The following is a 57,671-nucleotide window of genomic DNA, read 5'->3' as shown; positions in this document are numbered from 1 at the left end:
TCGACCAAAGTCGTTCCGCGGAGCCTGTCGATAACGAGGCTAACAATTGTAGCGGTTATGCCGGCTGGATGCACTTTTCGGCAGTCTCAGCTAGCCTGGTGGGCCGATGATCGCCCCGCGTCGCATTCCGGAGGAAGTCGATGAAATCGCGTTGCAAGCGTCCCGTGCTGTGGGGTCTCGTGGGCTGCATCGCTGCCCTCGGGGCGCTGACCGGTTGCCAGGTGGACACGAACAATCAAGTGTTGCCCAGCCCTTACTACTTGCAGGGCAACCTCCAGTATTTCTCGCCGGGACCGTGGTTCAAATTGCAAGGTGAAGCCGACAACATGAAGCTCTACAACGAGCAAGTCGCAGCCCAGCAAGGCCCTCCCGGTCCGCAGCCGCCGCCGTCTCAGCCGCAGTAACGCCTGCAATCCATTCGAGTCGGCCTTTGCCGCAATAATTCAACCCCGCAAATCATCGCGCGGCACTTGCGGCGCCGGCAAAAAGCGATTTTCCTTCTCACCGGCCCCCTTTTCGGCGAGTCGCTGCAATCGCTATTTCCAAGTTTTGTCGAACGCCGGGCCTGCCGTCCGCACGCTCGTCGCCGCGTAACGTGGCCGAAAGCACGGAACGAGGTTTGGCCGGCGTTGGGGGGGACGACACCTCACGCTGTCGTTCGATTCGTCGCTCCGATCCGATGTAAGCAACCATCGCGACCGAAGAAGCGTTAGATCGAGCGACAGCGGAGGAATTTTTTTCTGGGTGCGGGGTTAGGTTGAGCGATTAGAAATGCTTGGGCTGCATGCCCACGGCTTTGCTGGGCATGTGTCTCCAGAAATGCCGGCCACCGGTCAAACCTTGGCTCCCAGCAACCAACGCTTGGCCCGCAGCGCTTGCGCCTTCAATCCCGCGGCGGCGTAGTGGGGATAATGGTAGGCGGTCTGGACGCGGGTCGACCAGCGACGTTTGTATTTCAGCGGGTCGGGGCCGAGATCGATCAGTTCGTCCCCGCGGCAAAAACTATCTTCCACCAGCATTCGCATCAACACGCTGCCGGCTCCCGATCGGCCGATGGCCGGATCGAACCCGGCTCGCAAGCCATAAACGCTGCCGGCGTAATGATAGTTGTAGGCGAATGCGGCAGGCCGGCCCCCGATTCGCAGCAAATTCAAATCGACGCCCCCCGCCGACACCGCCGACGCATGCGCATCGCGCAAATAACCGCGCACCGACTCGTGGCTCAACGTCGTGCCGTCGCTCGATGAGCCTTGCCAACTCCGCCGGGCAATCGCTTCGCACGCGTCGTACAACTCCCATCGCGGATCGCCTTCGCCGGCGCTTGCCCCCGCCGGACGATAGCGGACAAACTGCAGCTCGCCAAGGTCGGCCAACTTTCGCCGCGAGCGCTCCACCTCGCGCCGCCAATCCGGATCACGCTCCGACCAATAATTCTTCCATCCGCCCGACGTTTCGATCTGCGCGGCTTGCAGCAGCGGTTGCTCGGACGCAGCCAAAGCGGCGGCGCGCAGGGCTTGCCGCGTGCGGCCTTTGTCGACGCCGTCGGCATCGACCCACCGCAAGTCGACCAGATCCCAGTCGCGCCGGGTAGCGGCAACATGCCGCAGTCCGGCCAAAAGCGTCGCCGTCGGCTGCGGTCCGATGGGACCATAAAACGTTCCCCAGCCGTCCATCGGATATGTCAGCACACGAACCGTGCCCAGCCGTGTCGCCTCAGGCAACACGACCAGCGGAAGAATCCCGAGTGGCCCATCGCTGCCCGAAACGAGCAACACCCGCAGCCGCAGCCGACCGCCGAAGTGCCGCAGATAGATTTCGAGCCAATCGAATGTTTGAAAGAATGTCGCCCCGCGAGTGTCGGCCAGCAGCCAGTTCCAATTGCCGCGATAGCCGCGCAGCCGCTCGAGGCAATTAATTTCGACGACGCGGGCCATAGGCGGTTGCGGAACGCTGAATCGGGCTGAAAAGGTGCTGGATTGGTATGATGCCGTGAAACCATACCGCGAAACCGAACTGCAAGCCGAATGCCGCCGTCGTCACGGTCGGTGCTGCCGGCCCGCTCTCGAAGCCCGCAGCGCAGGCAAGGAACAACCGCTGCTTCCGTTTGCGCATCGCGAACAACCCCCGTCGCCGCGCGACGGCTTGACCGGAAACGTGTGGCAAAACCGCACCGTGTGGCCAATTCGCCACGCTGCCTCCCGAATTGGCCGACCAATTCGAACGGCGATTGCCGCCCCCTCGAAAGTGTTCCCAGCGGCAAGCGAATTGTGATAGAATTTCAGCGAACGGGACCCCGAAGCATGTCGCCGCAAATCCAAGCAAAATCGGCCATTTGCGAAACCGATCGGCCGTTCCGCGGTTAGATGAAATAGGCGCCAGTTGCGATTTCGGGCGAAAACGGCTCAATCTTCGCGGAGAGGCACACGATGCGAGCAGTTCAATGGAATTCCTGGGCAACGTCGCTGCTGGCAATCGCGGCGGTTTTGCTCGCGTCAGGCCCCGGTTTCGCAAAGGCCGCCTCCTCTCCCGCCGACACGGCCGCACGCGTCGATAAACTGCTTCAGGACGACATCGCCAACTCGGCGAAATCCGTCGCCAGCAAACCGGCGACCACCGCAAAGGCATCGTCCAGCACAGCCACAACGAAACCAGTTGCCGCCGGATCGAAATCTTGGAAATCCGATTCCGTCGCCGGCTATTCCTATAAGTCTGCCAAGCCGGCAGCGGTCGCCAAGCCGGCCGACGACGAAACCTATCTCCGCCGCGTGTCGATGGACTTGATCGGCAAGCCGCCGACACCCGCCGAAATCACGGCCTTTGCCTTGGATCCCGCGCCCGACAAACGGGCCAAAGCCGTCGATCGATTGCTGGCCCGACCCGAGTTCGGTGAAAACTGGGGCCGCTACTGGCGCGACGTAATTCTGTATCGCCGGGCCGACGATCGGGCCGTGCTCGCTTCCGTCGCGATCAGCGACTACATGGCCGAGCAATTCAATCGCACCACGCCGTGGGACGAAGTCGCTCGTTCATTCATCACTGCCACCGGCGACGTACGCGAGAACGGCGCCACCGGGATCGTCATGGCCCAATTCGGTTCCACGCCGGACATCACGGCCGAGGTGTCGCGGATCTTCATGGCCATCCAGATCCAATGTGCCCAGTGCCACGATCATCCGTTCGATCGCTGGAAGCGAACGCAATTCCACGAGTTGGCTGCGTTCTTTCCGCGCATCGCTCTGCGGCCGGTGAAGCCGACCGACGCCCAGAAGCGTTCGTTCGACGTGATCGGCTTGGATCGCGAACGACCGAAGAAAGCGAAAAACGCCAACGTTCCCCGCGGCGAGCTCGAGCACTACATGCCCGACCTGAAAAACCCCGCCGCCAAGGGAACGCTGATGAAGCCGGTGTTTTTCGTGACCGGGCAGCAGCTTCCGCTGGGCACTCCCGATGCCCAGCGCCGGGCGACAATTGCCCGCTGGATCACTTCGCCCCAAGATGAATGGTTTGCCAAGGCGTTCGTGAATCGGATTTGGGCCGAAATGGTCGGCGAAGGATTTTATGAACCGGTTGACGACATCGGTCCCGATCGCGATTGCAGCGCCCCGGAAACGCTCGATTTTCTGGCCAAGCAATTCGTCGCCCATCGCTACGACGTGAAATGGCTCTATCGCACGATCGCCGCCAGTTCGGCCTATCAACTCGATAGCCGTTCGCGGCATCTGCCCGGCCAAACGCCGTTCCAAGCGAATTGCCCGCAATTGCTCCGCGCCGATGAAGTGTTCGATGCGTTGGTGTCGGCCTTGGGGATCGACAATGAACGGCTTCAGGGCAAAGCCGCCGGGGGAAAGAAAAATGCCTACGGGCAGCCGCGCACCGCGCGAACGCTGTTCGACTACGTGTTTGGCTACGATCCAAGCGTGCGGCGCGACGAAGTGTCGGGCTCGATTCCGCAGGCGCTGGTGCTGATGAATTCGCCGCAGCTGGCCCGGGCCGAAAACGCGAATTCTGCGACCGCGCTCGGCAAACTCCTGTCGTCGACAAAAGACGACGCGGCGGTGGTCGAGGAACTCTACCTCCGCTCTTTGGCTCGCGAGCCGAAATCCGATGAAGCGAAAACCTGCCTCGACTACGTCAAGAAAACCGGCGATCGCAAAGAAGCCTTCGAAGACATCCAGTGGGCGCTGGTGAACTCGACCGAATTCCTGCACCGCAAGTAGAACCGCGCAAAATGGAAATCGCGTCTGGCAACAGCCTCCCTCCCCAACGCTTCGGGTTTGTGTGTGGCGACACTAGCCCGAAGCGTTAGCGAGGACGAACCGCGAGATATTCCCTTACCGATTCGCACCTGTCTTCACTCCACATCCGCCGCGTAAGCCGTCCCGACCGAAACCTCACCCTTGCCGCGTGCCGCCATGCCTATCGACCTTCACCATTGCGTTCGCGTTGCCATGAATCGCTCGGGCGTTGTCGGGCGGCGCGATTTTCTCAAGGGCATCTCCGCCGCCGGGCTCGCCGCGGGCACGCTCAGTTGGACCGATCTGATCACCGCCAATGCCAGCGAGCTGCGCCGCCAAGGCAAAGCTTGCATCTTGCTCTGGATGTCGGGCGGACCAAGTCAGTTTGAAACGTTTAGCCCCAAGCCGGGCCATCCCAACGGCGGCGAAACCAAGGCCATCTCCACCGCCGTTTCGGGAATCGAAATCGCCGAGCACTATCCCAAGCTCGCCGCGAGCATGAAAGATATCGCCGTCATCCGCTCGCTGAATAGCAAGGAAGGAAGCCACCCCCGGGCAACCTTCCTCATGCACACCGGCTATATCCCCAGCGCCAGCGTGAAGTATCCGAGCATTGGCGCTCTGGTGGCCAGCGAAATCGGCGATCCGAAAAACGATCTTCCGTCCTTCGTGCGCATCGGCGGCCGGACCAAGGCTGGCGGCGACGGCGGCTTCTTGGGCGTGCAGTTCGACCCGTTCGATCTCAACAATCCGACCCAAAAGCCGACCAACACTTCGCTCACCACCGACGCCGACCGCTATCGCCGCCGGCTCGAACTGCTCGGCAGCCTCGAACACGATTTCGCCGCCACGGCCAGCCAGGAAGTTCGCGATCACCGGCAGCAATACAGCCGTGCCAGCCGTATGATCCTCAGCCCGTCGATGAAGGCTTTCGACCTGAGCCAAGAGCCCGACACGATGCGCGAGGCTTACGGCAAGACGCAATTCGGCGCCGGTTGCCTGTTGGCCCGGCGGCTGATCGAATCGGGCGTGACGTTCCTCGAAATCGATCTCGGCGGCTGGGACACGCACCAAGACAATTTCGATAGGACAACCGATCTGGCCGGCACGGTCGATCAGCCGTTCGCCCAGTTGATTGCGGATTTGAAGCAGCGCGGCATGCTGGATTCGACGCTCATCATGTGGATGGGCGAATTCGGCCGCACCCCGCAGATCAACCTCCGCGGCGGCCGCGACCACTATCCCAAGGCCTTCAACGCGGTATTGGCCGGCGGCGGCATCCGCGGCGGCCAAGTGATCGGCGAAACCGACAAAGCGGGCGTCGAAGTCGTCTCCCATCCCGTCGGCATCCACGACCTCTTCCAGACCGTCTGCAAGACGCTGAAAATCGACCCGGTAAAGGAAAACATGAGCCCCGTCGGCCGGCCCATCAAAATCGTCGACGGCGGCAAACCCATCAGCGAACTGGTGGGGTAGTGATCGATTCCGGCCATTAGCGATTTTGTCATCGGTCGCTCAACGAAAGCTATCGCCGCGGTCGCACATGGCCCCGGTGACCAACTGGACTAGACGGTACAAATCGTCTGTCCGCTGCTCGACCGTCGGGGAGGCGAGATTGGCCGAGATTTTCGACGGGGCCGTGCCGTCCCCAAAGATGATCAAAAGCCTAGCCGGAAAGCCGTCCCTGACGGTGGGCCGAAACCTCGTTACGCCGCTTTCCTTTGTCTTCTCCAGGCGGCCCCCATATCTCTTGGGCTGCGGCCTCCGGCATTTCATGTTCGTGGATTTCGACGTTGTAAGCGTGACCAAAACGAGGGCGATGGCACAGACAACAAATTTCGGAAAAAGATCGAAATCTGTCATTGCAGTGCCGGCCCACACTGCGAGCGCCAAGAGGAGGCCGACGGCACACCCTGAACGCTCAATCGCCGACTCGAGCCGATCCCACTTCGCCCTTTCAAATAGCTCACGTGTCGAAATTGCTTTCAAATCCGGTCCCATGGCGGCAAGCATAACTCGCCGACCGCGACACCCGCCAGCGAAACAAATGTCGCTCTTCCAATGGCCCGCCGCTCTCGGCAGAATGGGCGAGTGCTGTTTTGCGTTTAGCGGATTCTCGATCGAAGGGTGCCCCGCGTGCGAGCATTCAAGAGTCTTACGCCGCAGGAGCTGCTTGCGCTGGCGATTTCGCTGGAGGAAGAAGATGCGCGGATCTATGCCGATTTCGCCGATGCGGTGAAAGACAACTATCCCGCCACGGCGAAAGTGCTCACGCGCATGCGGGCTGAGGAAGATGGGCATCGGCATCGCTTGATCGAGCTCTATCGCGAAAAATACGGCGAGCATATCCCGCTCATCCGCCGCGGCGATGTGAAAGGGTTTGTCACGCGGCGGCCGATCTGGCTCGTGCGGCCGCTCGGGCTGCCGGCGATCCGGCGGCAAGTGCAGGTGATGGAGCTTGAGACCAAGCAGTTCTACGAACAAGCGATCCAGCGCTCGACCGACGCGGGAGTGCGGCAACTATTGGGCGATTTAGCCGAGGAAGAACGTGTTCACGCCCAATTGGCCGACGCACTGGAAAGCGCTCAGCGGGCGGCAGGAACCGAAAAGGAAGAGGCCGAGGCCCGGCAGAAATTGTTCCTGTTGCAAATCGTTCAGCCGGGCCTGGCCGGATTGATGGACGGCTCGGTGTCGACGCTAGCGCCGCTGTTTGCCGCGGCATTTGCAACCCAAAACAGAAACTTCGAGGCATTTCGCATCGGCTTGGCGGCGGCCGTGGGGGCCGGCATCAGCATGGGCTTTGCCGAAGCGCTTTCCGACGACGGCAGTCTCACCGGCCGCGGCAAGCCGCTGCTGCGCGGCTTGGCGTGCGGGCTGATGACGGCGATCGGCGGCCTGGGGCATACGCTGCCGTATTTGATTCCGCATTTCTGGGTGGCGACGGGCGTGGCGACGGCGGTCGTGTTCATCGAATTGGCGGCCATCTCTTGGATTCGCAACCACTACATGGACACGCCGCTCACCTCGGCATTGTTCCAAGTGATGCTCGGCGGCACGATCGTATTCATCGCCGGCATCCTCATCGGTGAGTCATGACCGGGAGGTTGCATGCATCCCCCGCGCCGCTCGACTCCGCTCCGGCGAGTGAGTATCGTGGGTTGAACGCGCGAAACCGCAAGCGCGTGCTCCGCTGTCCACTGCTTTTTCCTGTCCCCTCACCCTCACCCTTCCGCCGATGATCTTCGACGAAGTCAACGTGTTGCTTCCTTGCCAGTCGCTGGAGGAATTTCCTTCGCATCTGCAAGGGACCGACGCGGAAGGGCTGTTGGCCGGTTGGTCGGCGATCTGGCATCCGGCCCTGATCGCGGCGACGGGCCGAATGCCGGCATGGCGGCGGGCCGACGCGGTCATCGAAGTGACGGGCAAATTGATCGTCGTTCCGGCCGCGGCGGAGCGCGTAATGATGGAGGAGACCGCCGCCCGGGCACAAACCGACGGCGGCCGGCTGATCATCGGCCTCTATCGCCGGGCCGACATCGTCGCCGCATTGCTTGCGGTGCTCGATGAAGCGCGCAATGCGGGCGAAATGCCGGCGGCGCGGCCGAATATCGTGGTCCAACTCGTCGCCGATTTCCTCGCCCTGGGAACCTGCCATCTCTATGGCGAACTGTTGGCACGGCGAATGCGCTATGGCAGCACGGTCGACGAACCGCGATTGCAAACGCACACGATCGCGGCCGCGAATGCCGCGGTGGCCGGCGACGCGGAACGAGCCCGCAGTGAACTCACGCTCGCGTTCGGCGTCTTGCTCGAAGGCCGGGGAAAATATTATCCGGTCGATGCGTCGCTTGTGGATCTGACGCTTGTGGCCGGTACGACGATTGGCGCGTCACTGCGGAAGGAGTTGGCCCCGCTGAAGGGGACAGTCCTCTTTTGCTCCGCAGACTCCGCAAAAGGGGACAGTCCCCGGGATGCCGCAAAGGGGGACAGTCCACAGGACTCCGCAAAAGGGGACGGTCCCCGGGATGCCGCAACGGCGGGCAGTGCCCATTCGCCATCTGCGGCGCAGCCGATCAATCTGCTGATCTCGGCCGACGTGCTTTCACAGATGGCCGAGCGCGAACCGGCAAGCCTAACGGCGCTGCGCGAAGCTATCGAGCGCGAGACGGTGGCGTTGGTCGGCGGCGAGTTGGACGAAGCGGAATTGCCGCTGTTGGAGCCGGAATCGGTGCTGTGGAACCTCACGGCCGGATTGGCGGAATACACCCGGCTGTTGGGCCGGCGGCCGGTGGTGTACGGCCGGCGGCGCTACGGGCTGACGCCGATTCTGCCGCCGATTCTGTTTCAACTTGGATTCCGCGGCGCGGTTCATTTCACGCTCGACGACGGCCGATTCCCGCAAGCCGATGGCGGCAAATCGCGCTGGGAGGGATTGGACGTGATGGGCATCGACGCCCTTTCGCGCGTGCCGCTCGATGCCAGCCTGCCCGGCAGCATGCTCGGAATGGCCGAGAAATTGGGCCATGCGATGGACCACGATCATGTGGCCACGGTCGCGTTTGCCCATTGGCCGAGCCAAGGCAATATATTCTACGACGATCTTCGCCGCGCGGCGGCCTTCGCGCCGGTGCTCGGAAAATTCGTCACGCTCGAAAGCTATTTCGCCGACAATAGTTCATCGGGCTCGTATTCGAAATTCACACCCGATCAATATCGCACGCCCTATTTGCAGCAGGATGTCGAACGAGGCAAGCCCGACGCGCTCTCGCGCTGGGTCCGCCAGCAGCGCCGCTGCCTCGCCGCCGACGCCTGCCAAACGATCGCCACGCTCGTGAGTTTGTTGCGGCAATCCGACGTGACGAACAAGGAACTGCGAACCGAAGTCGAGCGCAGCATTTCTACCGGCGGTGGGGAGATTGACGGCCGGCTGGCCGATCAGTTATCGGCGGCGATCGGCCAGTTTGCCGCCGCGCTGCCGCGCGAGAAGAAAACGCCGCAGCGCGGCTATTTGATCGTCAATCCGGCCAGCTTCAAACGGCGTGTGCTGGTTGAATTGTCGGAGTTGAAAACGTTGCCCACCGATGAGCTGCCGGTGTTGGCCGCGGAAGAAATCGGCGGCAAGCGGCGAGCGATCGTCGAACTGCCGCCGGTGGGGTTCGCATGGGTTGCCGCGGCAGGCGATACGCCGATTCGCGAATGGTCGGGCGATCCGATCGCGTCCAGCTTGCTCTTGCGCAACGAACATTGCGAAGTGCGAATCCATGCGGAAACGGGCGGCATCCAATCGATTCACGATTACAAGGCTCGGGCCAATCGCCTTTCCCAACGGATCGCCTTTCAACGGCCGCCGTCGTCGGTCTCAACGGGCGCCACGACGGCATCCGGCGACGAATTCGCTTACTCGCGCATGGTGGCCGATTCGATCGAAACGACCGATGCCGGCCGATTGTTCGGCGAGATCACCAGCCGCGGCCGATTGCTCGATCCCGAGGGCAATCCGCTCGCGGAGTTTACCCAGCGGGTGCAAATGACGCTGGGAAGCCGAGTGATCGCGGTCGAAATCGAGTTGAATCCGCTCGTGCCCCCCGACGCCGATCCGTGGAAATCGTATTATGCGTGCCGCTTCGCTTGGGCCGAGCGCGCGGCGGAACTGGCGCGAGACGTGCATTTGGCCAATCAACCGAGCTCGGCCAAGCGGATCGAAGCGCCCCATTTTCTCGAGCTGCAAGCCGGGGCGAAGCGGATCGCGATGCTTACCGGCGGGCTGCCCTATCATTGTCGCTTCGGATCGCGAATGCTCGATAGCCTGTTGGTGGTGCATGGAGAAACGGCGCGAAAATTCCGCCTCGGGATTGGCATCGATCTGCCACATCCCTGGTCGGCGGCGCTCGAGTTTTCGGCCGCCGAAGCGATGGCCGTGGAGATGGCGGCGCCGCCGATGCCGGCGCGGCATAGCTGGTTATTCCACGTCGATGCTCGCAATGTCGCGGCAACGCACTGGGAACCGATCATTGCAGGCGAGCCCGCGGAAGCCGCCGGCGATAGCAGCGCTGGGGCCGAGATACAAGCCGCCGCAGGCTCGATCCTCGGTTTTCGCGTCCGGCTGATGGAATTGGAAGGACGTGGCGGCCGAGTGCATTTGCGGTCGTATCGGGCTCCGAAATCGGCCCGGCGGACTGATTTTCAAGGCAACGCAACAGGCGATCTAGCGGTCGAGAAAGACCGCGTTCTGCTCGATCCAGGGGCCTTCGAGTGGATGCAGGTCGAAGTGTATTGGTAGGGGCGAGGGACGAGGGACGAGGGACGAGGGAAGGACGGGGAACTGACCTGCCGTCGCGCCGACGGGAGTTTTATCGGCTGTCTGCCCCCCGCCTTCCCCTCCGCGTCCTCCGCATCTCCGCGTGGGCCATTCTTCTTTTCGCAAAAGATTGCTCCACGCGCCAATATTTGCGATAATGCGAAGCCAGGAAAGCTGCCGCACAGGGGTCGCGGCCTCGTCTTTTCCCGTCAGGAGAATTTCTATGGCCGGCAATGCGCAGGTTCAGCGTACACAACGATTGGGCAGAATGCGGCCAAACAGTTCGCCAAGCGGCCGGCCGCGGGAATCTCTGCGGCATGGATTCACGCTCGTGGAATTGCTGGTCGTGATCACGATCATCGGCGTGCTGATGGCACTATTGATTCCGGTCATCGGGCGGGTTCGCGAAATGGCCCACCGCGTTGCCTGCATGAACAATGAAAAGGAGATCGGCTTGGCGATGACGCTCTACGCCACGTCGAAAGGCAAGATGCCTCCCTACATGACGACGTTTGCCGACCCGCTCAGCAGCCCCGCCGGCACCAACTACACGCTCGGATGGGCCGAAAACCTGATGGGCCAGTTGGGAAGCCCAAGTTTTGCGCCGGGAACGCTCCCGGTTGCTACGCTCCGCGCTTCGTTGCCGGAAGTCGCGTTGCTGGTGTGCCCCAGCGATCCTACGAAGGTCGGACAGAAAGGAGTCGGCCCGCTCAGCTATGTGGTGAACGGCGGATGCCCCTATTCGAGTTCGGCAACTCCCGTCGATTGGAATCAGAACGGGGCGTGGAATTATTTCGCCGGCTCGACCACGACGAATACCAACCGCACGTTGGAATACATCGGAAAACACGACGGGGCCAGCACGACCATTTCGCTGAGCGAAAATCTCGACGCGGTCTCCTATTCGTTCGGCAGCGTAACCGCGGCCAGCGGCTCCGTGCAACAAACGGTTAGCAGCCAATGCCTGCTCTGGTATCCCGGGCAGACGAGCGGCGCTGCACCGATCAATTGGTATCCGGGAAGCGGCAGTTATCCCTCGGGAACGATCGACAGTGGCGGCGGCCAAGGCAACACGCAACTGGCACGGCCCTCGAGCAATCATCCGGGCGGCGCCGTGTTCGGCTTCTGCGACGGCAGCGTGAAATTCATCCAGCAGACGGTGACGTACAACGTGTATGCCACGTTGATGACCTCGTACGGCGCCCAAGCATCTCCGCCAGGAACCGCCTTCACGGCCGGAAATTCTTATTACGGCACGCAGGTAATTCCCCTCGACATGTCGCAGGTTCCAACGAATTGACGGCGGCGGACGGCAGCCGTAGAACGATCGAGAAATTTTAGGCGGGCTCGCTTCCGCCGGCTTGCAGTATCGGTCGTAAATACTGGCCCGTATGGTTTGCCGGCAGCGCGGCGATTTGCTCCGGCGTGCCGACGGCCACGACGCGGCCTCCGCCGTCGCCCCCTTCGGGCCCCATGTCGATCAGCCAATCGGCCGACTTGATTACATCGAGATTGTGCTCGATTACGACCACCGTGCTTCCCCGATCGACCAGCCGCTGCAGCACATCGAGCAACTGCTTGATATCGCCGAAGTGCAGCCCGGTGGTCGGCTCGTCCATCAGATAGAGCGTGCGGCCGGTGTCGACGCGGCCGAGTTCGGTGGCCAGCTTGATCCGCTGCGCTTCGCCGCCGGAGAGAGTGGTTGAAGATTGGCCGAGCGTCAGGTAGCCGAGGCCGACTTCGTGCATCCCGCTGAGTAGCCGATGGATCACGGGAAAATTGGCGAAGAAATCGCGGGCCTCGTCGATCCGCATATCGAGCACGTCGGCAATCGAGCGATCGCGATAGCGAACTTCGAGTGTTTGCCGGTTGAATCGCTTTCCCTCGCACACGGGGCAAACGACATACAGGTCGGCGAGAAAATTCATCTCGATCCGCCGCAGGCCTTGGCCTTGGCATTCTTCGCAGCGTCCACCTTTCGTGTTGAAGCTGAAGCGGCCGGAACGATAGCCGCGGCGCTTGGCCTCGCGGGTTTCGACGAACACGCGCCGCACTTCATCCCAAACGCCGGTATACGTGGCCGGATTGCTGCGCGGCGTGCGGCCGATCGGCGATTGATCGATCTCGACCAGCTTTTCGATATGGTTTACACCGCGCAGGCTGACGTGCGGGCCCGGCTTCGGCCCGCTGCCGGATAAGCGCCGGTGGATCGCGCGAGCCAGCGTTTCATTGAGCAGCGAACTTTTCCCCGACCCGCTTACGCCCGTGACACACACGAGCAATCCAACGGGAAACTGCACGCTCACGTTCTTGAGATTATTGGTCGTGGCTCCTTCCAGTGAAATCGTGCGTGTTTTGGCGAAGCGCCTGCGCTCGGCGGGCACCGCGATTTGCAGCCGGCCCGAGAGATATTGCCCGGTGGGCGACGCCGGGCAATCGCGAACCTCCTGCGGAGTGCCTTGCCCCACAATTCGTCCGCCGTGCAATCCGGCGCCCGGGCCGACATCGATTAGATGATCGGCCTGCAGCATCATGGCCTGATCGTGCTCGACGACCAACACCGAGTTGTCTTGCTCTTGCAATTGGCGCAGCGAATCGATCAGCCTTTGGTTGTCGCGCGGATGGAGGCCGATCGAGGGCTCGTCCAGAATGTAGCAAACGCCCACCAGGCCGGAGCCGATGGCGGTGGTGAGGCGAACGCGTTGCAGCTCGCCGCCGCTGAGCGTATCGGCGGGTCGATCGAGCGTGAGATAGTCGAGGCCCACACGGCCGAGAAACGCGAGCCGATTGCGAATTTCCGTGGCGAGCGGTTGGTAGATCGGCAGATCGTCGGAATGGACTTCGATCGCCGCGAAGAATTCGGCCGCTCGATGGGCGCTCATGGCCGTGATCTCGTGAATCGCCCGGCCGCCGAATTTCACGTTGCGGGCTTCGGGTCGCAATCGCGAGCCGCCGCAATCGGGGCAAATTACGCTGGCCCGAAATCCTTCCAGCCGCTCCCGCGCAGCAGGATGGGTTTCCGTGGCAAGTTCCTTTTCCAGAATCACCAACAGCCCCTGCCAACCGTTGCCGCTGCCCTTGTCGCTGCCGCTGCCCTTATCGCTGCCGCTGCCCTTATCGCTGCCGCGCAACAATTGCTCGATGGCCGCGGGCTTCCATTGCTCGAGCGGCTGGACCCAGCGCATCGAATCTTCGGGCAAGAACGGCACCAACAGCCGGCGATGCCCCCGCTCGGCCGCCGCACTGTCGTTCTTCCACGGCGCAATTGCTCGCTCGGCAAGCGACAGCCGCCGGTCGGGCAACACCAGATCGGGATCGAATTCCACGCGCCGGCCGAGCCCTTCGCACGTCGGGCACGCTCCATACGGACTGTTGAAGCTGAACGTGCGCGGTTCGAGTTCTTCATAGCTGATTTTGCAATTCGGACAGGCGTAGAGCGTGCTGTAGAGAGTTTCGTGCCATGTTCCCTCTTGGCTATCTTCGGCGGCCCGCTGGAAGTCGCTGACGACCAGCGTTCCCTCGCCGTGCATGATCGCGAGCCGAATCGATTCGGCCAGCCGATCGCCGATTCCTTCTCGAACGACGATCCGATCGATCACTGCTTCGATGCGATGGTTCTTCCGCGCATTCATCTCTGGCGGATTGTTGACATCGACAATCTCGCCATCGACGCGAGCACGAAGAAAGCCGGCTTTCTGAATCGCGGCAAACACGTCTTGATGTTGCCCTTTCCGGCCGCGCACGAGCGGTGCGAGGATCATCACCTTCGTGCCCGAAGGCAATGCAGCAACTTCTTCCAGAATCTCTTCCGGGGATTGCTGTTGGATCGGCGCGCCGCACTGGTAGCATTGCGGCGTGCCCAGCCGGGCCATCAGCAGCCGCAAATGGTCGTAGATTTCCGTGACCGTGGCGACGGTGCTCCGCGGGTTTTGGCTGCCGGCCCGCTGATCGATCGACACGGTCGGCTGTAGGCCTTCGATCAGATCGACGTCGGGCCGCTCGAGTTGATGCAGAAACTGCCGGGCATAGACCGACAGGCTCTCGATGTATTGCCGCTGGCCCTCGGCATAGAGCGTGTCGAACGCCAGCGAACTTTTTCCCGAGCCGCTCGGCCCGGTGATCACGACCAGACGATTGCGCGGGATATCGAGATCGATGTTTTGCAGATTATGAACCCGCGCCCCGCGAATGCGAATTACCGGCGGCGCTTCGGTCGCGCCACCGGCAGGATTGCGAGCATCGGTCTGAGAACTGAGGGCGCCAGTCGCCATGCGAAAGGGTGGAAGGTCTACGGTGAAGAATTTGATCTATCCGCAAACTTTTCAGGGTAGCAGACCTGCCGCAAGCACACAACAAACACGCCGACGCGCGAAACCGCAAGCGTGCTCTATCGCCGGTTCGGCATGGCGGCCGCGCCGGCGGCTTCGCGCGTCGATCGCTTCAACGGTCCGGCTGTTTCAGCCCTTCTTCGGCACCAACGGATGCACTTCGCGGACCCAGATGTTGCGGAAGCGGACCGGGTTGCCATGGTATTGAAGGCGAATCGGCTCCTTCGGCGGGTGGGCCGAATAGGCAGGCACCTGGTCCCACGATGTCGAGCCGATGATCTCGGAATGGTTTTGCACGAGAATGCCGTTTTGCAAAACGGTTTCATAACCCGGCTTGAGCAGCTTGCCTTTTTCGTCGAACCGCGGCGATTCGAACACGATGTCGTAGGTTTGCCATTCGCCCGGTTTGCGGCAGGCATTCACGAGCGGCGGCCATTGCTTGTAGATCGATGCGCACTGGCCGTCGTAATAGGTTGGGTTGTTGTACGAATCGAGCACTTGCAGCTCGTAGCGATCGGCGAGAAAGACGCCACTATTCCCGCGTCCTTGGCTCGAGCCGACCACCTTTTCCGGCTCGGCCCATTCGACGTGCAACTGATAGTCGGGGCCGAACGACTTTTTGGTGTGCATATCGCCGCCGCCCGCGGTGACGGCGCCGTCTTTCACGGTCCAATGGCCACCGTCCCATTGCGACAGGTCTTTGCCGTCGAAGAGCACGATTGCATCGGAAGGGGGGCTGCCGTGTTCGCCGGGAGTGACGACTTTCGGCTCTGGCCAGATTTTTCCGCTTTCGTATTCGCGCGCGAAGATGGCGGCGGCGGCGATCCCAACGGCGCAAACAACAACGGAAGTGACGATTCGACCGAACGAACGGCGGGGCATGACTGGTCTCCGCAAGGTGGGTGAGATGTGCGATGGCGGGAGCGTCTCTTGTAGCATGCCGACCGGCAGCTTTCAACTTTTCACGGCGAATCGTGGTGCATAATTGCGGTCAGTGCGAGCAAGCCGCCGAGCGCGTGCCTTTGTGACCGGCTAGGAAGGGACCGCGATGGGTTGCCTACGACGCTTGCGGTCGCATAGGCCGAGCTTGATTTGGGTCGGCGGAAGCCTCCCCGGGGAATAATTCGGCGGCGAGAATGGGAAGTAATGTTAGCCGCGACGGCAGGCCGAGCCATCCGCTGGCGGCGCGTTGTTCGCACGACTCGAAGAACCGCTCTTTTGGCCGGGGATCGAAAGCGCAAATTCGTTCGAACCCTTGACAACCATCGCGGTCCGGAACAGGATGCAGTTACCCAAAAAACCGACTGTGCTGCTGCGCGGACCGCTCGGTCCCGAGATGCCGCGGTCGCTGCTTTCGAGCGGCTATATTCCGGTAGCCGTCTCTGATTCGCGGGGAACGGGCGGATCGAGCCGTCCGTGCGGAAATTCCGGCGCAGGGGATAGCCGGTGCTCTGGAGATAGATTGCGGCGGCTCAAAAAAGCCGTCAAGCCGAATCGCTTATTCACGGGATCAGAAGAAACGAGGGACCACGAGACATGTTGACTCTAGATCGAACCGGCCGCGCGAAGAAGGCACTTATTTGGATGCTTCTGGCCGCGTGGGGCGTGCTGATGATGCAAACGGCCCCGCGGCGCACCTTCGCGCAAGACGCCGACAAGGCCGCCACCGAGAAAGCGCCGGACAAGGCGGCCGATACCGCCGCGCCGGCGGAACCCGCCGCGCCGGCCAGAGAGCCGCCGAGATCCGTCTTTCTGTGGGTCATTGAGGTGTCCGGCTTGATCGGGCTGGTGATTCTCTGCCTGTCGATCTATTTCGTCGCCACCATCAGTCGGTTGTTCATCGAGATGCGGCCGGTCGTGGCCATGCCGCCGGAGATCATCGCTCGTTGCGAGGCGCTTTTGGAGCAGCGCGATTTCAAGAGCATTTTCGGCGTCGTGAAGGACGACAATTCGTTTTTCAGCACTGCTCTGTCGACCGGCATCGCCGAGCTCCCCAACGGCCTGGCCGAAGCGCGCGAAGCGATGGAAAAGATTGGCGAGTCGGTCACCGCTGAAATGGAAAAGAAGATCAGCATGCTGGCCGTGCTCGGCACTTTGGGGCCGATGATCGGGCTATTGGGAACGCTCAAAGGGATGATTACCGCCTTCAGCATCATCGCGATGTCTGGCCAAGGGATCGAGCCGGGTAAAGTGGCGAATGCCATTTCCGAGGCGCTGGTGCTCACGTTCGAAGGCGTTATTTTGTCGGTGCCGGCAATTTACTTCTACGCGTTGTTCCGCAATCGCGTGTCGACGATTTCGGTCACCACGATGGTGCGAGCGGACCAGTTTCTGCGGCACTTTGCCCACGCGGCCCGCAGCAAGGCTCCGGCGGGCGGCGCTCCAAAGCCGGCCCCGCAATCCGCGGCCGTCGCACCGCGAGCGTAGGCGAATCGTCGATTCGGAATCGCGGCAAACGTCGCCGTTCCAAAAAAGTGAGTGGTTGAAGAATGTCCGCTTCCGTTTCCAAAAGCGCAAGAGCCCAACCGAATCTGACGCCGATTCTCGACATGGTGTTTCAGTTGATCACGTTCTTCATACTGGTGACCAATTTCAAGACCAACGAGATCGATCGGCATATGGAGCTGCCCGCGGTCGGGACGGCCCGGCCGGTGAAGGCCGATGGCTTGCTGCTGCTGATGGTGAACATCAACGACCGCGGACAATTTACCGTGTTCAACAAGCCGCAGACCGACGAGCAAATGGCCGGTTACATCGAGTCGCATGCCGAAGCCGACCGCATGGCCGCGCGGCGGATGGACCGAAACTTCACCGGCGGGAAGGATCTGCCGACGACCGTGGTCATCCGCGCCGACCGCAACACGCCGTTTCAGAAGCTGCACGACGCTTTGCTGCTATGTCATGCAAATCACTATCGCAATTTCGTGTTCCGCACCGCGATTGGCGGTCGAGCCGCGGGCGCGGCCGCCGATTGATGCAATTTCGAAAAGCCGTCCGTGGCGAATCGCAATCATATTTCCTTGATGAGTAGTTGACCAATGGCGTTACCGTCGAAAGCAGAACCGAACCTGACGCCCATGCTGGACATGGTCTTTCAGTTAATCACCTTCTTTATGCTGGTGATCAATTTCAAGACGAACCAGATCGACCGCCAGTTGGACCTTCCCGTGGTCGGCACGGCGCGGCCCGTGGATACGCACGGGGAACTCTCGATGATGATGATCAATATCAACAATCTGGGCAAGTATACGGTGTACAATAAGCCATTTTCCGCCCCGGAAATGGAGCAGTACATCCAGCGACAGGCCGAGCTCGATCGGCTCTCCGCGCGCCGCGCAAACCGATCGTTCGACGATGCCGACGACCTGCCGACGATCGTCGTCATCCGGGCCGACCGCAACACGCCTTTCGACAAGCTGAGCAGGATATTAAAGATATGCCAGGACAATCACTACCGGAACTTCGCGTTCCGCGCTTTGGGAAAGAAGCCGAAAGCGTGAACGACGTGCGAGTATTGGAAGTTGCTCGGCCATGATCGGAAAAAGAAAATCCCGGAGCGATGAAGCGGTCGAGTTGAACCTGGCCTCCATGCTCGACATGGCGTTTCAGTTGCTGGCGTTTTTCATCCTCACGTTTCGCCCGGCACCGGTCGAGGGACAGATTTCGCTTCGCTTACCGCCTCCGCAGCCGGTGGCCGAAACGAGGGAGAGTCCTCCGGGAAATCCGGATACCCTTGGTGGTTTCCGGACGCTTGCGATCAACCTCGCGGCTGATGCAAACGGCAAACTGTCGGAAATCATGGTGGGAAGACGCAACGTGGCGGTCGACGAAAAATTGCAGTTGTTTCGCGCGGAGTTGAATGACGATTTGAACGTGCCAGACAGCCCCTTCGATCAGGTCGTGATTTCAGTCCCGGCCAAGCTACATTATGCGGAGTTGATGCGCGTTGTCGGCGTTTGCTCGCGGCAGACAATCGGCGGCGATCCACATGCGAAGCTTTCCAAGTTGAGTTTGGTCGACCAGTCGAATCTCGATCGTCCTTAAGCCTAACCGTCGGCAGCGAGTTCGCCGAAAAATCGCGAGATCATTCATGAGTCGGAAAAAAAGAAAATCCTCGAACACCGAAGAAGTCGAGCTGAATCTGGCCGCCATGCTCGACATGGCGTTTCAGTTGCTGACGTTTTTCATCCTCACATTCAAGCCGGCGCCGGTCGAAGGACAGATTTCGCTTCGCATGCCGCCGCCGCAGCCATTAGCCAACGCAAATGCCACGAAGGTGGCCGGCGAAACCGATTCCACGGACCCCGTCCAGGGCTTCAACACGCTCGCGATCATCCTCTACTCCGACGACAATGGCAATCTCACCCAAATCGATGTCGCCAAGAATGCCGTGCCCGCGAACGACGGCCTGAGAGGCTTCGACATGGAGTTGAAAAAGGATTTGAACGATCCCGGCAGCCCGTTCGATCAGGTCATCATCCAAGTTCCTCCAAAGCTGCACTATTCCGAATTGATGCGTGTGATGGGAGTCTGCACGAAGCAAACCGTCGGCGGCGACCCACACACCAAGCTTTCGAAATTGAGTTTGGTCGACCAATAGGGCAAAGAAGTTTCGCGGGCAAACGTTCGACGCGCTGCCGCGCGTTTCGCCGATGGCACGGGGCGAAATTCGCACTTTTCGAGGAGTAGCCGCGTAGAATACCGGGACGATCCGCCGGTCGCACGAGAATTGGCGCAAAAGGAATATCGGGAACAGCCGTCGCGACAAAATTGCATCGCCTCGCGGCGGAAACGGCTTGAAAGGCACCCACGTGGCACGCTCTTATCGCGACCCACCTCCGCGATTCTTTCAAGGTTCGGAGTTTCGGCGGCTCGCGTCGATGACGTTTCTATTGGTCATCCTTTTGGTGATCATCGAGAATTCGCGTGGCCCGAACTCGCATCGCCTGCTGATCGGCCGCAACGGCAATCAGGATCAGGTCCAGGGAACGGTCGACGATGATCCGGCGGATGGCGGCATCGAGCGAGTGCCCGGGGTGCGCAAGCCGGCTGCGGCCGCCATGGCCCCAACGGCAACCGTGGCCCCAGCTGCGACCGTGGCCCCGGCGGCTAATAATGCGCCGCCCTCGCAAGCGATGGCGCTCGCACAGGCTGCCGGCAGTGATCGTCCGCCAACCGCGGCCACGCCAGACAACACGGCGAAGCCAACCCATTCGGCAACCGCCGAAACGTCTGCGATGCCGGCGGCCGTTCCGCCTGATAGCGCCAGCAAATCGGCGACTCCCGGCAAGCCGAGCGAGCCCACAGTGGCGCCGGCCGTTTCGATCCACTACAACTTGGCGCCCAACGCGCCAGCCAAGCCCGAAACAGCGAATCAGCCACCTGCCGCGCAGCCCACGGCCAAGCCGCTGCCTCCCGCCACGGGGCCCACGGATGAAGATCCTGACGAAGCCTCGGCCGCCGTCGAAGATTTGCAATATATCGACGACGACGCGCCCGGCATCGCCCGGCCGGAAACGCCCGCCTACGAGCGCGTCGTCCGCTGGGTGACAAGCCAGTCGTTCGAGCGGATGGCGGCCCGCACGGAATTGCGGAAGCCGAACTACGCTCAGATCGTCGCCGCGGCCGACGAGCGGCGTGGCAAGCTATTTCAATTCGATCTGCACGTGAGGCGGGTTACGCGATACGACGACAAGTTCAATTTCTACAACCAAGACGAAGATCCGCACGAACCGGTGCAGCTCTACGAAATGTGGGGCAGCACCAGCGAATCGCGGAGCCGGTTGTTTCAATTAGTCGTCTACGATCCGCCGGCTGGGATGCCGATCGGCGCCAACGTCGAAGAGGACGTGCGGTTCGTCGGCTACTTCTTCAAACTGCAAGGCTACTACCCGGCGAAAGCGGCCCCGGGCGCGAATCCGGAACTGGCTCCGACCTACATCGGCCGCATCCTGTGGATGGAACGGCCGCCGACCGTGTTGATCCGTAAGGGAGATATTTGGTGGATCGCGACCGCGGCGGGTGGATTGCTCGCGATCTTGATCGCTTGGCTGGCGTGGCTGTTATTGCGCAAAACGCCGCCCAATGTGGCCCAACTGGCGATCGACCTGCCGATTCCGTCGGCCATCGCGATCGATGAATGGCTCGAGCATCCGGCCCCCGCCGGGCATGCGGCGCAGCGCCAAGCCAGCGACGATGCCGCGGCAGCGGCCGAGGCCGAGCGGATGTATGGCGAAGCCGTTGGAGGTGATGGAGCCGAGCAAATCGATTTGGCGCGCGATGAAACACGTCCGAAACCCTCGAAAAACGGCCACGGCAACGGCCATGCAAAGATGTTTTCCGACGGGGCTGATAGCGGCCAGTCTTGACGGATTAGGCCGGCTGGCCACCCATTGCTCCAGGGGGTATGGCCATTGGCGCCCGCGGGCGGCGAAAACGCGCAGGAATAAAAACTCCTTGGAAATGCGAAGTTTGTTTGTCGGAATCGCAGTCGGGCAATGCTTGACGCCATGCGGCGAGCAAGCGGATAATGCCGAGAGCGATTCTCGCAGGAATTTGATGAGCGGTTGATTTCTTTTATCTTTTCTATTCGGCCAACTCGCCCAGTTGGCTTGATGCGCCCCTATCTTCCATCGGAGAGCCATTATGGCAGGCGAAGACGCAAAGAAGGTGGTCGAGGAACCCGAGGATGAAGAAGTCCTGGAAGGCTCTCTTTTTGGCGACATTCAGGAGTGGATTCGCACGGCCGCCCCATGGTGGGCAATCAGCTTCACCGTGCACATGGTGCTTCTCTCGTCGCTGCTGCTGTTGGGCAAATTCGTAGCTCCCAAGCAAGAGGGAGATGCTCCGGCGTTCGACTCGGCTGATAAGCAGACGGCTGAAGCCCCGGTTGAAAACTACGACCTCGGCACTCCGCAGCTCGATCCTTCGAAGCTCGACACCGAGTCGTTGATGGAAATGCAACCGACGCAGCCGGCTCAAACCGAGCAGATCAACGACGATAGCGCTGTGTTTACTGAAAAGGGCGGCGGTGTTGCCATGACCACCACGGCCCCCGAAATGGGCGGCAGCGGCGGCTTCAACGTGAAAGCGTTCGGCCCCGGTCCGAAAGTGACGGGGAAGGGGGGGATCGGCTCCGGCGTCGGCACCGGCGCCAATGCCGGGAGCGGCGGCGATGGAGCCGGCTTCGGTGGCCGTGGAACTGGCATGCGGAAGGCCATGCTAGGCCGCTACGGCGGCACCAAGGCGACCGAACGGGCCGTCGGCGCCGCCCTCTATTGGCTCGCAAAGCATCAAATGCCCGACGGCAGTTGGAGCCTCGAAAAATATCAGAAGATGTGTACCGACAAGACTTGCACGGGCATCGGCAGCGTCGAATCGCTCTCCGGCGGCACCGCCCTGGGCTTGCTGCCGTTTCTCGCGGCCGGCCAGACGCAGGCCACCAATGGCCCGTTCCAGCGCAAGGTTGCCGGCGGCATCTACTGGCTGATGAACCATCAGAAGAAAGATGGCGATTTGTCGGCCGACGCCGCATCGCAGATGTATTCGCACGGCTTGGCCACGATCGCCCTGTGTGAAGACTACGGCATGACCCGCGATGGATCGGTGGGCAAGGCCGCACAGGCCGCGATCAACTTCATTCAGGCCGCACAGAACACCAAGACCGGCGGATGGCGCTACCATCCGGGCGAAGAAGGCGACACGTCGGTTGTCGGCTGGCAGTTGATGGCCCTCAAAAGTGCCCAGATGGCCGGCCTATCGGTCAATCCGGCCACGCTGCAAGGGACGAAGAAGTGGCTCGATTCGTGCAGCGCGGGCGGGGGCAAGGCCGGAAGCGCCGGCACGGCCGGCCGGTTCTCCTATCAACCCGATGGCGGTCCGACCCCGCCGATGTCGGCCGTTGGCATCCTCTGCAATCAATATCTGCATGCCGGCCGCGCCGATCCGATCATCACCGGTGGCGTGCAATTTCTGATGGCCAATCAGCCCGAATCCGCCAACCACAATGTCTACTATTGGTACTATGCCACGCAGGTCATGCACAACATGGCCGACAAGGATTGGGACACCTGGAACCGCAAAATGCGGAAGATATTGGTGGAAAGCCAAGCTCGCGAAGGCTGCTCTTCGGGTAGCTGGGACCCCGACAAGCCGAACAAGGATGCGTGGGGACCCTATGGCGGACGAATCATGATGACCAGCCTCTCCGCTCTGACGCTTGAAGTGTATTATCGCTACCTCCCCTTGTACAAACTCGACAAGCCGGACGAAATCAAGCCGGCAGGTCCGGTGGCTAACACGGGGGAAAAGCCGATCACCGGCTCCAAGGCAATGAAGCCAGGCGTCAAGCCGGCGAAGTAGTGATTCGGCCCTTCGAGTGATTCGAGTTTGCTGCGTTCTATTGCGGTTTTTGTGGTGGATCGGCCTGACGGAATGCTTGTTCGACGCCGCCGCATGGGAGCTCCATTCGGCGGCGTCTTTTGTAACGTGCAGGGAGAAAGGTCTACCGGGTATGGCCGGTCGCAGAAGCCCCGGCTGGGTTGCCGGGGCGATTGCACCAGGTGCCCGCGGAATCGCGATCTGGGGGTCGCGATGGTACAATTGGCTGGTGTGTCCGAATTCTTTTCGTCTCCATTCGGAGACTCACCGCGTCGCGAGAGTGGTAGTCATGAATTTGCGTCATTCGCTTTGGCTCGGCCGAAAAATATCTTCGGTTTTTCCAACCCCTCAGCCTGCTGTCTCCCGCAAGGGGAGAGGGGGCTGCGGAGAAATTATTTTTCGGCCGAGCCTAAGGCTTTCGGTGGCGGTGTTTTTTTGTGCCGTTGTTGCGATCCCCGCCGCGCGGGCATTTGCTTTGGACCGCGATCTGGCCTATCTGCACGCCTTGGAAAGTCCGAGCCGCGGACACGGCGACGTTTACGGCGACGTTGCAGTGAACTACCTCGAAACCATGGAAAAGACTGGCACGCTGTCGCCGGCGTTGCACGAAGTGTTCGATCTGGAAATGTCCAAAGCGCTTCGCGCCGAGGCCCAGAATCCGCCCGATCCGAGCCAGCGCGGCGCTCTGCTGTCTCGATCGCAAAAATATCTCGACGAGTTCGTCAAGAACAATCCGAACCATCCCGAGGCGCTGCAAGCTCAGATCACCTCGGCGGAGATGCTGTTCGACCACGCGCAGGAGACAATCGCAGCCGCGCGTAACAACAGCGACAAGGCCGAGCGAGAGGCCGCTCTCCTGCAGGCCCGCAACGAACTTGCCCAGGTCAAAGCGATCCTTCAACCATCGGTCGAGAAATTGCTCGAACAGTTGAAAGCGCTCGGTCCGCGTCCGACGAGGATCCTGAATCGTCAGGTGGTCCTCAAAGATCGCGCCTTCATGACGCATAAGGAGAAGGAGCAAGAGGCCAAGCGCGTCGATCTCGATTTCGATCTGATCCGCACTTCAGGCGAGCTTGCGATCGTCGATTACTATCGCGCCCAAACGTTCGACCCGTCGCCCACTTCGAAGCAGGCGGCCGAGCGGAAACTGGCGCTGAGCACGTCGGCCAAATCGCTCGACGCCTATTATCAACTTCATCGCGGCGACGACCCGATTTCGCAATTGGGCCGCTCGGGATTCATCGGCGCCCTCAATGCCCACACTTGGTATGGAAAGGCGGTCGACGAATTGGGCGCGTCGGATCAAGCCAAAGACATCTACGACGAAGTGCTCGAGAATTTTCCCGACACGAAGGACGCGAACACGGGCAGGCCCGCACTTCCCAGCTCCGTGGAGAAGAATGGCTTGGAGCCCGTTCTCGCCCGGGCGAAATATTTCGCATTGCAGTTGCTCGTCAGAAATCCGAAGAGCCAAAAGGAATACCAGGAGGAGGCCGAGGAGTTCATCAACAACCCCGTCTACAAAAAGCTTTTCTTCGGCGAATGGGGCTACGAAGCGGCTTCGTTCGATCTCGCGAACTGGCTGCTGACCACTTCGGAAAAGGAAACGAACACCAAGGATAAGGCTGCGGAAATCAAGGAAGCGCTGGCGCTGTTGAAAGACGTGTCGACGGTCCGCAGCGAATTTCAAGACGCGGCTGCGCAAAAACGGCTGAAGTTCGCCCGCGGCGTGAACCCGACGAATGTCGACGATGCGCTGGAGTTTTTCAAGCTGGCCTTCAAAGACAAGGATTGGGAAAAGGCCGAAGCGCTGCTGCAAACGGCGCTCGATCTGCTGAAAAAAGACACCAAGCGCAAGGAGCCGGAGATCAAGGCGCTGCAGGGCCAAATCCAAGACTGGCTGGCCGAGTGCCGGCTGCAGCCGATCCGAGAGGATTTCATCAAGAGCCGCGAGCCCTTCAAGCCAGAGAAGTATCAGGCGTGGCTCGAAGCAGCACAGAAGGTGGCTCAGGAAAGCAAGACATCGGTGATCGCGCCGCAAGCCGCTTCGATGGCCGACTATTGCGCTGCTGTTTTGTACGGAAAAACTCGCAACGACGAGCAGCAGGCACGAACAGCGGCGGCAAAGAAATCGGCGGCCGAGGCAAAGACCGCGGCATACAAGCAATTTCAGGATCTGACGGATTTCATCACGGCGTCGTTCCCCAACAGTCCCGAGGCCGACGAGGCCCGGCTCTCGCTCGGCAAGGCAAAATGGTTGGACGGCAACGTAGCCGAGGCGATCACCACATTTCAATCGATCACTCCGAAATCCGAAAAATACCCCGAGGCCATGCGGCTCTTGGGCGAATTGGGGGTCGAGCAGTTCCAAACCGAACTGAAAAAGCCCGCCGACAAACAGAATCCGCAGCTCACGGAGAAGTATCGCCTCGACGCGATCAAAGCCCTCACCGAAAGCGTCAAGGAGCAACTTTCGCTGCTCAAACCGAACGACCCGATTCCTTCCGATCTGATCAAATCCGAATTGCTGCTCGGCCAGGTACACATGGAAGGCAAGGAATACGCCGAAGCGGTCAAGGTGTTGCAGCCGTTGATCGACTCGGCGTACGCCGCGAAGGGAAGCGCGGGGCTCGACGAAACGATGCTGAAAATCTTCAGCTCAGCCGTCCGGGCCTACATGGCCATGGACGACTTTCAAAAAGCCGGAAAGGCCGGCAATGTGCTGATCGACCTTGGGCCGGATAGGCGCGAAGTGAATGTCGTGCTGGTCGATTTCGTGCGCCGCTTGGACATCGAGTTGAAGGAATTGCGCGAAAAGCTCGACAAGTTGGCCGACGCTTCGCCCGCCGAAACCGAAGCCCTGCGCAATCGGATTTCGGCCATCAAAGACATGCTCGGCACGATGGTCGGCAAGCTCGCCAGCCGCAAGGAGCTCGGCGCAAAGAGCATGATTTATCTAGGCACGCTCTACAGCGATGTCGACGACTACGACGATGCCGAAAAGCAATACAAGGCCTTGCTAGCGCGGGCCGATTCCGATCCGGATTTCAAGCAAGAAGCGGCGCCGTCGTTTCTGTGGGTTCGCGGTCAATTGGTCGATCTGCTGGGAAAGCGGGGCAAACTCGACGAAGCGACCGCCGAAATCGCAAAGCTTCGCAAGGAAAGGCCGAACAACCTTGATTTCATGGTGGTCGAGGCGAAGCTCTGGCAAGAATGGGGTCAGAAAGACCCCGCTCGTTATGATACGGCCGTGCAAAAGTGGACGGAAATCCGCCGGCGATTGCAGCATCAACCAGGCAAGGCAGGCGCTGCGATCTACTACGATTCCGTCTACAACGCCGCCTTCAGCTACTTCATGGAGGCCAACAAACTGGCGTTGAATCCCGGCAAGAAGGGGGATGCCGTTAAGAAAATTCAGGATGCCCAGAAGATTCTCAAATCGGAATTGATTCCGAATCCGAAGCTGGACGGGCCGGACTCGATCAAGCGATTCAAGGGCTTGCAAGCCGATCTGGATAAGATGCTCAAACGGCTTCAGCCCTCGGGCGAAGCCTGATTCGTCGTCGGCAACTCCGGGCGACAGGCCGCCGCGGCGGTTATCGCACCGGCGGCAACGGCACCAAGCCGCGTTGCGATTCGCCGGCCGGCGCGGCGCTTGGCGGCAACGGCGGCATGGCCTCAATCGATTCGCCGGTCGGAGGGCCGTTCACTGCGGGCGACGCGGAAGTGTATTGCGCCGGATAAGAGATTCCGCTCGTCGGCGTCACAGGGCCCGGCGTGACCGCTCCGTATGCCGGCGAACTTTCTGCAGCCGTTGGATTCACGATGATCGCCCCGTTTTGCGCCGAACCATTGTCGATAGCACTGTAGCTCGGCGAAGGGCTGATCGCCGGCTCTGGCGATGGCACCGGCGGCTGGGTTGGCATGTACGGCTGAGCCGGGCCCGGCGAAGGCGCGTTGGCCTGATTGACGATCGGAGTTCGTTGGGCCACCAAATATTGCCCTGCCGCCGGGTCGGGTTGCGGATCGGGGGGCGGAAGTCGCGGTCCGCTCGACACCACAATTGCATTGTTCGCAACCGGCGCTGCTGGCCCGCCGAGTCGCTCGGCCCATTCCCGAGCTTGCTCCCACTTTGGATCTTCCTTCGAAGCTTCGGCAAAGTGATATGCCGCCAGGTGGTCGTCGCCGGCGCGGTGCAATAGCGCCGCCACATTGAAATGCGCCACCGGCGGCGCTTCAATCGCCGCCAACTGCCGGTAGGCTTCTTGCGGCCGGTGCGTCACGACCAGTACCATCGCCAAATTGTTGCGATAGAGCGCCTTTTCCGGCTGAAGCCTTGTGGCTTTCGTCAACAGCTTCGCCGATTCTTCCAAGTGTCCGCGGCGCTGCTGCGACATTCCCCAGTCGTTGAAGACGGCGGCCACCTCGGGATGCTTCTTCACCGCGAGCTTGTAATATGTGTCGGCTTCGGTGAATTCCTTTTGCGTATCGAGCAGATGGGCATAGCCGAGCAGAGCCGGGAGATAGGCCGGATCGATTTTCAGGGCTCGCTCGTATTGGGCCTTTGCCGCCTCGATGTTTTGCGTTCCTTCGTAGACCCGGGCGGTGGATACGTACAGGTCGGGGCCTGGGGGCGGCGTCTTGGTGTTGAGCGAGGTCGGATCGTTGCCCGCCGAGACGAGTGCGGAGCGCGTGCCCGAGCCGTTCACGGGATTGTTATTGGCGGCGGTCGGGGCGTTCGACGACGTCGACTTGCAGCCGTTGGCCGCTAGCAACGCCATCAAAGCCACGAAGCCCCACCCCAGCGACTCCTTTCGCACCCGACACCTCCTTGTTCGTCGCTGCTCCGGCCGCGATTCCTCGCTGGCCTCGATCTTCCCACTCCGAGAGCACGACAGATTATCCCGTTCCAATGATCGGCGTAGGGCGGCGGTTCACTGAAGTAGAACCGGGCATTTGGCGAACGCTCGCAAACCCTGCGGTCATGCCAATCGTGTCAGCATCTGGATAAGCATTCTCGCCACGCCACCGGCCAACGCGATTAATTCGCCGCACCGCCCGGCGCGCCGCCGCCGGCGCCCGACGACGCTCCGCCGCTCTTGGCCCCGCCGCCGGTCAGTCGGGCCGTTGGAGTCGAATTGATATAGCTTTTCAGTTCCGAGTTCACCTCTTCCGCCGAGCGAGAAGCGGGCATCATGTTTGAAACTAGCACATCGGGCAGCGAGCCTTGCGGCAGCAGTGCCGCCACGGCTTGCTGAGCCGAATCGAGCCGTTTGGCGGTCACTTCGTCGCTTAGATCGCGTTCGACGAAAATCACCCGATGCTCCGGCGGGCTCTGCACGAGGATCGTGCGGATGCGATTGCGGCCGGCGGCGGTGAGGATTTTCGTATTTTCATTGAAATACTCTTCGCCCAGCAGATTTTCGCGCTGCCAACCGTTGGCGATCTGCACCGCAAACGGAGCCATCGTGGCCGCTCGATCGATTTCCGTAAACGGGTGAGGCCATTCGTTGTTGCGATGCCAATCGACGTGCACGCTATCCCAAAAATCGTCCCAATCGTTGGCACGAGCATTGGATGCTGTCGCTAGCAAGGCCAACCCAAGAGCCAGACCAAAGCCAATCCGTAGCATGCGCAAGACTCCGAAACAAAGGACCGATTGGCTCGACGTGCGGCGTTTTTTCGCAGCGGCACGGCGCCTTCACTGTCCATCATCGGAAATTGGCCGCTGCGCCCTACGGTATTGCAGCACCGCCTCGCGTATTCGCTCCATCCCCTTTAGATTGACTTGATCCAATCGGTTGGGCTCATCGACGGCGTTAAGATGCGGCGACTTTCCCGCCTGCGAATGCACTGTTGATTTCCTACAGTACGACTTCTCGACAGGATTCGGAAAGTTGTGGCATCTTTGGGTGTGCCACCCGCTGTGTGCCACCCGCTGTGTGCCACTGGCTGTGTGCCACTGGCTGTGTGCCACTGGCTGTGTGCCACTGGCTGTGTGCCACTGGCTGTGTGCCACCCGCTGTGTGCCACTGGCCAGCGAAGTCGGCCAGTGTGATCGCCGCTAGATCCTGCAATCCACTATCCGACGCCGCCGTTGGCCGAACGTCGTCGCGTCGAATCTTGCAAGCCTCAAAGCCAAGTCGCAGGCCTGCACCGGCCGACTGCGCTGGCCAGCGCCACGCGCGACGCCAACCACGGACTCTAATGCCCGTTCATGGCCGGGAACATTTCGCGGATCATCGTGATTGCGGCCGGGCCGACGAGCACTACGAAAATACCGGGGAAGATGAAGATCACCAGCGGGAAGATCAGCTTCACGGCCGTTTTGGCCGCCTTTTCCTCGGCGAGCTGCCGGCGGCGCGTGCGCATCGAATCGCTTTGCACGCGGAGTGCTTGGGCCACGCTCGAACCGAATTTGTCGGCTTGAATCAAAATCGCCGCGAGGCTTCGCAGGTCTTCGACTCCGGTTCGAGCCCCCAATTCGTGGAGCACCTCGGCCTTCGGGCGCCCCATCTGAAGTTGAAAATTGCTCAGGCTGAATTCCTCGCACAGCACCCGGGCGCTGCGTTTCATTTCTTCGCTCACTTTGCGCATGGCTTGGTCCAAGCCGAGTCCCGCCTCGACGCACACCACCATCAAGTCGAGGGCATCCGGGAGCGTGAGGAAGATCCGCTTCTTCCGTTTTCGCGAAATGATCCAAACCACGAAATCGGGCATGTAGAACAGCGAGCCGGCCCCAAAGACCGTGTAGATCAGTGTCTTCTGGCTCATGCCCGAGAAAACCAGCATTCCGCTGCCGAAGATCATCAGCCCGACAACCAAGCCAATCAGCTTCAGGCCGAGAAACGAGCCGGTGGCGGAGTCGCTACGAAAGCCGGCCGATGCCAACTTGGCTTTGAGTTGGCCTTGCTCGAGCTCGGTCTTTGGCTGCAAAGGCTTTGACAATGCGGGAGTGGCCATCTCCAGCATCTTCGACATCGCGTCGGGTTTCTTGGTCTTGAGCGTATCTTCGCGACGCCGGGCGTTCGGATTGCTTAACTCGTCGAGCCGATCGGCGGCCCGGCTCTTGCGGCCCGAGAGCATCTCCATGAGCCACCAAGCCCCCAGAGCAAATGCCCCGAAGACGGCGATCGGCAGAACTCGGTCGAATGTGAGAAAGCTAGCGGCCAGCACGGCTCAGACCTCGATATTGACGATTTTTCGGATCACCAGCGCACCGAACAGTTGCAACAACACGCCGCCGGCCATCATTTGCTTGCCGAGCGGGTCGGTGAAGAGCGGCATGACGTAGTCGGGATTCAAGTTGTAAACGGCTAAAAACAGAGCCGGCGGCAATGCCAACAGCACGATGCCGCTCAGCCGGCCCTCGCCCGTCAGCGCCTGCACCTGGCCAAAGATTTCGAAACGCTGGCGGATCAGTTGCCCGATCTTGTCGAGGATTTGGGCCAAGTCGCCGCCCGTTTGCCGCTGCAAGATCACGGCGGTCACGAAAAACCGCAAATCGACGTTCGGCATGCGCTCGTTCATGTTGCGCAAGGCTTCGTCGAGCGGGATGCCAAGGTTCTGCTCCTCATACACACGGCGAAACTCGGTGGCGATCGGATCGCTCGTCTCTTCCGCCACAAGGTGGAAGCCAGCCTGCAAGCTGTGTCCGGCCCGCAACGCACGCGAGATCAATTCCAGCGAGTCGGGCAATTGCTTGGCAAATTTGCTGAATCGCCTCGAGCGCCGAAATTTCAGCCACATGAGCGGCATCATCCCGGCCCCCAATCCCAGCAGCGGCAACACGGCGGGATTCAACCGCATGACGAACCCGCCGACAACGGCCACCGCAGCCAAAGCGCCGCAAATCCCGAAGAACCGCGATGCCGTAATCGTCACATTCGCCTGCTCGAACCACAGGCTGAAGCCGCGGAAACGCGCCAGAAATTCTTCCAACATTCCTTGCGTGGCATCGAGCGGCTGGGTGAGCACGCCACTTTCTTTCAGCAAGCCATCCTTGCCGCCGCCGGCCACCTTGGCGCCCGTCAACTGCGCCAACCGATCTTCCACTTTGGTTTCGACCCCGCCGTGGAACCACATCGCGACGATCGCCACGAGCAAGCTCACGGCGACAAACACGGCGATCGTTATCAACAGCGGATTCATGACATGACCGGCATTGAGCAGATTTCAGACAGTGAACGATGAATCTTCTTCTCAAACTCGAACGAGCGTCTTCGTGTGCCACTGGCTCCGCCAATGCAGGAAAATACCGACCATTTCGGACACCGGCAGAGCCAGTGGCACACACAAGCAATCACTCGTTGGCAATACTTCAAAGGGCTGCTAGTCGACCAACATCACGCGCTGCCGGAACGCACTTGCCGGCAATCGCACGCCCGCCTGCTCGAGCCGATCCATAAACGTCGGGCGAATACCCGTCGATTCAAACCGGCCATAGGCGCGGCCGGCTTCGTTGATGCCTTCCTGGTGGTAGTGGTAAACGTCTTGCATGACGATCGTGTCTTGCTCCATGCCGACCACCTCGGTGATGTGCGTGATCTTGCGCGGCCCGCCTTGGAGGCGATTGGCCTGCACGACGAGATCGACGGCGCTCGCGATTTGCTGGCGCATCGCTTTGAGCGGCAATTCGAAGCCCGACATCGTGATCATCGTTTCCATTCGGGCGATGGCGTCGCGCGGCGTGTTGGCGTGGAGCGTGGTCATGGAGCCTTCGTGGCCCGTGTTCATGGCCTGCAACATATCCAGCGTCTCGGCGCCGCGGCACTCGCCGATGATCACTCGTTCGGGCCGCATGCGCAGCGCGTTTTTCACGAGATCGGTCGCCGTGATGGCTCCCTTGCCCTCGATATTCGGCGGACGCGTTTCCAGCCGCACGACGTGGTCTTGCTGCAATTGCAATTCGGCTGCGTCTTCGATCGTCACGATACGGTCGGTATTGGGAATGAAGCTCGACAGCGTGTTGAGCAGCGTCGTCTTGCCGGAGCCGGTGCCACCGGAGATGACGATGTTCAGCCGCGCCTTGATCGCCCCTTCCAACAGCATCACCATCTCGGGCGTGAAGGCCTTGTAGTTCAACAGATCTTCGAGCTTGAGCGGATTGGAGCCGAAACGGCGGATCGAAACGCAAGCCCCATCGAGCGCCAAGGGCGGAATGATCGCGTTCACACGAGAGCCGTCGGAAAGCCGGGCATCGACCATCGGGCACACTTCGTCCACGCGGCGACCTACCTTCGACACGATCCGGTCGATGATCTGCATCAAATGGTTGTTATCGCGGAACTGAACCGTCGTCTTTTCCAACTTGCCGCGGCGTTCGACATAGATGTTTTTCGGACCGTTGATCAAGATATCGCTGATCGTCGGGTCTTTGAGCAGCAGTTCGAGTGGTCCCAGGCCGAACGTCTCGTCAAGCACTTCTTCGACGAGTCGTTCACGTTCGGCGCGGTTGAGCAGCGTGTCTTCGGTGTCGCAGAGATGTTCGACGACCAGCCGAATCTCGCGGCGCAGCACATCCCCTTCCAACTCGCCGACGCGGGTCAGATCGAGTTTGTCGACCAGCTTGGTGTGAATGCGGCGCTTCAGCGCTTCGAAATCAGAATTTTGCGACTTCTCGGTCGGCCGGCCAGTCGGAAGTGGTTTCAGTGGTGGCATAGCGGCGTCCGTCCTGATAATCGATTCGGTGAATTGTCGAGCGGAGATCGCGCGGTTTGGGCCCGCATGTCGGCAAACCTCGCCCCGAAGAACCATAGCTTATGGGTTTGAGATGGGGGCACCGAGCCAATTGCCGCGGTAACGGTCGGTGCTTCGCGCTACCGGGTTGCCCATCAGTAGTGGCACCCGAGTGCACCGAACAAATTAGCGGAGTGAGGACGAAGAATGGATGCGACGTCTTTTGGCGGCGCATCCCTCGCTAACGCTTCGGGCTAGTGTTCGAATGCGAAGCGGGCGTTGCAATCGGAGCGATTTTTTAGCCGGCACATGATTTCGCTGGTCCGATCAGCTCTTTGGCTTGCCGCCGAAGAAGCTGAGCCATCGGGATGTGCCGGATTTTCCGGCCGTTTCGGCGGCCGCAGGCTGCTTGGCATCGCCGATGATTGCCTCGGCTAGCTCGACGATCGATTGCGTGATGGCGGCCTTCGGCGCCTGCTCGATGAGCGGCACACCGTTGTTGCGCACCTCGACCATCGTCCGGTATTCGTTCGGCAATTGCCAGAAGATATCGCGGCCGATGGTTTCCTGGGCTTTCTTGAGGCTGATTTGGCCCGAATCGAGCCCCGCCCGGTTGACGATGATTTTGATCTTGTCTTTCAGCCCTTCGATTTCGCCGAACGACATCATTAACCGCACGACGTTGCGCAGGCAGGGTAAATCGAGTTGCGTCGTGAGAAGCACGTGATTCGCCGTTTGCATCGCGACCATGTCGAGCGGGCTATACGACTTCGACAGATCGAGGATCAAATGCGTGAATGTGGCCTTCAACAGCCCGATGACGCGCTGCAGGTCGTCGGGCGTGACGAGCTTCGCGTCTTCCAGTTGAACCGGCCGCGGCAAGAGAAACAGGCCCGAAGAGTGTTTCGTCAGCGATCGTTTGAGCAACGTGAAATCGAGGCGCGTGACGTTCTGCGCCACATCCACCAGCGTGTAATCGGGGATCGTGTCGAGAAACACGTCGGCATCGCCGAGGCTGAGATCGAGGTCCACGAGCGCGACCGAATACTGCGGATCCCGTGCCAACGCACAGCCGAGATTCACCGCCAGACTTGTCGTGCCGACGCCACCCGCCGCGCCTGCAACGGCAATTACTGTGCTGCCTCGCGTGCGAACGTCGCCGCGGCCAAATCGCCGCTCGCGAATCCGCTCGAGCGCCGAGACCAAATCCTCGATCCGAACCGGCTTGGGAAGGAATTCTTTCGCCCCGGCACGCATCGCTCGCAAGATCAATCCGCCATCGCTCGAGCCGCTGACGACCAGCACACTGCATTGCGGCGAAGCTTCCGAAAGCTGGCTGACCAGCGAAAGTGCTTTATCTGGATCGTTGTCGAGCACCACCAAGCCGATATCCGGATGCGTTTGGGCTACGACATCGGCAAAGAATTCGTAACGCGAGCACTCGGCCTCGAGCCAGACCATCTCCAGTCCCAACAAGATCGCCTTCAGCGACTCCCGAGAGGAGTCGCTGGGATCGACGATCGCTAGTCTTAGGACGTTGCTCATGTTGGATTGCACCGGTGGCGATTCGCGTTTGCGAAATGAGCCGCCGAATCGTTCCGTCGGATTCGATCGTGGGCCGAATTTTCGCGGACTGGCGATTGCCGGGCAAACAGCGCTAGCCAGCCCGGCAACCCGCGGCGAGTCCTACAACCATAGCTTAGCGCCGGAGGTCGAACATGAATTGTCGCCGCCGGCAAGTTCCACTGCAGGTTCGCTGTCGTGCTTCGGTCTTCAATTAAGTACGTCATAACCGATCGGACCAACGAATCCCGGCGCTTGCTCGCCGCGAGACGCGGCGCTTCCTGCCGGACCATTTTGCGGGTTGGCGCGATTGGACGGACTGGACGGCGTGAAGAGAATCGGCTGATTCGGGTCCAACGGAACCGAGCCGGTGTCGGACGACGATCGAGGACCGTCGTAGGCCGGCGCCGGGGTGATGGGCTTTCCGGGCGGAGGGATCACCCCTTCAACCCCGTTTGGCGCACACGCCGCCGAGCCACACCAGTTGGCTCCGCACGGTCCGCAAGCCGGCACCTCCGGATACCCGCGGCCATAAAACTGCGCATCGTTCGGGCTGACGCTGCAGCTACCCGGCTCGCAGGGCGGCACTTCGCCTGGGTTCATCGCGTCCACCAATTCGGGCGTCACGAGAATCAACAGTTCTTTCTCGTTCACCTGTTCGCTGGTGCTGCGAAACGCGGCGCCGAACCACGGTAGGTCGGCCAGCACCGGAATGCCCGTATTCGTGTAATCCACTTCCTTATAAAGCAGCCCGGCGATTGCGAGCGTTTGGCCCGGCCTCATCTCGACGCCGGTGTCGACTTCGCGCACGTCCAAGCCGGGAGTGACCGATGTCGATCCAGGGATGGTGACGCCGATGCTGTAGTCGAGCTGAGTGACCCGCGGCTTCACTTCGAGTCGCAATCCTCCATTGCCATAAACGATCGGGACGAAATCGATTTCCGTGCCGAAGTTCTTCCAATCGATGGTCGTGGTTCCAAGACCACCCGGCTCGAGGATCGGGATTTCGCCGCCGTCGTTGAACTTCGCCGGCCGGCCGCTCATGGTCACGAGCGTCGGTTCGGCGATCACCTTCGCCAAGCTATATTTTCGCATGGCGTCGATGAAGCCGAAAAACGCCGTATTGCCCGACCCGCTGACAATGCCAAATCGCATCGTGTCGCCGGCCAGATCGTTCGCGGCGCCGCTGGTGATCGCGCTCCCGGTTGTCTCCTTGCCCGCATCGAGCAGGCCGCTGATGCTGGAGCCGAAGAAACTGCCTCCGTTGGAATGGGTAAAGTCGAACCCGAGGTTCCGTAATTTCGTTCGCGACACTTCAAACACTTTGACGTGCAGCATGATCTCCTGCACGCCGCCGACGCGCAACGCGTTGATCACCTTCGGATAGTAGTCCTCGGCGATCTTGACGATTTGCGTGACCTGCTCCGGCTCGGGAACGAAGCCCGAGAGGATGACGCTGTTCGCCGAGGGCTGGACCTTAATTGCCGCGTGCGGGAACTGCGATTGCAGAAGCAGGCTCAACTCGCGGGCATCGCCGACCACGACCACATCGACGGAAAAGATCTGGTCGTGTTCGTCCCACAGATTGACCTGCGTTACGCCCGCTTTCTTGGCGAAGATCTGAATGACATTTGGCGCAAGCGGCGTGAGGTCGGCGATGTCCTTGTTATTGACCTGCGCGCGAGGAATCTTCTGGTCGAGCGTCAACAATCGGCTGGAGTTGACGGTCATCTCCAATCGATCGTTGGCCGATTGGACCTTGTGAATCACGGGGGGCGAAAGGGGAGTCAGCGGGGGATCAGCCGCCTGGGCCAACCCGGTCAGCCAAGCCGACGTCAGTGCCGAGATCGCCAGTAGGCCGGTGCAAAACCGCCGCGAGCAGTGCTTGAACATCCGTGTCCTTCCTTATCGTGCCGCCGGCGGTGATGCCGCGCGGGCGGGTTTGGTCGTCAGACCATTCGCTCGAACAGTCAACTAAGTGCGTCCGCTGCCGCTTGGCGAGGGTCCTGGCTTCGTATCGTTGGCCTTCGGCCCCATCGGGGGCAATTTCAGCGTGTTGTTGCCCGTGACCGGGAGCGAGGCGTCCGGCTCCGACGGCGATTGCGATCCACCGCTGATCACGGTTGAACTGGCGTTTTCCCAGTGCGTGGGGTCGTCGATCTTGCGGCGAAAATCCGCTTCGGTGATTTCAGTTCCGCGGATCACTTGCATCGCAAATGTCTCCGGCGGCGCGATTTGCTCCGGCTGTGGCGCCGGGGACGCAGCGGTCGGCTGCTGAATTTGCTGATTCAAGAGCGCGGTGAGTCCGGGCTTGGCATTCGCCGGCGGATTCATGTCTTCATGATCGCGGTCTGCTTTCTCCGGGGTAAACAAGTCGTTCATCGTCACCCCGTCGCGGCCGATGGCGCCGCTATCATCGCCACTGCGCATGACAAGCTTGATTTTCCCGATTTCGCTGGCGAGGACGAGCTTTTCGGCTTGACTCGGAGTTACCAGCAGCGTGACCGTCTTCGCGGCGATCGATTCGGCCGCCTTATCATCCGTGGTTTGCACTTGGTCATTCACGGCAAAGACGCGAATATCTTGCAAGATCGTCTTGGCGCCAGTCATGGCAATGCCGTTGGCCTTCGCGACGAACACCAACACGTCGACCCGATCGTCCGGATGCAAGAGTCCGCCCTGGGAGCTCAGCGGATCGCCCTGCACTGTATACAGCCGGAAGTCCTTCGGAATCTTCCATGACGCCGTCAGTTCGTCTTTGGTTAGCAGTTTTTTGTCGAGGACGGCTTCGCCCGCATACAGGTTCACCCGAGCCCGCTTGCCCTCGATTTCTTCCAGCTTGCCGAGCGCTCCTGGTGGGATTTTTTCCTTGGGCCATTGTTCCAGATTCAGATTCTGGACCGTGAGCGCATCGTTCCGCTTGATATCGGTCTTTACAACCCAAACGGGCGAAGTGTCGCCGGCGGGGGCGTCGGTCTTCTGAAGCATCTGACTAATGCCGACCGACGCAACAAGCCCGCAGCCTAGCGCGAGCACGAGTAGAAGCATTGTTTTGGAACGCATCGTCGCTCCTTCTTCGCCGGCATGCCGGACGGAAGTTCGGAAACCGCAGAATCACAAGAGCTCGGTCGAACGGGGGTTCGGCCGGACGAATCGGTCCGCCAGGCAATCCGTTTGCCAGCAGACCGCTTCCTTCTTCCAACTTCCACTATTTAGATTGGCTTGCGCAGCCATCCGGCTTTATCAAAAGCCGCAGGCGCCGCATCCTCGTCATCTTCGTTAACCGTGGACGGCCGCTGCTCGCATCGCTTAGCCGTCGCGCGAGTGTTTCCTATCCGCGAGCGCAGCGACATCACTCGATTTGTTCGGCACAATCGGCAGAATTTCTCCAGCCTATCCGCTCACGTTCGTACGCTGTCGCCGCTATCGGAAACAAAATTTCGACTTCGCAACTACAACAGCCCAAGCATGCCGGTCCAAGCGAAATAGGCGATCGTGCCAATGGCGATCGGAATGCCATAGGGCAGTAGCAACATCGAACTCTTCCGCTCCGCGGCAATCGCCGACAGCTCCGACGGATTGCCGATCGTCATGATCTCGCTATAGATCATCAGGAATTGATCGCGATGCTTGCGCCAGCCGCCCCGCCACAGAATCATTGCCACGGCAATGACTCCACCGATCACGGCCGACCAGCAGAATGCGTAAAACGTCGTCTCCGGTAGCACCCAGGCGCCGACGCCTGCCAGTAATTTCACGTCACCCTCTCCCATACCGCCGATGATATTGGCCGGCAGAAGCAGGGCCAATCCGACAGCCATGCCCACCATGCTCCAGCCGAGTCCGGCCCATCCGCCGACGGCAAAATTGAAAATCCATCCGCTGACGATCATCGGCAGCGTCAGCCAGTTCGGCACCTTCAGTTTCATGCCATCGATCACCGCGGCCACGATCAACGTGACCGTCACAAGCCAAATATTCCAGTGGTGCATCAGATCGCTCGCGGTTGCCGAATGGTTGAACATGGCTAGCTTTCCAGGCTCGGGTTATGGGAATCGGAGGTTGACCCGCAGGTCAATGGACATGGAAAGCATAGGTCATGGAGCATCAAAAGACTGAAGGCTACGGGCTGAAGGCCACAGGCTGATTGGTTGCCTGCATCCTGAAGCCTGTAGCCTGTAGCGTGTAGCCTGACCGCCTTTAAGTTGGCCGTGCTTCCGCCGAGCGACAGGCTGCAAACCGGACAAGCCGGAATTGCAGCCTGCGCGGGGCGAAGCATACGCGAACTAGCTGGAAACCGACGATCCGATGTTGAGGAAGGTCGTCTTGGCGTTGGTGCCCAAGGTGCTGATCGCACTCAGGCAGACGATGACGATCAGGGCCAGCATCACGGCATATTCGACCGCGGTGGGACCGTCTTCCGAGACCATGAAACGACGCACTTTCGAGGCAAAATTCTTCATATCAATTCTCCGAATGGGGCGGCTTTTTGTCCGTCCTGAAGGCCGGCAATCGATCCGCCGATATTTAATGGAAACTCGTTCGAATCATCGCCGCTGCCGGCCGAACGTCGGCCGGCCAGCGGCTCAAACACAACACGTTGGCTGCCGCACCGCGCGGCAACCGCGACTTGCACGTCGGCCCAGGCTGCGTGCCGAACGACGAACCTGCCTGGGTCGGACGAACCGTTGATCTAGCTGCCAGCCACCGAGTTGCCGACGTTCGTGAAGGTCGTCTTGGCATTCGTGCCCAACGTGCTGATCGCACTCAGGCACACGATCACGATCAGGGCCAGCATCACCGCATATTCGACCGCGGTGGGCCCATCTTCCGACACAAGGAACTTACGCAGTTTCAAAGCAAAACTCTTCATGGCCCTCCTCCAACATTCGGTAGCCGGCCGGCAAGCCAAACCGGCCGGCGAACTACCGTTGTGACAAAGTAAGCGGGTTCGGCCGGATGTCGCCAATCCACTCGGCGATGACCAGGAGTCGAATGGCAGAACCCAAGTAAACGCAAACAAATGATCTCGAAGAGCAGACCAAAAACATTGCACCGGACGAATCGTGCCGGATGAGTTGGCGGATGTCGCGACTCAATCGGTGCTTTACCACAGCCCGAAGGCCGTGTCGGTTGCGTCGATCAACTGCGATCGTCGTTCCCGCTAAGGAAACGTAGTTCGGACACGCGGCTTGTCAAATCAAGTTCTTTAATTTTTTTCTCGACAATCGGATGTCGTGATTGGCGGGCGAAATGCAGTCTGCCCGGCGACTCTGAATTTTCGCCGACGTTTGCCGGGCCATCCGCGGCGGAATCCACGAGGAAGAGCGATAGAATCGGCCGGCCGGCAAAATCGACGATCGTTGTTTCCCGAAGCGGCAACCGGGCGTTCCGGGCCGCTTGCCACAGCGCCTTGCAGGCCGCGGTGTCGGTGAACTCGACAAACCAAAGCTGACCACGATCAAGTTCGCCCGCGGAGAGAATCAATGCTTGTTCAGCGGCGCTTGTCCGCTGTTCGACCGAGATCTGCCCGCCCCTGCTTGAGTCCTCGGCGAAGCTCAGATAGCGCATCGGCCAATAAGTCCACCATTCGCTGGTGACGATCCGCACGGGCTTTCCCGGCTCGCTTTTGGCGATGATTTGCTCGAGCGCAGCTTGCTTTGGCTCGATCGCCGCGGTGCGAAACGTTCGATGCGAATTACCGCCGGAATCGTGCATGAAATCGAGGCAATTCGTTTGAAAACCGAGCAACAGCAACCATCCGATCACGATCGCGCCGCTCGTTGCGATCGCCGCCGCGCGGCCGCCGCGATCCTGCCATGATCCAATTGCAATCGACGCGAGGATGGCTGCCGGAGCGATCATCCAGATGGCGTACCGTTCGACACCGGGAGCAAGCGCACCCGGCCCTGCCACGAGGAAAAAACCGATCAGGCTCGCTCCGTATCCAAGACACAAGCAAGTCGATTCGGGCCGTTCCTGGCGTATTGCGCCGGCTATTCCCCAGAGGATCGAGCCGCCCACGATCCAGGCGGCTAAGTCATAGGGCACGTATTGCCAGCGTACCGGGTCCTGCGCCGAAGCGTTGGATCCGGACGCTCCGATGGCACCCGAAATATATTCGTATTCGGTGGCCCCCGAGAACAAACGGCCGAAATTCATGAGAAATTCGCCGTATTGCGAGATGTTTGCACCTCGCGCAAGCGGGGTTTCGAGCCACGCCATGCGCCCCGCCGATCGTTGAACCACCATCGATCCAGCGATCACGACGAGAATTGCCGCTGCGGCGCTCCATGCAACGCTACGGCGAGAGCCCGGTCGAAACGCCGCGACTCGTCGGGCGGCCGGAACTAATTTGCTCCGCCAAGCATACCCCAAACACGTAATCGCAATCGGTGCAATAAAAAGGTTTGTCGGATGAATGAGGATCGCCAGCAGCAAGGCCGCGACGGTTGCAAGGCTCAGCCGGATCTTTCGCCGAGCGTCGACGATTGCCCAAAGCGGCAAGTAGACGCAAGGCAACGCTGCCAAAAGCGATTGGCTGGCGTCCCAAGCCAACCGACTATACGCAATATCGATCGGCAGCGCCGCCAATACGGTTGTCGAAATGATCGCCATCCTGCGGCCAAAGACGCGTCGGCAGAGCCAGAAATTGAGCACCAAGGCCGCCAGCCCGCTGAACACTGCCGTGCTGCGCAACACCACGAACGATGGTTTGAAAATGGCGTGGATCGCTAATTGCGGCACGAAGAACAGCGGATTGAGCAAGTTGCCGCTCGGCGTTCGCCACGGAATCGGCCGATCGTGGAGAAGCAATTCGGCTTGAACCCCGTACCACGCCTCATCCCCATTGACGCCCGGCAGGTTTCCCAGATCGCGGCATCGGCACACGACCGCCAACAGCAGCAGTCCAATCACATTGAGCGCCGTTGCCCAGCGCCGCATCGGCGGACCGAAGCTTGGCCAGCGAAGCGGGTTGATCGGTTCGGACGTTCGATCGCGCTGTTCGTGAGCGGCGTCGGCAGGCGCAATGGAGAGCAGGGTCATGTTCCGGCCGTTCGGGAAAAACTGTCGGGATTTTCGCGTGTCTCGCTCCCCGACCACGAGGCAAAGCTATCTTTTTTTATGGCCCACGCTGCGCAATTGCACCGCCACGGGCCAATCGATGTTTCACGACTCCGCACGGAACCCGATGGCCGGCGGCGCATAAAAGCAGGGCGGACGGCACAGGGAGTGTGCCTGCTCCTTTCGACGCGCATTGCTCGCGACCGCGGATCGATTAGGACGGTTGCATGGCTTGGAACGATGAACTGCTGAATCGGCTCTCGACGCAGATCCCGTGCGGATATCATCCGCAGGGACCGGCGAGCAGCGAGCCCACAGCGCTGGCGGCAATCGCGCTATCGGCCGCGAACCGCTCGGCCGCATCGGCGCTCCGTTGGCTCGCGGATTGCCAATCGCCCGACGGCAGCGTGAGCACGATCCCACCATCCGACCCCAAGCCCAACGAAGATCGATCCAAAACCCTCCACTCGCCATCCGCTGCGTCGGCCTTCCCTGGGTCGCCGCCCGCGAATCCCTCGCAACCAAATCCAGCATGGCCCACCGGTTGGGCGGTTCTTGCCACGGTTGCCATCGCCCGAACATCCGCTTCGCCCGCCACCCCGACCGATCTCTTCGACACATCGCGAGCCGTGAACTGGATTTTGCAAACCGCCGGTGATTCGGCGGAGTCAGATGAATTGCTGCGAAAATCTGCCGTTGTCGGCTGGCCGTGGGTGAATGGCACTTATTCTTGGGTCGAGCCGACGGCGATCCATGTCGTCGCACTGAAAGCGGCCGGCTTCGCCGCGCATCCGCGAACGCGAGAGGCGCTCGCGATGCTGATCGATCGGCTGCTGCCGGCCGGTGGCTGCAACTACGGCAACACGATCGTGCTCGGGCAAGAGCTTCGCCCGCACGTGCAACCGACCGGTTTGGCAATGCTCGCGCTCGCCGGCCAGCCGGATGCCGATGGCCGGATCAAACGTTCGTTGGATTTTCTCGCGTCGAGCCTTTCGGCCGAGACGACGTCGGCATCGCTCTCCTACGGCTTGATCGGCCTTGCGGCACACGATCGCTTTCCCGCTGGCGCCGCTAGTTGGCTGGAAGCCGCATACCGCCGCACGATGCGCCGCGACGGCGCCGCGTTCAAATTGGCGCTTTTGAGCTTGGCCTCGCTCGGCACGAACTGCCCACTGGTCGCGCTTTCGGCATCTCGAAAATCTGCATGACACACCAATTTCAATTCGCTGCGCCGGAGCCGACCGATCTCGGTGCTTCGCGCACGTCCAACGCACGTGGCAATTTCGATCGCCGCGCGTTGCTCGTCGGATGCGGGACGGCACTTGCCGGACTGTGTGCATGGCCGATGGTTCGCAGGCTGTTCGGCCCGAAGGCGGCTGTGTTTATCGCTCGCAATCAGCGGTACGACGGCCCGCTGGAACAGACCATTCGCGACGGGCTGCTGGCCTCCGGTTTGCAGCCGGCAACGCTTGCGGGCAAGCGCGTGCTGCTTAAGCCGAATCTCGTCGAGCCATCGCGCAAGTCGCCGCAAATGACGACGCATCCGGCGATGCTTTTGGCCGCGGCCGCGGTGTTTCGCCGCTGGGGAGCGACAGTTGTCGTGGGCGAAGGACCGGGGCACGTGCGCGATACCGAGATGGCGCTCGTGGAATCAGGCGTTCAATCGGCCCTCGATTCGGCCGGGCTCGATTTCGCCGACCTGAACTACGAGCAAGCCGTGTGGGTGCCCAACCGGGGCGGCGTCAGTCGGCTCACGGGATTCTATTTTCCACGCTCGATTGCCGAAGCCGATCTGGTCGTTTCAATGCCGAAGTTGAAGACACATCATTGGGTCGGCTTCACCGCTTCGATGAAGAATCTTTACGGCACGCTGCCCGGCATCGCCTACGGTTGGCCCAAAAACGTGCTGCACTACGCCGGCATCCCGCAAACGGTGTTCGACCTGAACGCGACGCTGACAAAAACCGTGGCCATCGTCGACGGCATCACGTGCATGGAGGGCGATGGCCCGATCATGGGCAGCCCGAAGCAACTCGGCTTGGTGCTGGTGGGCAGCAATCTTACGGCGCTTGATGCGACCGTGGCACGGATCATGGGGCTCGATCCGTCGCGCGTGTCGTATCTCGGTCTGGCGGCTGATCGGCTGGGTCCGATCGCCGAAGGCCGCATCGAGCAGCGTGGGGAAGCATGGCAGCCGCTCCGCAGCCCGTTCAAGATTCTGAACGTTCCGCATCTGCGCGATCTGACGACCGACCCAGGCGCACTGATCACGCGCGCCGGCCGTTGGAATTCTTTTGTGACGTTCGGAACCGCATAGCCCGGGCGCTCGAACTATGCCTTCCGCAATTGCAAGGTTGCTCGATGCCGGGTGCCATTGCCGGCTTGTCCAGCAATGTGCGGCAGCGATCGGGTTGATTGATGCGCCCGAACCATTGCCCGGCAATGCATTGGGCTGCGGTGAGCGATTGGCGGCGAAAAACCGCAAGCGCGGCTCGATGCCGAACGGGATGGGAACTCCTTTGGGAGTTCGCGGCAGGAGAGGGCGGACCTTGTTCAAATGTCTGCTCGTGGTTTGCACTGGATTGTCAATCGCGATGGCCATCCCGATGTTGGCCGGCCGCGTCTATACGGCCGACGATCTCGGGGCGTTTCATCTGCCGCTGCGGGCGTTTTATGCTCGCTGCCTCGCTGCGGGCGACCCATTCGATTGGTCGCCGCAAATGTATTGCGGATTTTATCTGACGGGCGAAGGCCAACTCGGCGGCTATCATCCGTTGCATTTTCTGCTCTACCGATTCTTGCCGCTCGCGGTGGCATTCGATCTAGAATGCCTCGTCAATTATCCGCTGCTGCTCGTGGGCACGTATTGGTTGCTGCGGCGATGGCGGCTACCGCGCGATGCGGCCCTATTTGGCGGAATGGCGTTCGCATTTTCCGGCTTCACGATGCTGCACTTCGTGCACGTGAATGCCGTGGCGGTGGTGGCGCACTTGCCTTGGCTATTGATTGCGATCGATGTGTTCTTGCGGCCGAAACCGGTCATCGCACCAAACCACAAAGTCTTCGCCGGCGTCGCGATTGCGCTGCTGACCGCGTCGCAACTGCTCATCGGCTACCCGCAATACGTGTGGTATTCGCTAATCGCCGAAGCCGGCTACGCCCTGCTCGTGACCCGCTCCCGCCGCGCTGCCCTGTCGTCTCTGCCCCCTGGCCCGCAACCGCTGCCCCCTTCTCCCTCGCCCCTCGCCCCTCGCCCCTCGCCCCTAATCCCCTGGATCGCTCTTGGCTTCGCCATCGCCGCCGTGCAGCTTCTGCCGACTTGGGAAGCGCTCGGCGAATCGTCGCGGCAAGCGGCGGACGCGTCGTTCCACAATTGGGGCTCGCTGCATCCGCTCAACCTTACGCAGTTCGTGGCGCCGTATCTGTTTGCCACGCGTACGGTCGGCCGCAATACGCATGAATACGGCTGCTACGCCGGCTCGGTCACGTTGCTACTGGCCGTCTGGTGCCTGTTCAGCGCGAAACATTCGCGCCGCATGCGACCGTTGGTGTCGGGCGCGCTGGTGCTAGTGATCGTGGGGCTGCTGATTGCACTGGGCGGATACGGGCCGGCTGCGAATCTTGGCGGGTGGTTGCCGGTGATGAATCGCTTTCGCTTCCCGTGCCGCGCGATCGTACTCGTTCATTTTGGCCTCGCGATCTTGGCGGCAATTGGCTTCGCGAAGTTGGTTCGATCGACAAACCAAAACCGCGCCGGCTTGAGAGCGATTTGGCTGTTGTTCGGGCTGAGCGTCGCGCTCGCTGCCCTCGCGCCGGTTTTGTGGGAAGCCGAACCGCATTGGCCAAGGTCGGGTCCGCCGTCCGGGCCGCGCGTGTCCGATGCTCTGCTGCGGTGGACCGGCCCCCTGCTGATCGGCAGCGCTGGGCTGCTAATCGGGTGGAGTTCGCGAGGCATTCGGCGGGCGCGCGCGGCGCTGATCTTGTTGGCGGCCGTCGACCTGGGCGCGTATGGTCTCAGCTACGCCGTATATCCGCAAACGACGACGCTGGCCAATTTCATTGCCGGAGGCGATCCGCCGCGGTCTTCGCCTAGTCTGCGCATTGCAGTCGATTTGTCGCAGCCGAACCAACCGGCGGTACATCGGGGCGATCGGCTGTTGCTCAGCGGGTGGAAATTTGCGGACGGATACGCCGGCCTGGAGCCCGCTCGACGGCTCGACTATCGCGATGCGGCCGCCTTGCGGGTGGCCAATGTTGGTTCCGCAACCGATGAATTTACGTTGGAGCGAGAGCTGGGCTTCGCCCCTCGCATCGGCGACTGGCTGAGCATCGACAATCCTTTGCCGCGAACGAAGCTATTCGCCGTCATCAAGCTCAGCAGCGATCCGGCGCACGATATAAACCGGATTCCGTTGGAATCGACGGCGCTTGTCGAGCAGCCGATCGCGCTCGATAGCGGGCCTGCCGGGATCGTCACGATTCTCGACGACCGGCCCGGCAAAATCCGTCTTCGAGCCGATGCTCCAGCCCAGCGGCTATTGTTTGTGTCCGAGAGTTTTCATCCCGGATGGAAATGCTGGATCGCCGGCCGGCCGCAGATGGTCTTGCGCGTGGATGGCGATTTTTTGGGGTGCCTTTGCCCGCGAGGCACGTCGGAAGTTCGCTTCGAGTTTCAGCCTGAGAGCCTGGGTTGGGGCCGGTTTTTGTCGCTCTGTGGGCTAGGCTTGCTTGGCGGAATCGTGCTGGTGGCGCAACTCCGGCGGCGCACGCCACGGCATGCGCCTCCGCGCCCGCAGCGCTAGCAAGGGAATGCAGTGGATTGCGAAAACCCAGCACTCAGCATTCCCTTGCTAGCGCTGCGGGCTAACGACGCTCGAACGAACGATAGGTGCCGATTGCAAACGATTGTTCCGGAAGCCGATATGCCGCTTGGCGAACACTACGACGCTGCGGCAATGCCGACGCGGCCGGCCGCAGACGACACGCTCGTAAGCGTCGTGCTGCCCGTTTTTAACGAAGTCGAAGTGTTGAAGTCGCTGCTTGGCCAGGTGCGAATGGCGCTCGCCAGTTGCCGGGTGCGGTCGGAGATCGTCTTTGTCGACGACGGATCGAGCGACGGCAGCAGCCGATTGCTCGATCAGCTTGCGGCGCGTTATTCCGATGTGCGGGTGATTCATTTCTCGCGGAATTTCGGCCATCAGGCGGCGGTTCAAGCCGGCCTGCGACACGCTCGCGGCCACGCGGTCGTTTTAATGGATTCCGATCTGCAAGATGCGCCGAGCGCCATCGGTCAGTTCTTGGAACGCTGGCGCGAGGGGTACGACATAGTGTATGCCGTGCGCGTGCGGCGAAAGGAACGGGCCTGGAAGCGGGCCTTGTTCGGAGCATTTCACCGATTGATGAGTTCCGTGGCGACGACGCCGATTCCGGCCGAGGCAGGAAATTTCAGCTTGATCGATGCCCGCGCTGTTCGCCAGATCGTGACGCTCGCCGAGCGCGACCGATATTTGCCGGGCCTGCGGTCATGGGTCGGCTTTCGCCAATGCGGCATCGAAGTCGAGCGCAACGCGCGTTACGACGCCCGGCCGCGCGTTTCGCTGCGCGGACTGATGCGATTGGCGAAGACGGCCATTTTCTCGTTTTCGGCGTTGCCGTTGACGGTGTTTTATCTGATCGCCTGCGCGGCGATGGCCGTGTTTCTCGGTCTCGGCACGTTTTCGCTCTATTGCCGGCTGTTCACCGGCTTGGCGATTCCCGGCTGGACGTCGTATATCCTCAGCGCCAGTTTCTTTGGAGCATTGAACGCGTTGGGCATCAGCATGCTGGGCGAATACGTCGTGCGGATCTACGATCAGGTGCGAGCACGGCCGTTCTACCTGATCGATCGCACGGTGAACTTCGCCCCGCAAACGCGCCGCGCCGACGACGGGCCCACGGCGACCGACGCCGCCGATCCGCACGAGCAGTTATTGGCCGAGACGGAGGAGTTGCTGGAACTGGTCGACCAAAGCCGACCGCCGGAAAGGTCGCCAGAAATCGAATTGCGGACGCATGCCGAGGCACTCTCGTCCGTCAATCGAGTTTGACGCGAACGTCGGTAAGCTGCGAGAAGCCCCGGTCGAAACTGGCGATCGGGACGCCCTGAATTACGGCCGCTGCTGCAACGACACAATCGACGAAGTGGAGGCTCGTCTTCTTGTATCGATCAAGCGCTCCTCGGCGGCGGCATGGCGAATCTCTGCGAACGACATTCCCCTTCCCTTCTCACTGGCGAGCGCCATGCAGGGGATGTACCGCGCCGAGCACTCGGACGGTCACATGGTCCCCAGCTAATTCGTACTCGAGCGTCGCACCAGGGCTGATGTTCAGCGCTTGGAGAACTTCGCCGAGGAGGGTCGTCTGGCCGTTTGTCGTAACCGTTGAATGTAACATTTCATCACGGCGCGGGTTGAGTCAACTGTATCTTACCGACCGCATTTGACCTCGGCAAAAGTGCGGAGGCATCCGATATCAATCCCACCACCAGACTTCCGGCGAATTCGGTTTCGGCTTCGAAAACGTGCGGGTGTCTTGCAGGCGACCGTAGTCGGTGCGGATCGCGTCGGATTTCACCAGCGGCGTTGGATCGCACGACACTCCGCCGCTGACGCCGACCAGAATATGCACGCCGCCGATCACGCGATGGTTGATCACCGTCTCGACCGTGCGCGGCGCGTCGGCAAGCTCCACCTGGTATTCACTCGGGTCGCCGAAGCAGGTGAGATGCCAGTCGGCTCGCTCGGCAAGTTTTTCCGAGCGGATCAAGGCGCCGACCAAGGCCAAGTCAAAAATGTTCTGCAGTTCGGCATACACCGGGTATTTTGCCGCCAGTTCGGGAAAATGGTCGGTGAAATTGTGGGCGAACTGATCGTTGAGCAGATTGCTTTGGCCGGTGTGGATTTGCTGCCCGGTGGCCGTGAGGAGTTCGTTTTCGCTGAGCACCTTGACGCCCTGGCCGTGGATTTCGAAGGCGTCGTGGCCGGCGGTGGCTTGCACGGCGTTGTAGTTGAGCGTGAACCACCAGCGGAGCACGTCGAGCGGCGGCACCGAGCCGTCTTTGTTCAAGGTGATCGTGCTCAAATAGCTGGGCACGCCGAGCACTCCATCTTCGAGCCCCAGCCCGACAAGTTTCATCCGATAATCGGCCTCGACCATCACGCGGCCGACGCGGGTTCGCGGGTCGATGCCGTTGACTTCGATCGTTTGCTTGCCCAAGTGGCTGCGGAGTTGTTCGAGCCAACGATCGCGCTGGCCCGGCTTGAGCGGCGAGCGATTCGATTCCGCAACGAACTCTTTGGTCCGCGCCAGGCCGTCGGCGGTCGGCGTGATCGAGCATCCGAAGCGGGCATCGCTCGCGCTGCGCATATAGCGGAGCACGACCACCAGGTCGTCGAGCCGGACGATCGGATGGTTTGAGTTCTTGGCGACGATCCGGCCTTCCTCGTCGGTTTGCCAATCGTCGGCCGGGCCGGCGATCACCAAATCGTGCGTCTCTGGATAAACGAGCACATATTTGATTCGCTCCAGCCCGGCGAGCAATTGCATGTCTTCGGTCGGTTGGCGGCCGGCGGCGCGGGCGAGTTGCACGGCCCGTTCGAGCCGCGTTAGAGAAACCTTGCGCAATCGCGATCGGTGATGAACTTCGGCGGCCATGCCGGTGGCGCCGGCAAGGCTCGCCTCGCGGCGCAATTCGGCCAGAGCACCGGAGCGATCTTCATTCAATGCCGGCCGCAATACACCTTCGGCATCGACATACACGCCGCCCGGAAATGGTGCAATCGTGCCGACTCCGCCGTTGGTGTCCCACGATGTTGGGGCGACTGTTGTGGTGATCAGTTCGATGAGGGAGTCGAAATCGGCTTGATTGCCGCCGAAGCCGCCTTTGGCGACCGGCACGGTGTCGGCCGATTTGAGGGCATCGGTGCGGGATTGATCGTCATCGATAGCGCCGATCGTGGCGAGCGAAGCCGTGCGATCGCCGGCGGCGTTCTGTGCACCGGCAATTTGGGCGAGGGCTTGATCGCGCTGCGGTCCAGCCGGCAATTGCCGAGCGGTGGCCAGCGCCGAGCCGAATTCGCCGGTTTGAATTTCCGATTGAAGAAGGGCGGCATTGTCGGCCGCCGCGGTCCGGCAATCGCTCGCAACCACCGCCAACGCCATCGCGGCGGTAATTACGGCGATTCCAGTGGTGTTCAAACGTCGCAGAAGGCTTCTAAGCAAAAGACCGCGCAGCCGACATCGCAAAGTCATGGGCCACCTCTCTCTCGCATGTGTGTTCCGGAAGCCGGAGAATTCCGGCGCCATCAGCCTCGCACATTTGCTGGCTGGAAGTCAAGGATTTTGGGTTCACGAAATCAGTTCACGCGGAGTCGCGGAGACGCGGAGGGAGAAGACGACGCTGAGAACGGAGGCAGAAGGCTCGGTCCCGGCACTGGTGTGCCACTGGCAAGCGAAGTCTGCCAGTGCGAGCGCAGCGGGAGACCGAATCCTAGGCAAATTTCTGCCGTTCAAACCGGCGAAATCACTGGCAATCCACTCGCGCATCGGCACTGGCAGACTGCGCTTGCCAGTGGCACACCCCCAATGGCAGGCCGCCGCCAGTGTCCGCATGCCGATTGTTCCAAGTTTGTCGAGTTTGTCATGCCGCGACTTTCAATGGGAGCTATGGTTGACATGGCACACGCTTCGACAACCGCCGTTTCATCGCTTGTACAGCTATGGCCGCACCGCGATTGGTCCAATTCGAATCGGTTTCGGCGCTGCGGGACGCGGCGGCGGCGTGGGATGATCTTTGGCAGCGAAGCGAAGTGGCATTGCCGATTGGTCGGGCCGAACTGGTCGCGCAGTGGATCGAAGCGGCGGCGCCGCGAGCGGGTTTGCGGGCGCTGGCGGTCGAGCAAGACGGTCAACTTGTGGCCGCAATGCCGTTGTTGGGCGGCACGATCAAGCGATTGATTCGCGTCGGACGCCTGCCGACCAACGATTGGTCGTGGGCCGGCGATTTGCTCGTGGATCCGTCGGCCGATTCGGACGCGGCAATGGAGCTATTGGCCCTTGCGGTCGGCCGATTGCCGTGGCGGCTGCTTTGGCTCGACGGCGTGGCGATCGAGTCGCCGCGATGGATGCAATTCGTTGCAGCACTGGAATCGGTCGGTTTAGCGATCGATCGACGCGAACAATTCCGCGTCGGCACGATCGAGATCGATCACGATTGGCCGGCCTATCGAGCCTCGTGGAGCGGCAACCATCGGCACCAGATGCGGCGGATGGAGAATCGGGCCCGCAGGGAAGGTTCGCTGTCGCTGACAGTTTTGCGCGACATGCGGCGGGAGCAGGTGGAACCGTTGTTGCGGCGCGGCTTCGAAGTGGAATGCCGCGGATGGAAGGGGACAGGCGGAACGGCGGTGCTCAATTCGCGGGAAATGTTGGGCTATTATTGCCGGCTGGCCCGGCAACTGGCCGAGTGGGGGCAATTGCAATTGACGTTTCTGGAACTCGATGGCCGCCCGATCGCGTTCGAATTCGGCTGGAATGCGAAAGGAGTTTACTGCTCGCCGAAGGTCGGCTACGACGAAGCGTTCCGCCAGCTCACGCCCGGACAACTGTTGAGGCACGAATTGCTGGAGCGGTTTTTCGCCGATCCGGAGCAGCGGCTGTTCGATTTCGTCGGCCCGCTAGCCGAAGCCACCTTGAAATGGATCACCGGCTCGTACAAAATCGGCCGTTTGGCCGTCGGCACGGAGCGCCGCGGCGGGCGAGCGATGGTCGAAATGCTGCGGCGGTATGGTAAATGGAAAGGTGGGTCGAAATTCCGCGGCGGGCGAGAGCCCCACATCGAAGAATGTGGCGACAAGTCAAACTTCCTTGCTAGCGCTGCGGGCTCCCAACGCGATTGACCGAGCCCGCGGCGCTAGCAAGGAAGAGCCGCGTTCGGCCCTTTTTCAATCGTCCCGTATGCGCTACACTGCTGGTTCCACGCTTTTTCCTGCCATCTATCCCGCCGGCGCCATGTCTGAAGCTTCTCCGCTCAAAGCTGTCGTGTTCGATCTTGATGGGCTGATGTTCAACACCGAACAGCTTTATCAGCAGGTCGGCGGTGAATTGCTGCGGCGGCGGGGAAAGGTCTTCGGGCCGGATTTGCTCGACCAGATCATGGGGCGGCGGACGCACGTCGCGCTGCAAATGATGATCGATTGGCACGAATTGCCCGATACGGTCGAAACGCTCACGAGCGAAAGTGCCCAAATTTTTTCGGGCATTTTGGACACGCAACTCGAGCGGATGCCGGGGCTGGCCGAGTTGCTCGATGCGCTCGAGAAGGCGCGAATCCGCAAAGCGATCGCCACGAGCAGCGTTCGGGCTTTTACCGAGCGCGTGTTGGGCTATTTTGATTTGGTGCCGCGGTTCGCGTTTATTCTGACGGCCGAGGATGTCACGGAAGGGAAGCCGCATCCCGAGATTTATCAAGCAGCGGCGGCCCGGCTCGGATTCGAGCCTCGGCAAATCATGGTGTTGGAGGACAGCTACAACGGCTGCCAGGCGGCGATCGCGGCGGGCACGTATGCCGTCGCGGTGCCGGGCGAGCACAGCCGGACCCACGATTTCAGCCGCGCGACGCTCGTTGCCGAGAGCCTCGCTGATCCGCGGATCTATGAAGCGCTCGGCTTGCGATAAATTCGGCGGTGTGGCGCCGGCAACTGCATTCGCGTGTGTCACTGGCAAGCGCAGTCTGCCAGTGCCGGCCCGACGATCGACGCTGGATGTCTTGCTCGGGCTGAATGGGGGAGATCTGTGGCACCTGCGGCCGCGCTCGGCGGCCACACTGGCAGAGTTCGCTTGCCAGTGGCATACGGGTCGGCAACATGCCGTGCGACCTGCTCAAGCCTGTAGCCTCAAGCCTATAGCCTTCCTCCAAAAAAGCAGCGGTCCGGCTCTTGCGAACCGGACCGCCGCGTAGACCGACCAAACCACTCCCTCCCTCTACTCCGGGCAGAGGTCGGAGCTGCGGCCGAAGCCGCTCGCTAATTCGCGCAGCCGCACGACGGTTCGCAAGCACAGGGGACCGGGCAGCAAACCTGCACCGGCACCTCTTTGCAAACCACCTTCGGCACGCAGCGCGTCACCGTGTAGGCAACCTGCTTCGGAACGCAGTGCTCGCACACGATCGTCTTGGTGTAGTGCACCGGCTTGCACACCGTGTAGGGAACTTGCTTCTCGCAGGTCTCCTGCACCATGTGGCAGCACTTGTAGGGCACCTCGACGCTATGGCATTCCGACACCATGTGGCAGACCTTATATTCGCAGGTCTTCACGTGGGTTTCCGGCACCATGTGGCAAACCTGATAGCTGCAGGTTTTCACCCGGTTTTCCGGCACCATGTGGCACACCGTGTAGCTCTTCACGCGTTCTTCCGGCACCATGTGGCAGACCGTGTAGCAGCAGGTCTTCACATGGTCCTCGGCCACCATGTGGCAGCACTGATACGAACAGGTCTTCACGCGAGTTTCCGGCACCATCTTGCAGACGGTGTAGGTCTTGACGTGATCTTCCGGCACCATGTGGCAGACCGTGTAGTTGCAGGTCTTCACGCAGGTTTCCGGCACCATCTTGCAGACGGTGTAGGTTTTGACGTGATCTTCCGGCACCATGTGGCAAACCTGATACGAGCAGGTCTTCACCCGGTTCTCCGACACCATGTGGCAGACCGTGTAGTTGCAGGTCTTGGTGTGAGTCTCCGCAACCATTTTGCACACCGTGTACGGGCACTTCTTGGTGCACGTTTCTTGCACATACTTCACGCAATCGACCGTCCGCTCCTTCACTTCCGGAACCCACACGCACTTGCACAGCTTCGTCGGGGGGCATTGCATCTGGACCTGCTTGCAGCAGCCCGGGTGATACACGCAACGGCAGCAGCAAGGATCCCACGACCAGCAGCCAGGCTCCTGGCAGCACTTGGTGATCACCGGGCCAGGGCACTCGGTCACCTGCTTCTCCCAATGGCCGCAGCACACCTTCTCGGTTTGGGTATAGTGAACCGGCTTGCAGACCGTGTAGCAAACCTCGCGTTCGCAGGTTTCATACACAGGCTTGCAGACGGTGTAGCAAATCTCGCGGCTCTTGGTTTCGTAGACCGGCTTGCAGACCGTGTAGCAAATCTCTTTCGTCTTCGTCTCGTAGACCGGTTTGCAAACCGTGTAGTGGCATTCGCGGGTCTCTTGGACCGGTTTGCAGACCGTGTAGCAAATCTCGCGCGTCTTCGTCTCGTAGACCGGCTTGCAGACCGTGTAGTGGCATTGGCGGGTCTCGTAGACCGGCTTGCAGACGGTGTAGCAAATCTCGCGCGTCTTCGTTTCGTAGACGGGCTTGCAGACCGTGTAGTGGCACTGGCGGGTTTCGTAGACCGGCTTGCAGACCGTGTAGCAAATCTCTTTCGTCTTGGTCTCGTAGACTGGTTTGCAGACCGTGTAGTGGATTTCCTGGGTCTTGGTCTCGTAGACCGGCTTGCAGACCGTGTAGTGGCATTCCTTCGTTTCGTAGACCGGCTTGCAGACGGTATAGCAAATCTCGCGGGTCTTGGTTTCCCAGACCGGCTTGCAGACGGTGTAGCAGATTTCGCGAGTCTTGGTTTCCCAGACCGGCTTGCAAACGGTGTAGTTGCAAACCTTGGTCTTGGTTTCCCAAACCGGTTTGCAGACCGTGTATTCGCAGTTGCGATACGCGGTTTCCGCGACGTACTTCACGCAGTCGATCGATTTGTTTTCGCAGACCGTTTCGTAGACCGTTTTGTAGCAGGTGTAGTTCTGCTGTTCGTAGACGATCTCCTTGCAGATCTTCATGACCGTATGGCACTCTTGCTTGCAGCCGCAATAATTGTCGGCACAGCAGCTTGCACACTCGCAGAAGCTTCCGCCTCCGCAGTATGCCGCGCCAGCGGTCTGGACCGAAGCCAGGGCCATTGCGACCGCTAGCATCGGCACAACCAACAGAGTTCTCATTGTCCTCGTCTCCTTCTTAAGCCGCTCGGTGTGGGGATGGGGGGTCTGGTCTGACGAAGTTCGTTCGTCATGCGTGTTCATCGTCCTGTGCATTCCGCGTACATTAACTGCACATCCTGGTTTTCGCGGTCTACGAAAAATGCAGCCCTTGTCGGACCGGCCCAAAATGCCAAGAAGGAACAACGTGAACAGCCGGATAATCCCGGCCCTAAGGCAGCGCTTGGCGCTCGCCGGCGCCTGCGAAACGCGACAAACCGACCGTGTAGAATCGCCGGCCGAACACAAAAGGCAGAACCCGAAATGCAAAGCGCGTTGCCGTCATTCAACGGCCAGATGGAAAACGATGCCGCGGCCGGTCGTCGGCTACAGTCACACTCGTATCGCTGTCTACGACGGCCGCAAACGCATCGCAAGACTCGATTTCGGTACGAGACCGTGCGGATTTGTCGCCCCTAGATGCGGCGGCATGCGATTTTCCGCCGATTTTTTGAAACCGATGATTTTTTGCTCCGAGCCGTTTGACCGTGGCTACTTCGCAACGTAACTAACTTGATAGAAGTCGCCAGTCTCGCGCCACTCGCTGTCGTATGCGAACTCCGCCAGCGGGCGCGGCTGCTTCCCAGGGGCGGCAACCACCAAAACACGCGTCGGAAGAGACAAAGGAACCGTTGCTATGTATGCGAAGCGATCGTCAGGATTTACGTTGATCGAAATCATGATTGTCGTCGTGATTTTGGCCGTGCTCGCGGCCACGATCGTGCCGCAATTCTCCACTTCGATCAGCGACTCCAAAGTCAGCGCGATGCAAACCAACCTGCAATCGCTGCGAAACCAGATCCAACTCTACGCGTTGGAACACAACAGTACGTATCCGACAATCACCAGCGGCTCGCTTCCGCAGTTAACCTCCACTACCAACGCCGCCGGCACGGTCGGTACCGGCACTTCCTATCCGTACGGTCCGTACGTGCAAACTCAGATACCCATCAATCCGGTCGACGGCAACAGCACGGTTACCGCGACGACAGTGTTTCCGCCCACGGCACAGACGGGAGCCGGCGGCTGGCTCTACGACGTTACTACGGGCCAAATCGCCCCCAACGACACGGCCTACTTGAACTACTAGGCGAATTCGGACGCGACGATTCGGCCTGTGGCGGAGCATTGTCTCTCCGCCTAAGGCTTGGCCGAAAAATAACTTCTCCACAGAGCCCGTTCCCCTTGCGGGAGAGGGTGAGAGGTTCAAAGAGCGGAAGTCAATTTCGGCCGGGCCTAAGGCCCACGATGCTGCCAAGCCCCACTGGCACGAAGGGCACGGAATTCTCATGACGGTAAAGCGCCGGGCAGCCTTTACGCTGATCGAAATCATGATCGTCGTCGTGATTCTGGCCGTGCTCGCCGCCACGATCGTGCCGCAGTTTTCCACATCGATCAGCGATTCCAAGGTTGCCACGATGCAATCGAATCTGCAGACCTTGCGGTCGCAGATCCAACTCTACGGCCTTGAGCACGGCGGAGTGTTTCCGACGATCAGCAGCTCGACGCTGCCGCAACTCACCGGCAACACTGATATCAACGGCACCCTCGGAACCGGCGGGGCCTACATTTATGGCCCTTATGTGCAAACGCAGATTCCCATCAACCCGGTCGATGGCAACAATACGGTGACTACCACCGCGGTCTTCCCCCCGACCGCGGCCACGGGCGCCGGCGGCTGGCTCTACGATGCCGCCACGGGCCAAATCGCCCCCAACGACACGGGTTACCTGACCGACTAATGCCCTTTCCATGCCGCCGGAGCTCACTGCTCGCTTGCGGTTTCGCGCGTCTGCAGTTTTGCCGGGGCCGCCGGCCGATTCACCGCTCCCTGCCCCTTCGTCGTCGGCCCCTTGTGAACCGCAATGCCATCCTCTACAGTAAACACGGTTTGAACATCGACCTTCTTCCCACGTATCTTCGCGGCAATCGGATCCGCCGACTTTCGGTCGCAGCAATCGCGACATGAGCGACGCCAAGGACAAATCTTCCGAATCGGCAGCGGAAGGGCCGGCGCCCAAGGCAGTTGTCAGTCGGCTAAGCCTCTATCTGCGTGAGTTGCAGCACCTGGTGCGAGACGGTCAGGCTACGACCAGCTCCAGCCATCTTGGCAGCTTGCTCGGCTTCACCGACGCTCAGGTCCGCAAAGATCTCGCCTATTTCGGCCACTTCGGCTACCCGGGGATCGGCTACCGCTGCGACGAACTGATCGTCGCCATTCGCCGCATCCTGGGCACCGACCAGAACTGGTCGGTCGCGATCGTCGGCACCGGCAACCTCGGCCGCGCGCTCCTGGGTTACAAGGGTTTCGGCAATCAGAATTTTCGCATTGTCGCGGCATTCGACGTCGATCCGCATAAAATCGGCACCACCGTCGATGGGGTGCGCGTGTTTCATATCGACGATGCAGCGTCGGTCGTCAAGCAGCATCGCATCCGGTTGGCGATGATTGTCGTGCCGGCAGCGGCCGCCCAGACCGTGGCCGACAAGCTCGTCGCGGCCGGAGTCGAGGGCATTGTGAATTTTGCTCCGGTGACGATCACGCTGCCCGAGGGCGTCACCCAAGTCGGCGTCGATCTGGCAATTGAACTGGAGCAGCTAAGCTTCGCCGTGGCAAGACGCGACGCATGATGGCCACCGCAACACAAGTTCCCATTCCCCTTCGCGGGAGAGGGGTTAGGGGCGAGGGGGGGGCGGCCGCTAACTACAACACCGGCGGCTAGCGCGTTGCCGCTAACGAGTTTAGCTCGGCGACTGTTAGCGGCAAGGCGCAAGCCGCCGGTTGGTGTGCGCCCCGTGCCTTCGCGCGCAGCACAGCCGCGGTTGGTCTGTTTAGACACCGCGGCCATGCGCGAACAGGTTGTCGCATCGACACGCACACACGCTTTGTGCAACGCCGCCCCCTAGGAATCGGAGCGTTCTTGATTCGGTAGCACTGCATGTTCCGATGCAGCTCGGGCTGTGGCTAAACCGCACAACGGGTTGCTTCCGCGAAAGGAACGTCCGTTTTTCCAATCGCGAAAGCGGGGTCTGCCGGTTCCTCTCGTGACTA

42 protein-coding genes are annotated in these 57,671 nt (G+C 60.8%); 23 read left to right on the top strand and 19 right to left on the bottom strand.

All coding sequences use genetic code 11. The annotated features are described in order from the left end of the window. Positions 1–140 precede the first annotated feature (140 nt). Positions 141–404: a hypothetical protein gene (locus tag VHX65_10145; GenBank protein HEX3998900.1), complete on the top strand. Its 264-nt coding sequence runs from the start codon at positions 141–143 to the stop codon at positions 402–404. 429 nt (positions 405–833) lie between these two features. Here the strand turns inward: VHX65_10145 and VHX65_10140 are convergent, their stop codons facing one another. Next, positions 834–1,934, bottom strand: a complete 1,101-nt coding sequence (locus VHX65_10140) for a GNAT family N-acetyltransferase (protein HEX3998899.1) — start codon at positions 1,932–1,934, stop codon at positions 834–836. A 492-nt stretch (positions 1,935–2,426) separates the two neighbouring features. On the opposite strand from VHX65_10140, the gene VHX65_10135 reads away from it, so the two are divergent. The 5 genes from VHX65_10135 (at position 2,427) to VHX65_10115 (ending at position 11,833) form a co-directional block, all read left to right on the top strand. Beyond that, positions 2,427–4,217, top strand: a complete 1,791-nt coding sequence (locus VHX65_10135) for a DUF1549 domain-containing protein (protein HEX3998898.1) — start codon at positions 2,427–2,429, stop codon at positions 4,215–4,217. 195 nt (positions 4,218–4,412) lie between these two features. Beyond that, a complete protein-coding gene (locus VHX65_10130; protein HEX3998897.1) occupies positions 4,413–5,711 on the top strand; it encodes a DUF1501 domain-containing protein in 1,299 nt (432 codons plus the stop codon). Between the two features lie 660 nt (positions 5,712–6,371). Further along, positions 6,372–7,331, top strand: coding sequence for a ferritin family protein (locus tag VHX65_10125; protein HEX3998896.1), 960 nt, complete (start codon positions 6,372–6,374; stop codon positions 7,329–7,331). A 139-nt stretch (positions 7,332–7,470) separates the two neighbouring features. Continuing rightward, positions 7,471–10,515 carry a hypothetical protein gene (locus tag VHX65_10120; protein HEX3998895.1) on the top strand — a complete coding sequence of 1,015 codons (3,045 nt, stop codon included), beginning with the start codon at positions 7,471–7,473 and terminating at the stop codon, positions 10,513–10,515. 286 nt (positions 10,516–10,801) lie between these two features. Beyond that, the gene (locus VHX65_10115) at positions 10,802–11,833 is read left to right on the top strand and encodes a DUF1559 domain-containing protein (protein ID HEX3998894.1); all 1,032 of its coding nucleotides are present in this window, start codon (positions 10,802–10,804) and stop codon (positions 11,831–11,833) included. A gap of 37 nt (positions 11,834–11,870) precedes the next feature. On the opposite strand, the gene uvrA is transcribed toward VHX65_10115, so the two are convergent. Together uvrA and VHX65_10105 are read right to left on the bottom strand one after the other, a co-directional pair. Further along, entirely contained in the window at positions 11,871–14,804 is a 2,934-nt protein-coding gene (gene uvrA / locus VHX65_10110; protein ID HEX3998893.1) for an excinuclease ABC subunit UvrA, read from the bottom strand. 186 nt (positions 14,805–14,990) lie between these two features. After that, the gene (locus tag VHX65_10105; protein ID HEX3998892.1) at positions 14,991–15,743 is read right to left on the bottom strand and encodes a DUF1080 domain-containing protein; all 753 of its coding nucleotides are present in this window, start codon (positions 15,741–15,743) and stop codon (positions 14,991–14,993) included. 654 nt (positions 15,744–16,397) lie between these two features. Between VHX65_10105 and VHX65_10100 the strand changes: the two genes are divergently transcribed. The 8 genes from VHX65_10100 (at position 16,398) to VHX65_10065 (ending at position 26,796) form a co-directional block, all read left to right on the top strand. After that, positions 16,398–17,288, top strand: coding sequence for a MotA/TolQ/ExbB proton channel family protein (locus VHX65_10100; GenBank protein ID HEX3998891.1), 891 nt, complete (start codon positions 16,398–16,400; stop codon positions 17,286–17,288). A 62-nt stretch (positions 17,289–17,350) separates the two neighbouring features. Continuing rightward, on the top strand, positions 17,351–17,836 hold the full coding sequence (locus VHX65_10095) for a biopolymer transporter ExbD (GenBank protein ID HEX3998890.1): 486 nt from the start codon (positions 17,351–17,353) through the stop codon (positions 17,834–17,836). A gap of 63 nt (positions 17,837–17,899) precedes the next feature. Continuing rightward, on the top strand, positions 17,900–18,361 hold the full coding sequence (locus VHX65_10090) for a biopolymer transporter ExbD (protein HEX3998889.1): 462 nt from the start codon (positions 17,900–17,902) through the stop codon (positions 18,359–18,361). A gap of 31 nt (positions 18,362–18,392) precedes the next feature. After that, positions 18,393–18,905, top strand: coding sequence for a biopolymer transporter ExbD (locus VHX65_10085; GenBank protein ID HEX3998888.1), 513 nt, complete (start codon positions 18,393–18,395; stop codon positions 18,903–18,905). Positions 18,906–18,951: 46 nt separating this feature from the next. After that, complete coding sequence (locus VHX65_10080; protein ID HEX3998887.1) at positions 18,952–19,461, top strand: biopolymer transporter ExbD; 510 nt, start codon at positions 18,952–18,954, stop codon at positions 19,459–19,461. 280 nt (positions 19,462–19,741) lie between these two features. Continuing rightward, positions 19,742–21,229, top strand: coding sequence for a hypothetical protein (locus VHX65_10075; protein ID HEX3998886.1), 1,488 nt, complete (start codon positions 19,742–19,744; stop codon positions 21,227–21,229). A gap of 277 nt (positions 21,230–21,506) precedes the next feature. Continuing rightward, entirely contained in the window at positions 21,507–23,222 is a 1,716-nt protein-coding gene (locus tag VHX65_10070; GenBank protein HEX3998885.1) for a prenyltransferase/squalene oxidase repeat-containing protein, read from the top strand. A gap of 445 nt (positions 23,223–23,667) precedes the next feature. After that, positions 23,668–26,796, top strand: coding sequence for a tetratricopeptide repeat protein (locus VHX65_10065; protein HEX3998884.1), 3,129 nt, complete (start codon positions 23,668–23,670; stop codon positions 26,794–26,796). A 40-nt stretch (positions 26,797–26,836) separates the two neighbouring features. Here the strand turns inward: VHX65_10065 and VHX65_10060 are convergent, their stop codons facing one another. From VHX65_10060 to VHX65_10005, 12 genes are all read right to left on the bottom strand, one after another. Further along, entirely contained in the window at positions 26,837–28,060 is a 1,224-nt protein-coding gene (locus VHX65_10060; GenBank protein ID HEX3998883.1) for a tetratricopeptide repeat protein, read from the bottom strand. A gap of 221 nt (positions 28,061–28,281) precedes the next feature. After that, complete coding sequence (locus tag VHX65_10055; protein ID HEX3998882.1) at positions 28,282–28,872, bottom strand: hypothetical protein; 591 nt, start codon at positions 28,870–28,872, stop codon at positions 28,282–28,284. Between the two features lie 572 nt (positions 28,873–29,444). Then, the gene (locus tag VHX65_10050; GenBank protein HEX3998881.1) at positions 29,445–30,416 is read right to left on the bottom strand and encodes a type II secretion system F family protein; all 972 of its coding nucleotides are present in this window, start codon (positions 30,414–30,416) and stop codon (positions 29,445–29,447) included. Positions 30,417–30,419: 3 nt separating this feature from the next. Next, positions 30,420–31,391 carry a type II secretion system F family protein gene (locus VHX65_10045; GenBank protein ID HEX3998880.1) on the bottom strand — a complete coding sequence of 324 codons (972 nt, stop codon included), beginning with the start codon at positions 31,389–31,391 and terminating at the stop codon, positions 30,420–30,422. 180 nt (positions 31,392–31,571) lie between these two features. After that, complete coding sequence (locus VHX65_10040; GenBank protein HEX3998879.1) at positions 31,572–32,900, bottom strand: CpaF family protein; 1,329 nt, start codon at positions 32,898–32,900, stop codon at positions 31,572–31,574. Positions 32,901–33,245: 345 nt separating this feature from the next. Continuing rightward, on the bottom strand, positions 33,246–34,463 hold the full coding sequence (locus tag VHX65_10035; protein ID HEX3998878.1) for a response regulator: 1,218 nt from the start codon (positions 34,461–34,463) through the stop codon (positions 33,246–33,248). A gap of 228 nt (positions 34,464–34,691) precedes the next feature. Continuing rightward, positions 34,692–36,374: a pilus assembly protein N-terminal domain-containing protein gene (locus VHX65_10030; protein HEX3998877.1), complete on the bottom strand. Its 1,683-nt coding sequence runs from the start codon at positions 36,372–36,374 to the stop codon at positions 34,692–34,694. A gap of 81 nt (positions 36,375–36,455) precedes the next feature. Beyond that, positions 36,456–37,544, bottom strand: coding sequence for a Flp pilus assembly protein CpaB (gene cpaB, locus VHX65_10025; GenBank protein ID HEX3998876.1), 1,089 nt, complete (start codon positions 37,542–37,544; stop codon positions 36,456–36,458). Positions 37,545–37,933: 389 nt separating this feature from the next. Continuing rightward, a complete protein-coding gene (locus VHX65_10020; protein HEX3998875.1) occupies positions 37,934–38,506 on the bottom strand; it encodes a prepilin peptidase in 573 nt (190 codons plus the stop codon). A 261-nt stretch (positions 38,507–38,767) separates the two neighbouring features. After that, positions 38,768–38,944 carry a Flp family type IVb pilin gene (locus tag VHX65_10015; protein ID HEX3998874.1) on the bottom strand — a complete coding sequence of 59 codons (177 nt, stop codon included), beginning with the start codon at positions 38,942–38,944 and terminating at the stop codon, positions 38,768–38,770. Between the two features lie 230 nt (positions 38,945–39,174). Continuing rightward, complete coding sequence (locus VHX65_10010; GenBank protein HEX3998873.1) at positions 39,175–39,354, bottom strand: Flp family type IVb pilin; 180 nt, start codon at positions 39,352–39,354, stop codon at positions 39,175–39,177. Positions 39,355–39,623: 269 nt separating this feature from the next. After that, a complete protein-coding gene (locus VHX65_10005; GenBank protein ID HEX3998872.1) occupies positions 39,624–41,528 on the bottom strand; it encodes a hypothetical protein in 1,905 nt (634 codons plus the stop codon). A gap of 245 nt (positions 41,529–41,773) precedes the next feature. Here VHX65_10005 and VHX65_10000 point away from each other — a divergent pair, with 245 nt between their 5' ends. The 4 genes from VHX65_10000 (at position 41,774) to VHX65_09985 (ending at position 47,632) form a co-directional block, all read left to right on the top strand. Then, positions 41,774–42,754, top strand: a complete 981-nt coding sequence (locus VHX65_10000; protein HEX3998871.1) for a hypothetical protein — start codon at positions 41,774–41,776, stop codon at positions 42,752–42,754. Further along, positions 42,751–43,863 carry a DUF362 domain-containing protein gene (locus VHX65_09995; protein ID HEX3998870.1) on the top strand — a complete coding sequence of 371 codons (1,113 nt, stop codon included), beginning with the start codon at positions 42,751–42,753 and terminating at the stop codon, positions 43,861–43,863. The genes VHX65_10000 and VHX65_09995 overlap by 4 nt, the downstream gene beginning before the upstream one ends. Positions 43,864–44,140: 277 nt before the next feature. Further along, positions 44,141–46,348 (top strand): hypothetical protein, encoded by a 2,208-nt coding sequence (locus tag VHX65_09990; GenBank protein ID HEX3998869.1) that lies wholly within the window; start codon positions 44,141–44,143, stop codon positions 46,346–46,348. A 93-nt stretch (positions 46,349–46,441) separates the two neighbouring features. After that, positions 46,442–47,632 (top strand): glycosyltransferase family 2 protein, encoded by a 1,191-nt coding sequence (locus tag VHX65_09985; protein HEX3998868.1) that lies wholly within the window; start codon positions 46,442–46,444, stop codon positions 47,630–47,632. Between the two features lie 178 nt (positions 47,633–47,810). Here VHX65_09985 and VHX65_09980 read toward each other — a convergent pair whose 3' ends face one another. Then, a complete protein-coding gene (locus VHX65_09980; protein ID HEX3998867.1) occupies positions 47,811–47,978 on the bottom strand; it encodes an AbrB/MazE/SpoVT family DNA-binding domain-containing protein in 168 nt (55 codons plus the stop codon). Between the two features lie 78 nt (positions 47,979–48,056). Continuing rightward, entirely contained in the window at positions 48,057–49,835 is a 1,779-nt protein-coding gene (locus VHX65_09975) for a DUF1598 domain-containing protein (protein ID HEX3998866.1), read from the bottom strand. A 467-nt stretch (positions 49,836–50,302) separates the two neighbouring features. Here VHX65_09975 and VHX65_09970 point away from each other — a divergent pair, with 467 nt between their 5' ends. Both VHX65_09970 and VHX65_09965 read left to right on the top strand, forming a co-directional pair. Beyond that, the gene (locus VHX65_09970) at positions 50,303–51,481 is read left to right on the top strand and encodes a GNAT family N-acetyltransferase (GenBank protein ID HEX3998865.1); all 1,179 of its coding nucleotides are present in this window, start codon (positions 50,303–50,305) and stop codon (positions 51,479–51,481) included. Positions 51,482–51,539: 58 nt separating this feature from the next. Continuing rightward, positions 51,540–52,259, top strand: coding sequence for an HAD-IA family hydrolase (locus tag VHX65_09965; GenBank protein HEX3998864.1), 720 nt, complete (start codon positions 51,540–51,542; stop codon positions 52,257–52,259). A 347-nt stretch (positions 52,260–52,606) separates the two neighbouring features. Here the strand turns inward: VHX65_09965 and VHX65_09960 are convergent, their stop codons facing one another. After that, positions 52,607–54,424, bottom strand: coding sequence for a hypothetical protein (locus VHX65_09960; GenBank protein ID HEX3998863.1), 1,818 nt, complete (start codon positions 54,422–54,424; stop codon positions 52,607–52,609). Positions 54,425–55,256: 832 nt separating this feature from the next. Between VHX65_09960 and VHX65_09955 the strand changes: the two genes are divergently transcribed. Both VHX65_09955 and VHX65_09950 read left to right on the top strand, forming a co-directional pair. Beyond that, positions 55,257–55,709, top strand: a complete 453-nt coding sequence (locus VHX65_09955) for a type II secretion system protein (GenBank protein ID HEX3998862.1) — start codon at positions 55,257–55,259, stop codon at positions 55,707–55,709. Positions 55,710–55,908: 199 nt separating this feature from the next. Then, positions 55,909–56,361 (top strand): type II secretion system protein, encoded by a 453-nt coding sequence (locus VHX65_09950; GenBank protein ID HEX3998861.1) that lies wholly within the window; start codon positions 55,909–55,911, stop codon positions 56,359–56,361. Positions 56,362–56,384: 23 nt separating this feature from the next. On the opposite strand, the gene VHX65_09945 is transcribed toward VHX65_09950, so the two are convergent. Further along, the gene (locus VHX65_09945; GenBank protein HEX3998860.1) at positions 56,385–56,507 is read right to left on the bottom strand and encodes a hypothetical protein; all 123 of its coding nucleotides are present in this window, start codon (positions 56,505–56,507) and stop codon (positions 56,385–56,387) included. Between the two features lie 77 nt (positions 56,508–56,584). On the opposite strand from VHX65_09945, the gene VHX65_09940 reads away from it, so the two are divergent. Next, on the top strand, positions 56,585–57,250 hold the full coding sequence (locus VHX65_09940) for a redox-sensing transcriptional repressor Rex (protein ID HEX3998859.1): 666 nt from the start codon (positions 56,585–56,587) through the stop codon (positions 57,248–57,250). Positions 57,251–57,671: the final 421 nt, after the last annotated feature.

Source organism: Pirellulales bacterium, assembly GCA_036267355.1.
Taxonomy (GTDB): domain Bacteria; phylum Planctomycetota; class Planctomycetia; order Pirellulales; family DATAWG01; genus DATAWG01.
This window is presented reverse-complemented; position numbering and strand designations above follow the sequence as displayed.

Excerpts from the sequence above, each read along its gene's own strand:
- VHX65_10115 (HEX3998894.1), top strand. The coding sequence starts at position 10,802 with ATGCGGCCAAACAGTTCGCCAAGCGGCCGGCCGCGGGAATCTCTGCGG.
- VHX65_10130 (HEX3998897.1), top strand. The coding sequence starts at position 4,413 with ATGCCTATCGACCTTCACCATTGCGTTCGCGTTGCCATGAATCGCTCG.
- VHX65_10080 (HEX3998887.1), top strand. The coding sequence starts at position 18,952 with ATGAGTCGGAAAAAAAGAAAATCCTCGAACACCGAAGAAGTCGAGCTG.
- VHX65_10020 (HEX3998875.1), bottom strand. The coding sequence starts at position 38,506 with ATGTTCAACCATTCGGCAACCGCGAGCGATCTGATGCACCACTGGAAT.
- VHX65_10000 (HEX3998871.1), top strand. The coding sequence starts at position 41,774 with ATGGCTTGGAACGATGAACTGCTGAATCGGCTCTCGACGCAGATCCCG.
- VHX65_10095 (HEX3998890.1), top strand. The coding sequence starts at position 17,351 with ATGTCCGCTTCCGTTTCCAAAAGCGCAAGAGCCCAACCGAATCTGACG.
- VHX65_10030 (HEX3998877.1), bottom strand. The coding sequence starts at position 36,374 with ATGTTCAAGCACTGCTCGCGGCGGTTTTGCACCGGCCTACTGGCGATC.
- VHX65_09960 (HEX3998863.1), bottom strand. The coding sequence starts at position 54,424 with ATGAAGATCTGCAAGGAGATCGTCTACGAACAGCAGAACTACACCTGC.
- VHX65_09970 (HEX3998865.1), top strand. The coding sequence starts at position 50,303 with ATGGCCGCACCGCGATTGGTCCAATTCGAATCGGTTTCGGCGCTGCGG.
- VHX65_10085 (HEX3998888.1), top strand. The coding sequence starts at position 18,393 with ATGATCGGAAAAAGAAAATCCCGGAGCGATGAAGCGGTCGAGTTGAAC.
- VHX65_10075 (HEX3998886.1), top strand. The coding sequence starts at position 19,742 with ATGACGTTTCTATTGGTCATCCTTTTGGTGATCATCGAGAATTCGCGT.
- VHX65_09940 (HEX3998859.1), top strand. The coding sequence starts at position 56,585 with ATGAGCGACGCCAAGGACAAATCTTCCGAATCGGCAGCGGAAGGGCCG.
- uvrA (HEX3998893.1), bottom strand. The coding sequence starts at position 14,804 with ATGGCGACTGGCGCCCTCAGTTCTCAGACCGATGCTCGCAATCCTGCC.
- VHX65_09955 (HEX3998862.1), top strand. The coding sequence starts at position 55,257 with ATGTATGCGAAGCGATCGTCAGGATTTACGTTGATCGAAATCATGATT.
- VHX65_09990 (HEX3998869.1), top strand. The coding sequence starts at position 44,141 with ATGGCCATCCCGATGTTGGCCGGCCGCGTCTATACGGCCGACGATCTC.
- VHX65_10040 (HEX3998879.1), bottom strand. The coding sequence starts at position 32,900 with ATGCCACCACTGAAACCACTTCCGACTGGCCGGCCGACCGAGAAGTCG.
- VHX65_10010 (HEX3998873.1), bottom strand. The coding sequence starts at position 39,354 with ATGAAGAGTTTTGCTTTGAAACTGCGTAAGTTCCTTGTGTCGGAAGAT.
- VHX65_09980 (HEX3998867.1), bottom strand. The coding sequence starts at position 47,978 with ATGTTACATTCAACGGTTACGACAAACGGCCAGACGACCCTCCTCGGC.
- VHX65_10090 (HEX3998889.1), top strand. The coding sequence starts at position 17,900 with ATGGCGTTACCGTCGAAAGCAGAACCGAACCTGACGCCCATGCTGGAC.
- VHX65_09950 (HEX3998861.1), top strand. The coding sequence starts at position 55,909 with ATGACGGTAAAGCGCCGGGCAGCCTTTACGCTGATCGAAATCATGATC.
- VHX65_10055 (HEX3998882.1), bottom strand. The coding sequence starts at position 28,872 with ATGCTACGGATTGGCTTTGGTCTGGCTCTTGGGTTGGCCTTGCTAGCG.
- VHX65_10120 (HEX3998895.1), top strand. The coding sequence starts at position 7,471 with ATGATCTTCGACGAAGTCAACGTGTTGCTTCCTTGCCAGTCGCTGGAG.
- VHX65_10035 (HEX3998878.1), bottom strand. The coding sequence starts at position 34,463 with ATGAGCAACGTCCTAAGACTAGCGATCGTCGATCCCAGCGACTCCTCT.
- VHX65_10145 (HEX3998900.1), top strand. The coding sequence starts at position 141 with ATGAAATCGCGTTGCAAGCGTCCCGTGCTGTGGGGTCTCGTGGGCTGC.
- VHX65_10045 (HEX3998880.1), bottom strand. The coding sequence starts at position 31,391 with ATGAATCCGCTGTTGATAACGATCGCCGTGTTTGTCGCCGTGAGCTTG.
- VHX65_10135 (HEX3998898.1), top strand. The coding sequence starts at position 2,427 with ATGCGAGCAGTTCAATGGAATTCCTGGGCAACGTCGCTGCTGGCAATC.
- VHX65_10100 (HEX3998891.1), top strand. The coding sequence starts at position 16,398 with ATGTTGACTCTAGATCGAACCGGCCGCGCGAAGAAGGCACTTATTTGG.
- cpaB (HEX3998876.1), bottom strand. The coding sequence starts at position 37,544 with ATGCGTTCCAAAACAATGCTTCTACTCGTGCTCGCGCTAGGCTGCGGG.
- VHX65_10140 (HEX3998899.1), bottom strand. The coding sequence starts at position 1,934 with ATGGCCCGCGTCGTCGAAATTAATTGCCTCGAGCGGCTGCGCGGCTAT.
- VHX65_09995 (HEX3998870.1), top strand. The coding sequence starts at position 42,751 with ATGACACACCAATTTCAATTCGCTGCGCCGGAGCCGACCGATCTCGGT.
- VHX65_10005 (HEX3998872.1), bottom strand. The coding sequence starts at position 41,528 with ATGACCCTGCTCTCCATTGCGCCTGCCGACGCCGCTCACGAACAGCGC.
- VHX65_09965 (HEX3998864.1), top strand. The coding sequence starts at position 51,540 with ATGCGCTACACTGCTGGTTCCACGCTTTTTCCTGCCATCTATCCCGCC.
- VHX65_09975 (HEX3998866.1), bottom strand. The coding sequence starts at position 49,835 with ATGACTTTGCGATGTCGGCTGCGCGGTCTTTTGCTTAGAAGCCTTCTG.
- VHX65_10105 (HEX3998892.1), bottom strand. The coding sequence starts at position 15,743 with ATGCCCCGCCGTTCGTTCGGTCGAATCGTCACTTCCGTTGTTGTTTGC.
- VHX65_10070 (HEX3998885.1), top strand. The coding sequence starts at position 21,507 with ATGGCAGGCGAAGACGCAAAGAAGGTGGTCGAGGAACCCGAGGATGAA.
- VHX65_10015 (HEX3998874.1), bottom strand. The coding sequence starts at position 38,944 with ATGAAGAATTTTGCCTCGAAAGTGCGTCGTTTCATGGTCTCGGAAGAC.